General features: G+C 71.9%; 42 protein-coding genes. 8 read left to right on the top strand and 34 right to left on the bottom strand.

From position 1 onward, the window contains the following. Positions 1–48: 48 nt before the first annotated feature. Entirely contained in the window at positions 49–1,098 is a 1,050-nt protein-coding gene (locus tag GSF22_RS02970; RefSeq protein ID WP_208811154.1) for a S1 family peptidase, read from the bottom strand. A gap of 378 nt (positions 1,099–1,476) precedes the next feature. Between GSF22_RS02970 and GSF22_RS02965 the strand changes: the two genes are divergently transcribed. Continuing rightward, positions 1,477–2,307, top strand: a complete 831-nt coding sequence (locus GSF22_RS02965) for an SGNH/GDSL hydrolase family protein (protein ID WP_208811153.1) — start codon at positions 1,477–1,479, stop codon at positions 2,305–2,307. A 23-nt stretch (positions 2,308–2,330) separates the two neighbouring features. Here GSF22_RS02965 and GSF22_RS02960 read toward each other — a convergent pair whose 3' ends face one another. After that, positions 2,331–2,807, bottom strand: coding sequence for a winged helix-turn-helix transcriptional regulator (locus GSF22_RS02960; protein ID WP_208811152.1), 477 nt, complete (start codon positions 2,805–2,807; stop codon positions 2,331–2,333). A 54-nt stretch (positions 2,808–2,861) separates the two neighbouring features. Between GSF22_RS02960 and GSF22_RS02955 the strand changes: the two genes are divergently transcribed. After that, complete coding sequence (locus GSF22_RS02955) at positions 2,862–3,377, top strand: PaaI family thioesterase (protein ID WP_208811151.1); 516 nt, start codon at positions 2,862–2,864, stop codon at positions 3,375–3,377. Positions 3,378–3,519: 142 nt separating this feature from the next. Here the strand turns inward: GSF22_RS02955 and GSF22_RS02950 are convergent, their stop codons facing one another. From GSF22_RS02950 to GSF22_RS02880, 15 genes are all read right to left on the bottom strand, one after another. Next, positions 3,520–4,485 carry an acyl-ACP desaturase gene (locus GSF22_RS02950; protein WP_208811150.1) on the bottom strand — a complete coding sequence of 322 codons (966 nt, stop codon included), beginning with the start codon at positions 4,483–4,485 and terminating at the stop codon, positions 3,520–3,522. Between the two features lie 177 nt (positions 4,486–4,662). After that, positions 4,663–5,685, bottom strand: a complete 1,023-nt coding sequence (locus GSF22_RS02945) for a class I SAM-dependent methyltransferase (RefSeq protein ID WP_208811149.1) — start codon at positions 5,683–5,685, stop codon at positions 4,663–4,665. Further along, positions 5,682–6,722 (bottom strand): lysylphosphatidylglycerol synthase domain-containing protein, encoded by a 1,041-nt coding sequence (locus GSF22_RS02940; protein ID WP_208811148.1) that lies wholly within the window; start codon positions 6,720–6,722, stop codon positions 5,682–5,684. The genes GSF22_RS02945 and GSF22_RS02940 overlap by 4 nt, the downstream gene beginning before the upstream one ends. Then, positions 6,719–7,855 (bottom strand): endonuclease/exonuclease/phosphatase family protein, encoded by a 1,137-nt coding sequence (locus GSF22_RS02935; RefSeq protein ID WP_208811147.1) that lies wholly within the window; start codon positions 7,853–7,855, stop codon positions 6,719–6,721. The genes GSF22_RS02940 and GSF22_RS02935 overlap by 4 nt, the downstream gene beginning before the upstream one ends. Continuing rightward, complete coding sequence (locus tag GSF22_RS02930; protein WP_208811146.1) at positions 7,852–8,868, bottom strand: glycosyltransferase family A protein; 1,017 nt, start codon at positions 8,866–8,868, stop codon at positions 7,852–7,854. Before GSF22_RS02930 ends, GSF22_RS02935 begins: the two co-directional genes overlap by 4 nt. Before the next feature lie 5 nt (positions 8,869–8,873). Next, positions 8,874–9,941, bottom strand: coding sequence for a glycosyltransferase family 2 protein (locus GSF22_RS02925; protein ID WP_208811145.1), 1,068 nt, complete (start codon positions 9,939–9,941; stop codon positions 8,874–8,876). Then, a complete protein-coding gene (locus GSF22_RS02920) occupies positions 9,938–11,128 on the bottom strand; it encodes an endonuclease/exonuclease/phosphatase family protein (protein ID WP_208811144.1) in 1,191 nt (396 codons plus the stop codon). Before GSF22_RS02920 ends, GSF22_RS02925 begins: the two co-directional genes overlap by 4 nt. After that, positions 11,125–12,150: a glycosyltransferase family 2 protein gene (locus GSF22_RS02915; RefSeq protein ID WP_208811143.1), complete on the bottom strand. Its 1,026-nt coding sequence runs from the start codon at positions 12,148–12,150 to the stop codon at positions 11,125–11,127. The genes GSF22_RS02920 and GSF22_RS02915 overlap by 4 nt, the downstream gene beginning before the upstream one ends. A gap of 23 nt (positions 12,151–12,173) precedes the next feature. After that, positions 12,174–13,139, bottom strand: coding sequence for a UbiA prenyltransferase family protein (locus tag GSF22_RS02910; RefSeq protein WP_208811142.1), 966 nt, complete (start codon positions 13,137–13,139; stop codon positions 12,174–12,176). Between the two features lie 15 nt (positions 13,140–13,154). Further along, positions 13,155–14,198 carry an NAD-dependent epimerase/dehydratase family protein gene (locus tag GSF22_RS02905; protein WP_208811158.1) on the bottom strand — a complete coding sequence of 348 codons (1,044 nt, stop codon included), beginning with the start codon at positions 14,196–14,198 and terminating at the stop codon, positions 13,155–13,157. A gap of 26 nt (positions 14,199–14,224) precedes the next feature. Beyond that, complete coding sequence (locus GSF22_RS02900; RefSeq protein ID WP_208811157.1) at positions 14,225–15,547, bottom strand: aspartate aminotransferase family protein; 1,323 nt, start codon at positions 15,545–15,547, stop codon at positions 14,225–14,227. Between the two features lie 335 nt (positions 15,548–15,882). Then, positions 15,883–16,515, bottom strand: coding sequence for a response regulator (locus GSF22_RS02895; RefSeq protein ID WP_307803685.1), 633 nt, complete (start codon positions 16,513–16,515; stop codon positions 15,883–15,885). Further along, the gene (locus tag GSF22_RS02890; RefSeq protein WP_208811141.1) at positions 16,503–17,687 is read right to left on the bottom strand and encodes a sensor histidine kinase; all 1,185 of its coding nucleotides are present in this window, start codon (positions 17,685–17,687) and stop codon (positions 16,503–16,505) included. Before GSF22_RS02890 ends, GSF22_RS02895 begins: the two co-directional genes overlap by 13 nt. 351 nt (positions 17,688–18,038) lie before the next feature. Then, positions 18,039–19,367, bottom strand: coding sequence for a histidine--tRNA ligase (gene hisS, locus GSF22_RS02885; protein WP_208811140.1), 1,329 nt, complete (start codon positions 19,365–19,367; stop codon positions 18,039–18,041). Positions 19,368–19,407: 40 nt separating this feature from the next. Then, a complete protein-coding gene (locus GSF22_RS02880; RefSeq protein WP_208811155.1) occupies positions 19,408–20,127 on the bottom strand; it encodes an MBL fold metallo-hydrolase in 720 nt (239 codons plus the stop codon). A gap of 259 nt (positions 20,128–20,386) precedes the next feature. On the opposite strand from GSF22_RS02880, the gene GSF22_RS02875 reads away from it, so the two are divergent. Both GSF22_RS02875 and GSF22_RS02870 read left to right on the top strand, forming a co-directional pair. Further along, positions 20,387–21,253 (top strand): peptidylprolyl isomerase, encoded by an 867-nt coding sequence (locus GSF22_RS02875; protein WP_208811139.1) that lies wholly within the window; start codon positions 20,387–20,389, stop codon positions 21,251–21,253. Positions 21,254–21,296: 43 nt separating this feature from the next. Continuing rightward, on the top strand, positions 21,297–22,130 hold the full coding sequence (locus tag GSF22_RS02870) for a peptidylprolyl isomerase (protein WP_208811138.1): 834 nt from the start codon (positions 21,297–21,299) through the stop codon (positions 22,128–22,130). 77 nt (positions 22,131–22,207) lie between these two features. Here the strand turns inward: GSF22_RS02870 and GSF22_RS02865 are convergent, their stop codons facing one another. From GSF22_RS02865 to ruvC, 8 genes are all read right to left on the bottom strand, one after another. After that, positions 22,208–24,649: a RelA/SpoT family protein gene (locus GSF22_RS02865; RefSeq protein WP_208811137.1), complete on the bottom strand. Its 2,442-nt coding sequence runs from the start codon at positions 24,647–24,649 to the stop codon at positions 22,208–22,210. Between the two features lie 198 nt (positions 24,650–24,847). After that, a complete protein-coding gene (locus GSF22_RS02860; RefSeq protein WP_208811136.1) occupies positions 24,848–25,411 on the bottom strand; it encodes an adenine phosphoribosyltransferase in 564 nt (187 codons plus the stop codon). A gap of 118 nt (positions 25,412–25,529) precedes the next feature. Next, positions 25,530–26,717 carry a protein translocase subunit SecF gene (gene secF, locus GSF22_RS02855; protein ID WP_208811135.1) on the bottom strand — a complete coding sequence of 396 codons (1,188 nt, stop codon included), beginning with the start codon at positions 26,715–26,717 and terminating at the stop codon, positions 25,530–25,532. A gap of 1 nt (position 26,718) precedes the next feature. Continuing rightward, a complete protein-coding gene (gene secD, locus GSF22_RS02850) occupies positions 26,719–28,650 on the bottom strand; it encodes a protein translocase subunit SecD (protein WP_208811134.1) in 1,932 nt (643 codons plus the stop codon). 157 nt (positions 28,651–28,807) lie between these two features. After that, a complete protein-coding gene (yajC, locus tag GSF22_RS02845) occupies positions 28,808–29,143 on the bottom strand; it encodes a preprotein translocase subunit YajC (protein WP_208811133.1) in 336 nt (111 codons plus the stop codon). Between the two features lie 139 nt (positions 29,144–29,282). Then, a complete protein-coding gene (ruvB, locus tag GSF22_RS02840) occupies positions 29,283–30,347 on the bottom strand; it encodes a Holliday junction branch migration DNA helicase RuvB (protein ID WP_208811132.1) in 1,065 nt (354 codons plus the stop codon). Beyond that, positions 30,344–30,946 (bottom strand): Holliday junction branch migration protein RuvA, encoded by a 603-nt coding sequence (gene ruvA / locus GSF22_RS02835; protein WP_208811131.1) that lies wholly within the window; start codon positions 30,944–30,946, stop codon positions 30,344–30,346. The genes ruvB and ruvA overlap by 4 nt, the downstream gene beginning before the upstream one ends. Further along, the gene (ruvC, locus tag GSF22_RS02830) at positions 30,943–31,470 is read right to left on the bottom strand and encodes a crossover junction endodeoxyribonuclease RuvC (RefSeq protein ID WP_208811130.1); all 528 of its coding nucleotides are present in this window, start codon (positions 31,468–31,470) and stop codon (positions 30,943–30,945) included. Before ruvC ends, ruvA begins: the two co-directional genes overlap by 4 nt. A gap of 170 nt (positions 31,471–31,640) precedes the next feature. Between ruvC and GSF22_RS02825 the strand changes: the two genes are divergently transcribed. Together GSF22_RS02825 and GSF22_RS02820 are read left to right on the top strand one after the other, a co-directional pair. After that, positions 31,641–32,423 (top strand): 3-hydroxybutyrate dehydrogenase, encoded by a 783-nt coding sequence (locus GSF22_RS02825; protein WP_208811129.1) that lies wholly within the window; start codon positions 31,641–31,643, stop codon positions 32,421–32,423. 18 nt (positions 32,424–32,441) lie between these two features. After that, entirely contained in the window at positions 32,442–34,361 is a 1,920-nt protein-coding gene (locus GSF22_RS02820; protein WP_208811128.1) for a helix-turn-helix domain-containing protein, read from the top strand. 130 nt (positions 34,362–34,491) lie between these two features. Here GSF22_RS02820 and GSF22_RS02815 read toward each other — a convergent pair whose 3' ends face one another. The 3 genes from GSF22_RS02815 to GSF22_RS02805 form a co-directional block, all read right to left on the bottom strand. Continuing rightward, on the bottom strand, positions 34,492–35,091 hold the full coding sequence (locus GSF22_RS02815) for a TetR/AcrR family transcriptional regulator (RefSeq protein ID WP_208811127.1): 600 nt from the start codon (positions 35,089–35,091) through the stop codon (positions 34,492–34,494). An 18-nt stretch (positions 35,092–35,109) separates the two neighbouring features. After that, positions 35,110–36,678, bottom strand: coding sequence for an MFS transporter (locus GSF22_RS02810; RefSeq protein ID WP_208811126.1), 1,569 nt, complete (start codon positions 36,676–36,678; stop codon positions 35,110–35,112). A gap of 301 nt (positions 36,679–36,979) precedes the next feature. After that, positions 36,980–38,041 carry an FAD-dependent monooxygenase gene (locus GSF22_RS02805; RefSeq protein ID WP_208811125.1) on the bottom strand — a complete coding sequence of 354 codons (1,062 nt, stop codon included), beginning with the start codon at positions 38,039–38,041 and terminating at the stop codon, positions 36,980–36,982. Between the two features lie 55 nt (positions 38,042–38,096). Between GSF22_RS02805 and GSF22_RS02800 the strand changes: the two genes are divergently transcribed. Then, positions 38,097–38,651, top strand: a complete 555-nt coding sequence (locus tag GSF22_RS02800; protein ID WP_208811124.1) for a TetR/AcrR family transcriptional regulator — start codon at positions 38,097–38,099, stop codon at positions 38,649–38,651. Positions 38,652–38,838: 187 nt separating this feature from the next. Here GSF22_RS02800 and GSF22_RS02795 read toward each other — a convergent pair whose 3' ends face one another. From GSF22_RS02795 to GSF22_RS02770, 6 genes are all read right to left on the bottom strand, one after another. Then, entirely contained in the window at positions 38,839–39,459 is a 621-nt protein-coding gene (locus GSF22_RS02795; RefSeq protein WP_208811123.1) for a cobalamin-dependent protein, read from the bottom strand. Positions 39,460–39,560: 101 nt separating this feature from the next. Further along, the gene (locus GSF22_RS02790) at positions 39,561–40,577 is read right to left on the bottom strand and encodes a branched-chain amino acid ABC transporter permease (RefSeq protein WP_208811122.1); all 1,017 of its coding nucleotides are present in this window, start codon (positions 40,575–40,577) and stop codon (positions 39,561–39,563) included. Then, entirely contained in the window at positions 40,574–41,449 is an 876-nt protein-coding gene (locus GSF22_RS02785; protein ID WP_208811121.1) for a branched-chain amino acid ABC transporter permease, read from the bottom strand. Before GSF22_RS02785 ends, GSF22_RS02790 begins: the two co-directional genes overlap by 4 nt. Positions 41,450–41,459: 10 nt before the next feature. Continuing rightward, on the bottom strand, positions 41,460–42,716 hold the full coding sequence (locus GSF22_RS02780) for an ABC transporter substrate-binding protein (protein ID WP_208811120.1): 1,257 nt from the start codon (positions 42,714–42,716) through the stop codon (positions 41,460–41,462). A gap of 88 nt (positions 42,717–42,804) precedes the next feature. Further along, positions 42,805–43,497, bottom strand: coding sequence for an ABC transporter ATP-binding protein (locus tag GSF22_RS02775; protein WP_208811119.1), 693 nt, complete (start codon positions 43,495–43,497; stop codon positions 42,805–42,807). Then, positions 43,497–44,264, bottom strand: coding sequence for an ABC transporter ATP-binding protein (locus GSF22_RS02770; protein WP_208811118.1), 768 nt, complete (start codon positions 44,262–44,264; stop codon positions 43,497–43,499). Before GSF22_RS02770 ends, GSF22_RS02775 begins: the two co-directional genes overlap by 1 nt. 382 nt (positions 44,265–44,646) lie before the next feature. Between GSF22_RS02770 and GSF22_RS02765 the strand changes: the two genes are divergently transcribed. Beyond that, on the top strand, positions 44,647–45,504 hold the full coding sequence (locus tag GSF22_RS02765; RefSeq protein WP_208811117.1) for an SPFH domain-containing protein: 858 nt from the start codon (positions 44,647–44,649) through the stop codon (positions 45,502–45,504). Positions 45,505–45,528 lie beyond the last annotated feature (24 nt).

Raw genomic sequence — 45,528 nt, 5'->3', positions numbered from 1 at the left:
GAATCACCCGGCGGCCCGTCACGGTAGGGGTGCTACCGACGACCCGGATCAGAAGATGCTGACCCCGTAGGCGCTCAGCGCCTCGGTCACCGGCTGGAAGTAGGTCGTGCCGCCCCAGGTGCAGTTGCCGCTGCCACCGGAGGTCAGGCCCAGGGCGATGGTTCCGCTGACCAGCGCGCCGCCGCTGTCGCCCGGCTCGGCGCAGACGCTGGTCCGGATCATGCCGTAGACCGAGCCCTCGGCGTAGTTGACCGTGGCGTTGAGCGCGGTCACCGAGCCGCTGCGCAGCCCGGTGGTGCTGCCGCTGCGCTGCACCGACTGGCCGACGTACGCGTTACCGGCGGCGGTGATGTCCCGGTAGCTGCCGTTGTAGAGGTAGAGGTTGCCGGCGGCGTTGGCCGAGTTGCTGTGCCGCACGATGCCGTAGTCGTTGCCCGGGAAGCTGGTGCCGGTCCGGGTGCCGAGCAGGCTGGTCTGCGCGGAGTTGGAGTACCAGCTCGACGAGATGTTGGTGCAGTGGCCGGCGGTCAGGAAGTAGTAGGTGCCGGCGCTGTTGCGCACGTTGAAGCCGAGCGAGCAGCGGCCGCCGCCACCGGCGTAGATGGCCTGCCCGCCGGAGATCCGGGTGCTCAGCACGCCGGACTCGGACTCCAGCCGGACGGTGCCGCCGAGGCTCTCCACCGCGGCCTTGACCCGGTCGAGCTTGGCGCCGGTGACGGTGCTGTCGACGGACATCACGACCTGGTTGCTGACCGGGTCGATCCACCACGCGGTGCCGGGGATCTTGGCCGACTTCTCCAGGACCGAGGTGGCCCGGTTGAGTTCGGCCGCACCACGCTTGACGATCTTCGCGGTCGCGCCGGCGGCCCGCACCTGACGGGCGGCGGCCTCGTCGGTGACGGTGACGACCATCTTGCCGCTGGCGTCGGCGTACGCGCCTGCGGAGCGGTCACCGAGCCGCTCGGACAGCGAGGCGGCGGCGTCGGGCGAAGCGGCGGGCGCGGCCTGCGCGGGCGCGCTCATCAGCGAGCCGGCGACCAGGGTACCGGCGGCAACGATCGTCACGGCGCGGCGGAGCGATGACCTCGTGGGTCGCATACGGGGCCTCCCGAAGGGGGTGGGGGACCTGTCCTGTTGACACGTCCCGGACCAACCCGGTTGATCTGGGGGAATCGACCGGGCTGAGCTGAAGTATTCACATGTTTCACTGTCCAGGCAAGACCGGTTGCCGCGAAATTCACCGGGACGAAACCCATCGGATCGCCTCATATCCCACCGACGCCGCCACCCGGACGGCTGATGGGTCGGCGATCCGGGTGGTGGATGACGGAATCGCCTGGACGGCCGATGGCATGGCCCCTTCCGGACACCCCCCTGCCCGTCCGGACGATCGTGACGCAGGTTGTCTATATCTATTTGCGTCTATACGATCTGTCCACCCCGTCTTGTCCCGGCACCCGTGATCCGGAGGCCCCCATGTCCCACCGCCGCAGAGCGCTGACCGTGCTCGCCGCCGTCACCGCGTTCGTCACCCTCGCCGCCGCACCGGCGGTCGCCGACGCCGGGCCGCCACCGAACTCGATGGCCAGTCTCGGCGACTCGATCACCCGCGGGTTCAACGCCTGCGGCTGGTACGTCGACTGCACGTCCCGGTCGTTCAGCACCGGCGACTACTCCTCGGTCAACAGTCACTACCTGCGTATCCGCACGGTGAACCCGAACATCGGCGGTCGCAACTTCAACGACGGCAAGACCGGCGCGAAGTCCGCCGACATGTACGGCCAGGCGGGCAGCGCGGTGAGCCAGGGCGTCGGGTACGTCACCATGCTGATCGGCGCCAACGACGCCTGCACCGGTTCGGAGTCGACGATGACACCGGTCGCCACCTACCGGGCGAACATCGACGCCGCGCTCAACCGCCTGAAGTCGGGCCTGCCCGACGCCCGGGTGTTCCTGATCAGTGTTCCCGACATCCACCGGCTCTGGTCGGTCGGCAAGGACAGCTCCAGCGCCCGTACCGCGTGGTCGCTCTTCGGCATCTGCCAGTCGATGCTGGCCAACCCCACCTCCACGGCGCAGGCCGACGTGGACCGGCGGGCCCGGGTACGGCAGCGGGTCGTCGAGTACAACACGCAGCTCGCCCAGGCGTGCGCGGCGTACGGCGCGAACTGCGCCTTCGACAACAACGCGGTGTTCGGCTACCCGTTCAGCCTGAGCCAGCTCTCCACCTGGGACTACTTCCACCCGAACACGGCCGGCCAGCAGGTCCTGGCGAGCGTGTCGTACGGCGCCGGTTTCGGCTGGTGAAACCCGGCGGGGCGCCGGGCGGGTCAGCCCGTCCGGCGCCGCGCCCCCGGGCCCGGCGAGGGCCGGACCTCCCGGGGCTCGGTCACGTCGTGGCCGTCGGCGCAGCGCAGCACCACCCGGACCGCGCCGCCACAGTCCGCGTGCCGCACCGCCAGCGGCGAGCCGTCCGGGTCGGCGAGGTACCGGTCACCCCAACCGAGCACCGCCACCAGCACCGGCCAGAGATCCATGCCCATCGCGGTCAGCCGGTACTCGTACCGGACCCGGGACCCCGGCTCGCGGTACGGCTCACGGCGCAGCACCCCCCGGTCGACCAGGGTGGCCAGCCGGTTGGTCAGGACCTGACGGGGAATGCCGGTCCGGACCCGCATGTCGTCGAACCGCCGGACACCGTTGAAGACCTCCCGCAGCACCACCAGGGTCCACCGCTCACCGAGGATCTCCATGGCGCGGGCGATGGTGCAGTTCTCCACCGACCAGTCCAGTGCTGCGGGTCTCATCCCCCCAGGCTAGGTCTCGTTGACAGACGCAGCAACTGCTGCCAGGCTGCGTCCATGACACAGACCCAGGATCCGGTACGGAGCCGGACGTTCGCCTGGCCGGACCCGGCGGGCCACCGCGCGCTGCTCGGTCAGCGCGGCGGCCTCGACCTGCTGCACGCGATGATCGCCGGTGAGCTGCCGCCACCCCCGGTCGCCCACCTGCTCGACATGGGCGCCATGACGGCGGCCGACGGACGGGTCACCGTCGAACTGGCCCCGCAGGAGTTCCACTACAACCCGCTCGGCACGGTGCACGGCGGGGTGCTGTCCACCCTGCTGGACACCGCAGCCGCCTGCGCCGTTCACACCACGTTGCCGCTCGGCACCGGGTACACCTCACTGGACCTGAACGTGAGGTTCCTCCGCCCGGTGACCGTCGACTCCGGCCTGCTGACCTGCACGGGCACGGTACTGCACCGGGGTCGGCGTACCGCGCTGGCCGAGGCGAGACTGACCGATGCCGCCGGCCGGCTGGTCGCCCACGCCACCTCCAACTGCCTGATCTTCCCGCTCGACGCGGCGGCCTGACCGCCGGCCGACCGACGGTCGGACCGCGCTCGACGGTTGGCTCGTCAGTGGCCAGCGGTCGACGGCTGGGCGTCAGGGACCGGCGGTCAGCGGTCGACGGCTGGGCGTCAGTGACCGGCGGTCAGCGGTCGACGGCTGGGCGTCAGTGACCGGCGGCGGTCAGCGATTGACGGCTGGCGAGCCGGGCCCGACGGGCCTCGCGCCGCTCCTCGAACCGGGACGCGGCCTGCTCCAGACTGTCGAGGTGCCGGGCCAGTTCCTCCCGGGCCGCCTCCCCGTCGGCGTCCAGGCCGGTCACGTTGAACACGTCCCACTGTCGCAGCACCGGGGCGACCACCTCGTCACGGTGCTGCCGCAGGTCGTAGATGCCGGCCAGGGCGATCTCCACCGACTTGCGGGCGAAGCCCTCGATCCCGTTGCCCGGCATCTGGAAGTCGAGCACCACGTCGGTCACCGCCCGCATCGCCTGGCTGGGCGCCAGCTCGAAAGCCGCCCCGAGCAGGTTGCGGTAGAAGATCATGTGCAGGTTCTCGTCGGCGGCGACCCGGGCCAGCAGCGCCTCACAGGTCGGGTCGCCACTGGCCCGGCCGGTGTTGCGGTGCGAGATCCGGGTGGCCAGTTCCTGGAACGACACGTACGCCAGGGAGTGCAGCACCTCGTCGCCGTGCACGTTGGTGTACCCGGCGGACATGTGGGTCATCCGGGCCCGCTCCAGGGCCACCGGGTCGACGCTGCGCGCGACGGTCAGGTAGTCCCGGATCGCGGTGCCGTGCCGCCCCTCTTCCGCCGTCCATCGGTGCACCCAGTTCCCCCAGGCGCCGTCCCGACCGAACAGGGTCGCGATCTCGTGGTGGTACGAGGGCAGGTTGTCCTCGGTGAGCAGGTTGACCACCAGGGCCGTGCGGGCCACGTCCGGGATCGTCGAGTCCTCCGGCGACCACGCCTGGCCACCCAGCGGTCCGTCGAAGGTACGGCCCTCGCTCCACGGCACGTACTCGTGCGGGAACCATTCCTTGGCGACCGACAGGTGCCGGTCGAGGTTGCGGGCGACGACGGGCTCCAGCTCGATGAGCAGGGCGGTCTGGCTCAGTGGTGCGGCGACGGACACAACATCTCCCTACGGTGGCGTAACTTACGCTACCGTAGGTCGGATTCGTCGTTCACGCCAGTCCCGACCGCCCCGCTCACCCGAAGGGGGCCCGTACCCGGGCCGACCCGGTGGCACGCGGGCCGACCCGGCGGGCCCGGCCAGCACGCCCGCCGGGTCGGTACGCCAGCCGACCTGTCAGGCCGGGCCGGTACGCAGCCAGAAGGAGGCCGGGAGGTAATGCTCGGTGAGCCCGAGCCGCTGCCAGAGCGGCCCGGCGACCGCGCTCAACTCCGGATCGTCGGCGAGGTACGCGTTCGGCAGTTCCACCTGCCAACGCCCCGGCCCGGCGAGCAGGAAGGCGGCCAGCAGGTACTGCTCGTTGTAGTGCCGGTACCGCCACTGCGGCGGGTAGTCCCGGGGCAGCATGATGTCGTGGATCTGGACCAGCACCCCGGGACGCAGCCGGGGCAGCACCTCGAAGAAGAAGACGCTGACGTCCGAGCCCATGAACGCCCGGTGCGAGCCGTCGAAGAAGACGATGTCCCCGGCTTCCAACTCGTCGAAGACCGCCAGGTCGGCCCGTTCCAGCGGCGAGCGGACCACCTCGTCGCAGAGCACGTCGACCGCCGCCCGGGGCGCCGGGTCGATCGAGGTGATCCGGGTACGCAGCCCGTGGTCCCGGACCGCCCGCCGGGCGAACTTCGTCGAGTTGCCCGAGCCGATCTCGACGTACCGGCGCGGGTCGCCCGCCGCCAGGAACCCGTAGAGCGCCAGCGCGTCCAGCGGCGGCAGCCACCCGTTGACCCAGTACGGCTCCCCCGAGTCCAGGTCGCCGCGCAGCGGGATGTCGGCCAGCCGGTCGGCGTACCCCAGGAACCCGCGCAGGTGGTCGACGTACCTGTCCCGCCCAGCGGCGAGCAGCCGGGTCAACTCCGGGTGGTCCGGGCGGCCGTACCCGAACCGGGGTTCCGGCTGCACCGGGAAGTCCACGAAGATCGGCCGGCGTAGCCCGAGGGCGGAGAGCACCAGCCCGTGCAGCACCGGCCGGCGCTCCAGCCGGGCCAGCGGACCGGCCAGGAACGGCAGGGTGGCGAGCACCTCCACACCGGAGGCGGTGGCCAGGGCACTGCGCAGCCGCCGGGTGAGGCCCCGGGCCCCGCCACCGGACACCCGGGCCGGCGGGCGCAGCCGTACGCTCTGCTGGTCGTCGACGGTCATGACGGGACTCCTTCGAGAGTGTCGGCGGTGGCGCCGGTCCGGCGCCGACCGGTGGTGGTGAGCAGGCCGAGGATCACGGCGGTGGAACCGATGTCGCCGACGGTCAGCAGCACCCGGCTGAGGGCGACCAGGGTGACCAGGTCGGCACCGCCGAGCAGCCCGGCCAGCACCACGGCCAGCGCCACCTCGCGGACCCCCAGGCCGGTCGGCATGACCACGGCGAAGATGCCGACCACCACGGAGATCGCGAAGCCGCCCACGCCGAGCCAGAGGGCCGAGCCCGGGGCGGCACCGAGCGCGACGGCGAGCACCGTGATGTGCAGGCCGCTGACCACCCAGCCGAGCAGCATCAGCCCGGTCACCCGGAGCAGGACCGGCCGGTCGGGCAGGACGGGACCGGCGGGTCCGCCGCCGGCCGTCCCGGTGCCGCCCCGGCGCAGCAACCGGGCGGCGGCGGCCAGCGCGCCGGCGAGCAGGCGGGGCGCGGCCAACGGCACCAGGGCGGCGACCACCACCGGCAGCAGCAGCCACCACCAGGGTTCCCGGGCGACCAGCCAGGGCAGGGCGAGGACCCCGGTAAGCAGGCCGGCGACGACGCCCAGTCCCTGGCTGGCCAGGAAGGCGGCGGCGAGCCGGGCCGGCGGCTGACGCAGGGGTTTCGCCATCGCGGCGTGCGCGACGGTCGGCCACACCCCACCGGGTATGTACCGGGTCAGTCCGCCGAGGAAGAACACCCAGCCGGCGTCCCGCAGCGACAGGCGGGTACCCAGGCCGGCCAGCAGCAGCCGCCAGCCGAAGAACCCGGGTACCCCGCCGACGGCGGCCAGTACTCCGGCGAGCAGGGCGGTGGACCAGCCGACGGTCCGCAGGCTCTCCGCCATGCCGTGCCGGACCCGCCAGACCTGCCAGCCGAGGAAGGCCAGCACGGCGGCGTACCCGAGCAGTTTCACCACCGGCCAGAGCCGGGCCCGGCCGGGCCGCCGGGACGTACCGGCGGTCGGTCCGGCGGTCGGTCCGGCGGTCGGTCCGGCGGTCACCGGGTACCGCCCAGGGAGAGGGTCATCTCCTGCAACCGGTGGTCGGACATGCCCGCCATGTCGTGCAGCCGGTAGCGGTGCGCGGTCCAGTCGGCGGAGACGAACGACCAGTCCACCCGCCACCAGGGGAGCCCCGCGATGCTCCACGACGTCGGGTACAGCGATCCGCTGGCCCGGCCGACGTCGGTGAGCCGCCCGGTGAGCCCGGCCAGGTCGGCCATGGCCGGGCTGGTGTTCAGGTCACCGGCGAGCAGTACCGGCAGCCGGTTGCGGTCCAGGTCGGCCAGCAGCCCCCGGTACTGGTCCTGCCGGCGGTGGAAGAACAGGTGCCGCCGGTCGTAGAAGGTCTCCCCCAGCGGGCTGCTGAGGTCGAGCGGGATCAGCAGGTGGGTGTTGTACACCGACACGGTCCGCGCGCCGATCCGCAGGTCGGTGCGGAGCGACTTGACCTCCCAGTAGTGGGTGTACCAGTCGGCGTCGGCGGGCGGGTCGGCCGGCAGGGCGGTCACCCCGACGATCGGGAACCGGCTCAGGGTCACCAGCTCCCCCCGGGCGGCGAGCTGGTAGCCGGGAAACTCCCGCCGCAGCCGGGCCAGGTCGGCGTCGCGGACCGCCGGGTCGTCGTGCGGCTTGTACTCCTGGAGCAGGTAGACGTCGGCGGGCCGGGCGGTGATCGCGGCGTAGAACCGGTCCGGGTCGTCGGTGTGGTTCCACACGCCGGTGTTCCAGGAGACCACCCGCAGCGCGTCCGGCGGTGCCGGTGACACCGGGCGCAGCACGCCCGGGTTGAGTCCGGACAGGCCGGCGCCGAGCAGCAGCCCTCCGGCGGCGAGCAGCGCGACCCGGCCGCGTGCCGCGCCGGCCAGCGGGGCCAGCGCGAGCAGCAGCACCGGTACGGCCAGGAAGGCCAGCGGTGGGGTCAGGTCCGGGGCCAGCCACAGCCACCAGCGACCGCTGACCAACCGGTGCGTCACCACGAAGGCGAGCCAGGCACCGGCGGCGTACGGCAGCAGCCGGGCGGTCCGGAGCCGACGACGACGCGGCGGCGCGGGGGCCGCCGACGGCGCGGGAACCGGTGCGGCGTCGGGACCGGCCGGGGGCGCGTGGACCGGGGCGGTGTCGGCCGGGCTCATGCGGTGACCGCCTCCTGGTCGTAGAGCCGCCGGAACCGCCGCGAGCAGGCCCACTGCACCAGTCCGGCGGCGACCCCGACCCCGATGGTCAGGTTGACCAGCAGGTGCATGGCCGCGAAGAAGGCCGTGTACGGCAGTCCCCGGATCCGCCACACGTACCGGTACATCCGGCCGTCGGAGGCCAGCCAGACCAGCAGCAGCAGGGCCGGCAGCACCGCCCAGGCGGCACCGAACAGCAGCGGCAGCGGGGCGGTCGCGGCGGCCAGCCAGGACGCCAGCCCGGTGCCCGACTCGGCGGAGGTGACCACGCCGACCACCCGCCGCCGGTTGAGGAAGAACGGGATGTGCACCCGGGTGCGGGTGAACACCTTGTAGACGGCGATGCGCAGGTTGGCGTCGTCGTCGTGGCGGCCGATCACCGACGAGGTCATCCGCACCTCGTACCGGTCGGTGAGCCGCTCCCCGACGTCGGCGCCCTCGCTCTGGTCCAGCCGGGGGTTCCACGGCCCGACCTCGGCCCAGATCCGGGCCGGGATGGCCAGGATCGCGGTGGAGAGGAAGCCGGTGATGCTGCCCTCGGCGATCTTGAAATACCAGTGCCGGTACAGGTTGCGGTAGTCCTTGACCAGGCTGTCCCGGACCAGTGGCACGGTGTCGTAGTTGCCGCAGACCGCCCCGATGCGCGGGTCGGAGTCGAGCACCGCCAGGGCGGTGGCGACCGCGTCGGGGGCCAGCGCCACGTCCGAGTCGACGAACATCAGGATCTCGCCCCGGGCCGCCTCGGCACCGATGTTGCGGGCCGTCGAGGGTCCGCTGTTGGTCGGCGTACGGAGCACCGTCACGTCCGGGAACGACCGGGCCACCGCGACCGAGTCGTCGGTACTGCAGTCGTCGACCACGATCACCTCCAGCGCCGGGTGGGTCTGCTCGGTCAGGGCACGCAGGCAGAGCCGGAGCACGGTGGCGTAGTTGTAGTTGGGCACGATCACGGAGACCAGCGGCGGGTGGGCCACGGGGTTCACCAACCTTCGAGCGAGTCGGCCGGCCGGACGGTGGCCGGCGGGCGGTTACGGGTGCGGGTGGACGGGCCGAACGACGGGTCCCGCAGGGCGCGGAGCAGACCCACCGCCGCGCCGGCGATCATGGCCAGGTTGACCAGCAGGTGCATGGCGACGGCGACGCCGAGGAACCGCCACCCGCCGGTGCGGCGCAGCAACCGCGCCAGGGGCAGGTTCGCCCCGACGAAGAGCGTGAGGCCGAGCACCGGGAGCAGGGCCGGCCACCACGCCGGCGACGGCGGTACCGGCGTGGCGGCCAGCAGCGCCGCCGGCAGGCCGGCCACGGTCAGCGCGGCGGCGAGCACCCCGAGGGTGGGGTTGAGCACCAGGCCCTGCCGCCGGTACCGGTTGCGCAGCGAGTACGGCATCAGCTGGGCCCGCCGGTACTGCTCGCCGAGCAGCGGTCGCAGCCGGTCCGCCTCGTCGTGCCAGCCGCGTACCGCGCCACTCAGCCGGATCCGGTGCCGGACCAGCAGCCGTTCGCTGTACTCGTCGTCCTCGGCGCTGCGCAGGTTCTCGTCGAACGGGCCGAGTTCGTCGAGGACCGCCCGGGGGACGGCGGCGAGGGCGAACACGGCGGAGTCGACCGGTCCGACCGCACGGGTCAGCGCGGAGTGGATGTGCAGCACCCGGTACCGCTCGACCGGACCGTCGTCGATCAGCGGGTCGGGGTGGTACACCCCGTACACGCAGCCGCAGTCGGGGTCGGCGGCGAGGTCGCGCAGTGCCGCCTCGACGGCGTCGGCGGCGAGGGCCACGTCGGAGTCGAGGAAGAAGACCACCTCGCCCCGGCTGGCCGCCACCCCGGCGTTCCGGGCGGCGGAGGGCCCCCGGTTGACCGGTTGGACGAGCACGGTGGCCCCGCAGTCGGCGGCGACGGCCGGCGAGCCGTCGGTGCTGCCGTCGTCGACCACGATCACCTCCAGCGGCGGGTGGGTCTGCGCGTACGCCGAGGTCAGGCAGAGCCGGAGGGTCTTCGCCGCGTTGTAGACCGGGACGACCACCGACACGGTGGGCAGGTTCGTCATGGCTCCTCCGGGAGCGAGAGCAGGACGGTCTGGGTCCGGTGGTCGGAGAGACCGCGTGGGCTGTCCAGCGCGTACCGGTGCACCCGCACCGTCGGGGAGACGAGCGCCCAGTCCAGCCGCCAGGCCGGCAGTGGACCCGCCGGCCAGGTGACCGGGTGCAGGTCGGTACCGGCGTCGGCGGCGTCCCGCAGCCGGTCCCGCAGACCGCGCAGGTCCCCCATCGCGGGGGTGGTGTTCAGGTCACCGCCCACCAGCACCGGGTACGGGTTGCCGGCCAGGTCGGCGGTCAGCGCCCGCAACTGGGTACGGCGGGCCCGGTCCCGTTCGGCGACGAAGTCCAGGAACCGGTGCGGGGCGAGGTTGACCTGCACGGGCAGGTGCACGTTGTACGCCGAGAGCACCCGGTCCCCGATCCGCAGGTCGGTGCGGAGCACCTTGGCGGCGGTGAAGACCTGCCCGAAGTCGGCATCGGCGGGCAGCGCCGCGTCCGGGCCGACCGGAGGACGGGCGAGCACCGGGAACCGGGACACGGTGAGCAGTTCGCCCCGGGCGACGACGGTGAAGCCGGGGAACGCCGCCCGGAGCCGGTCGACCGCGTCGACCGGACGGGCCCCGGCGAGGCCGGCGGTGGTGTCCCAGTGCAGGTACTCCTGGAGCAGGTACAGGTCGGCCCGCTGGTCGACCAGGAACCGCAGGAACCGGTCCGGCTCGTCGGCCTGGTCCCAGTAGCCGGTGTTCCAGACCAGGACCCGCAGCGCACCGGCGGGTACCGGTGGCGGGTCGCCGCCGGCCAGTGCCGCCGGGTGCAGCCCGGCGTGCGGCAGGCCGAGGGCGAACGCCCCGGCCGTGGCGGCGAGGACCACGGCCCGGGGCCGGGCGGGCAGCGGCCGGCGCAGCAGCCGCGCCGCCGGTACGGCGGCGGCCACCAGCAGCGGCACCACCGCGTACGCCAGCGGGGGCGCCAGGTCCGGCAGCAGCCAGAACCACCACCGGCCGGTGAACACCCGGTGCCCGACGACGAGGAGCAGCCAGCCGACCGCGACGGTGAGCACCAGCCGGGTGGCCGGGCACCAGCGCGGGCGGGGTACCGGGCCGGTGCCGGCCGGCGCACCGGGGGCGGCCGACGGACCGGCGGCCCGTCCGTCGGGTGCGTCCCGGTCCGGGGCCAGCGGGGTCGGTCGGGTCATGCCGGTACCCGGGTCGGCTGCGGACCGTTCTCGTAGAGGTGGCGGAACGGGCGCGAGCAGAACCACTGCACCGCACCGGCGACGGCACCGGCGACGATGGCCAGGTTGAGCAGCCACTGCACGGCGAGGAAGGCGGGCAGCAACCGGGGCCGGCGCCGCAGCACGAACCGGTACATGCCGGCGTCGCTGGCCACGAAGCCGACCGCGAGCGCCGCCGGCAGCAGCGCGCCGACCGGGCCGGTCAGCGCGGGCAACGGCAGGGTCAGGGTGGCCAGCAGGGCGAACACGCTGCCCCACATCCGGGCGGCGGTCTCGAACCCCTTGGCGGCCCGTCGCCGCCGGGCGTAGAGCGGCATCCGCAGCCGGCACCGGTGGAAGACCTTGCGCAGCAACGGCCAGAGCAGGTGGTCGTCGCGGTGCCGGCCGTGGATCGCGTCGGTCAGCCGGATCGGGTACCGGGCGGAGAGCCGCTCGCCGTACTCCACCTCCTCGGTCTGCCGCAGTCCCTCGTGGAACGGGCCGAGTTCGGCGAAGACCCGGGCGGGCATCGCGCAGATCGCGGTGAACAGGAAACTGACGTCGCCGAGGGAGCTGATCCGCCAGTAGTGCGCCTGGAGGCACCGGCACTCCTGGACCAGGCTGTCCCGGGCCAGCGGGACGTCGTCGAGGCTGCCGCAGATCGCCCCGGCGGCCGGATCGTCGGCCAGCAGTTGCACCGCCCGGGCGACGGTGTCCGGCGGCAGTTCCACGTCGGAGTCGAGGAAGAGCAGGATCTCACCCCGGGCCGCCTCGGCACCGATGTTGCGGGCCACCGAGGGGCCGGCGTTGCGCGGGGTGGAGCGCACCTCGACGCCGAGCGCGCGGGCCACCGCCACCGAGTCGTCGGTGCTGTGGTCGTCGACGAAGACGATCTCCATCGGCGCGTACGTCTGGGCGTGCAGGGCGGGGATGGTCAGGGGCAGGGAGGACGCGTGGTTGTAGTTGGGCACGATGACGGACACCAGCGGGGCGGGCGTGGTCACGGATCTCCTTCGGAACGGGTGGTTCAGGGCAGCAGGGCGGTGAGCGCCGGGATCCGCGCGGCGGCGAGCAGACCGGCCAGGAGCACCCCCCAGAGCAGCCCGGTGACGAGTACCGCGCGGTCGCGCAGCAGGAGCCGGACCGGGTCACCGGCGGCCCGGCCGACCAGCGCGAGTTGCAGGTACCGGGAGGTCAGGTAGAGCACGATCGGGGTGGACAGCAGCATCGCGGCCTCCCCGTAGCCGGCCAGCGGAGCCTCGGTCCGCAGGTAGACCAGTCCGGCGGTGACCGCCAGGACGCTGGTGAGCTGCACCAGGTGGCCGGCGAGTTCCACGGTGTACCCGCGCAGCGCAGGCCGGTGGGCGGGTCCACTGTCCAGCAGTTCCTGCCGGCGTTTGCCGATCACCAGCAGCAGGCAGCCGGCGAAGACGGTCACCAGCAGCCAGCCGGAGACCGCGCCCCCGGTGGCCAGGTAGCCCTGCGCGACGCGCAGCACGAAGCCGAGCGCGACGGCACCGGCCTCCACCAGCGGTACGTGTTTCAGTCCCCGGCTGTACGCGACGTTGAGTACCAGGTAGCCCAGGACCGGTCCGGCGTGCCCGGGTGGCCCGGTCAGCAGCAGCCAGGCCAGCGCGCCGAGCAGCAACGCGCAGTAGAGCCAGGCCAGCGGGACCGGTACCCGGCCGGCGGCGATCGGTCGGTGCCGTTTGACCGGGTGGTTGCGGTCCCGCTGCCGGTCGGCGAGGTCGTTGCCGACGTAGACGGCGGACGAGGCGAGGACGAACACCCCGACGGCCCAGCCCAGCCGGACCAGGATGTCCACCGTCCACACCGGGGTCTCCAGCAGCGGGACGGGGACGACCAGCAGGCTCTTGACCCAGTGGGTGGGGCGGGACAGCTGGATCAGGTCGCGCAGCAACCGGGGACGGGTCGCGGGGACGGGTGCGACGGCCGGAGCGCCGGCCACGGGTAGGGAGTCGACGGCGGGCATGCGGACCTCCGGCGGCTAGAAGAAGATCTTCGCGAGGGAGAGGGCCCCCTGCCGCCACGGTTCGCGGCTGGTCCGACCGTCGCCGGCCGGCGTGGCGACGCCGCGTTGCGTCCGCCACCAGTCGTAGGTGTTGAGGATCGCCTGCCGGTTGGACAACCGGGGCTGGAACCCCAACTGCCGGCGGGCCTTGTCGATGCTGACGTACGAGTCGGCGCGCAGCTTGTACAGCAGTCGCCCGTACACCGGGGAGAGCCCGCTGCGTTCCAGCGCGCGCAACGCGGCCAGCGCCGGGCCGGCCGGTAGGCCGACGACCCGTCTGCCGTGTCCGGCCGCGTCGAGGACGGCCTGGAAATCCTCGCGCAGGGTGCCGAACTCGGCGGCGCCGAGGTTGTAGGTGTCCCCGGCGACGTCGTCCGGTGCGGTCAGCACCGTGCAGACCGCGTCGACCAGGTCCTCGATGGCGAACATCTGCACCCGGACGTCGCCCCGGCCGAGGACCGGGAAGTTGCGCCCCTCCTCGGCCCACTCGAAGAGCATCGCGAAGAGGCCCATCCGGCCCGGTCCGAGGAACGTCTTGGGGCGCAGGACGGGGATGCACATGCCGTCCGCACGGAACTTCTCCACCAGCACCTCGGCGTCGGCCTTGGCCCGGGTGTACGGGTCGACCGGTTCGTGGGGATGGTCCTCGGTGGTGGGTACCACCTTGGGTAGCCCGTAGACCGCGGTGCTGGAGATGTGCACCAGTCGGGGTACCCGGGCCCGGCGGGCCGCGCCGAGCACCGCCGCCGTGCCGTCCACGATGATCGACCGGATCAGTTCGGCCGGGTAGCTGGGCAGCGCCGAGGCGCAGTGCACGACCGCCGCCGCGTCGGCGAAGACCCCGGCCAGCAGGTCGGCGTCGCGGATGTCCCCCTGACGGTGGGTCAGCATCGGGTGCCGGTGCGCGGCGGGTTGCAGGTCGACGCCGTGCACCCGGTGGCCGTCGTCGAGCAGCCGGCGGACCAGGTGCGAGCCGAGCATGCCGGCCGCGCCGGTGACCACGACCGTCCGGTCGTCCATCGCCTTCTCGTCCACCGCGTCGTCGGCTACCACCGCGAGGTCACCCGTTCCTTGACGAACGACGCCAGCAGCCGGGGCAGCCCCTTCGCCAGGGTGGCGTCCAGGGCGGTCAGGAAGCGCTCGACGTCGTCGGGCGTGGCGACCAGGCTCGGGGCCACCATGAGCGGGTTGTCGGCGTTGGGACTGTAGTACGTCATGATCTGGTGCTCACGGAACAGGTGGGCGATCACCGCGAGCGCGATGAGCTTGGTACGGAACTGCGGGTCGTGGGAGAACCCGGGCATCAGCTTGCCGGCGAGATCCAGGATGCCCGGTCCGCTGTCCAGGAAGACGCCCCACAGCGCGCCGGTGCCGGACACCCGGTCGACCACGTCCGGGTGGGCCTTGGCGATCCGGTGCAGGCCGGTGTCGAGCAGCTCGCCGAGGGCGCGGGCCCGGGCCGGGAAGTCCTCTTCGGCCACCACGTTGACCGCCTCGATCGCGGTGGCGGTCTCCTCGCCGAAGCCATAGTAGGTGGTGCTGTGCAGGATGACGTCGGTGAGCCGGTCGTAGGCGCGGCGGAACACCGCGTCCCGGGCGGTGTACCCGGAGATGGACGCCTTGCCGCCGCCGAGCGACTTGGAGTAGGTGAGGATGTCGGGGAGCAGCCCCTCGTGCCGCATGAAGTAGAACAGGCTGCCGGTCTTGCCCCAGCCGGTGTAGATCTCGTCGAAGATGACGATGATCTCCCGCTCCCGGCAGAAGCGTTGCAGGGCGAGCAGGTCCTCACCCGACCAGTGGCGCATGGTGGACGCGCTGAACGGTTCGACCAGGATGGCGTACACGTCGCAGCCACCGTCCGGGGTGCGCGCGGCCTCCACCGTGGCGCAGAGCGCGGCCAGGTCGCCGTACGGGTAGACGCTGATCCCGGGCAGGCCGGGGAAGCGGAACGCGTTCTCCGAGGAGCCGGTGAGGCTGCCCGCGCCGAGGGTCTTGCCGTGGAAGCTGATGTCGGCGCGCAGGATCGTGTTCCGTTTGCCGCCGTGGTACTTGTACGCCATCTTGATGGCGCCCTCGTTGGCCTCGGCGCCGGAGTTGGGGAAGTACGACACGGACAGGTCGCCGGGGAGCAGCGCCGCCACGTTGTGGCTCAGCGCGGCCAGGTACGGGGAGAAGAACGCCTTGTGCACCTCCATCCGGCGCTCGGCGGTGAACCGCTGCCGGGCGGCGAGGATGCGCGGGTGGTTGTGGCCGTGGTTGAGCACGCCCACCCCACCGGAGAAGTCGAGTACCCGCCGGCCGTCGCGCAGGTGGATCCACACCCCCTCGGCGTGCTCGACCAGTTCCCGGCCGAAGCCGAAGGTGGTCATCAGGGACACCTGGCTCCGGCTCACGTGGTCCCGGTAGAGGTCGTGCACCTGTTTGGTGGTGAGCTGCCCGGCCTGGTCCAGACTGATCAACGGGGGCATGGAACGCCTTTCCTCGGGGTGACGCCCGGGCGTACGACGGAGTCACGGAGTGCTCGACATCGATTACGCTCGAAGCAACTGCGCCCCAAAACCTAACGATCAATCTCGATCGGGTCATGTCACTGCTTGTGGGGGCAGTCGTCCCCTCACGGTGTCCCCCATCGGGGGGACAGCTTCGGGACAGGTGTGAGGAAGGGCCCCTTCCTATACCGAAAGCGATAGGAAGGGGCCCTTCCTCACCGCAGCTGGTCTTCGCGGACCCGCTCGGCCAGTTCGAGCTTGGTCCGGCTCGGCCGACCCAGGTCGTGGTACTTGACCTTGACCCGGTCCAGGTAGGTCCGCGCCGTCTCCGGTTTGATGCCCAGGTGCCGGGCCGCCGCCTTGAGCGTCATCCCGGAGGCGTACGCGAGCAGCACCGCCCGTTCCCGGGGGGAGAGCTGCGGTCGTACCGGCCGGGTGTCCCCCAGGCAGGCGAAGGCGAGTTCGGTGGAGAAGACCGGGCGTTCGGCGTACACCTCGCGGACCGCCGCCGCCAGGGCGGCCAGGTCGTGGTCCTTGGTGACGTAGCCGCTGGCCCCCGCCTCGAAGGTGGCCACCACCTGGTCGGGTCGGGCCCAGACGCTGAGCACCAGCACCCGGTGCCCGGCCGACACCAGCCGGCCCACGTTCTCGGCCGCCGCGCTGCGGTCGCGCAGCACGAGGTCGAGCAGCACCACGTCGACCGGTCCGGCCAGGTCGCGCAGCAGCTCGTCCACGGTCGCGGCGGTGGCCACCAGCCGCAGGTCCGGTACCGACCGCACCCAGGTGGCGAGCCCGTCGAGGAGCATCCGGTCGTCGTCGACGGCGGCGACCCGGATCACCTCGGCCACGACAGTTCCACGCAGGTGCCCGCACCGGGTTCGCTGGAGACCCGGACCCGGCCGCCGACCTCGGCGACCCGCTCCACCACGCTGTTGCGGAACCCGAAGCCCGGTCGTACCCCGTCCGGGTCGAACCCCCGTCCCCGGTCCACGACGGTCACCCGCAGCACGTCGTCGACGCCGGTCACGGTCAGCCATGCCTCGTCGACCCCGGCGTGCTTGACGACGTTGTTCAACGCCTCCCGGGTCGCGTCCCGGAACGCCTCGACCACGTGCGGCGGCACGTCGGGCGGGGCCAGTTCGCTGCGGTACCGCACCCGCAGGCCGAGCGGGGAGACGTCGTTGACCACCTGGCCGAGGGCCTCGGTGACCGTGCCGGGGGTGGTGTCCACCGGGTCGGTGAGCAGGCCCCGGATGTACTCGGCGTCCCGGGCGCAGCGCTGCCGTACCTGTTCCGCCCGGTGGTCGACGCCACCCCGGGCGATCAGGGTCAACGTGGTCAGCACGGTGTCGTGCAGGAAGCGGTGGTGGGCCACCCGGGTCGCGTACCGGGCCTGGTCGGCGGCCCGTTCCGCCTCGGCGACCGACCGTTGCAGGTTGATCCGGTCGAGCATCCGGCCCTGGCAGCGCAGGTAGCGGATCCCGACGCCGGCGACCACCGCGAATCCGGCGATCCCGTTGGTCGCGTACACCAGTTCCGGGATCAGCGTGCCACCGCCGGAGTTCTCCGCGACGGTCACCGCGACCTGGGTCCCGATCAGCGCGAGGACCACGGTGACGGCGAACAGGGGCGGGGCGATGACCGCCGCGGCGAGCGCGGCGGCGGCCTCGGCGGCGCAGTCCACCCAGGTCGGGACGACCTGACGGACCTCCCCGGCCAGGTGCCCGTCGACCACCACCAGCAGCACGACGGAGAAGAGGACGTCCAGGTAGACCGGCAGGGACGAGAACCAGCCCCGGCGCAGCGCGCTGCGGAACAGCGCGACGTTCCAGGCCACCGCCGTGAAGAGCAGCAGCAGGTGGAGGGTGGGACTGCGGTGGGTGCCGTTGGCCGCGCTCACCCCGGCGGGGAACAGGTAGGCCACCCGCTGCAACGCCAGCAGCACCATGATGAACCGGTTGGCCTGGTCCGCGCCGGAGGGATCGGAACCGCACAACGCAGCGCGATCGGGCAGTAGCACGGCAGATATTCTGTCAGCGGAGCCAACGACGATCATCGCTGAACAAGGGATTCGTCAACGCCGTTCGGTCGCCGAACGCACACCGTGCGTCGCCGAGCACCGACCGCTCCGCCGGTTGACGTACGGACGGGTAACTGTCCACGAAGTGGACGACATTTCCCGGGATCCAGGATAGCGCAGGTCAGCCGAGCGCGGGGCGTACCGTGCGCGGGCCGGGGCCGGGCCGACCTGTGCACGAACGGACGACCGCCACCGGCACGCGACCGACCGCCACCGGTACGCGGGCCGGGCCGACCCCGATGCGGGGTCGGCCCGGTCAGCGACCGTCAGCGGCGGTGCGTCCGCAGGGACTCAGGAGACGACCGGGCGCAGATCGTCGGCCGGCGGCGCCCAGTGCTCCGGCTCGGCCACCGCCTGCTCCCCCGAGCGGATGTCCTTCACCTCGTCCGGGTTGCCGTCGGCACCCGGGAACCAGACGTACGGGATGCCACGCCGCTCGGCGTACCGGATCTGCTTGCCGAACTTCGCCGCCGACGGGGACACCTCGCAGGCGATGCCGCGTCGGCGCAGCGCGTCGGCGATCCGGTTGCACGCCGGCCGCTGCTCCTCCGTCGGGAGGGCCACCAGCACACAGGTCGGCACGCTGCGCGACACCGACAGCGCGTCGGCGCCGAAGAGCAGCCCGAGCAGCCGGGTCACCCCGATCGAGATCCCCACCCCGGGGAAACGGGTGGTACCCGCGCTGGCCAGGTTGTCGTACCGGCCACCGGAGCAGACCGAACCGAACCGCTCGTAGCCGAGCAGCTGGGTCTCGTAGACCGTACCGGTGTAGTAGTCCAGGCCCCGGGCGATGCGCAGGTCGGCCACGCAGAGCCCCGGGCTGTGCGCGGCGGCGGTCTCCACCACCCGGACCAGTTCGTCGAGCCCTTCGTCCAGCAGCGGGTCGGTGACCCCGAGCGCGCGGACCGCGTCGGCGAAGGAGGTGTCCGGCGCGGAGATCTCGGCCAGCGCCAGGCACGCCTTGGCCTGCGCCTCGCTCGCCCCGGCGGTCTCCGCCAGCAGCGCGGCGACCTTCTCCGGACCGATCTTGTCGAGCTTGTCGACCGCCCGCAACACGGCCTCCGGGTCGGCCAGGCCCACCCCCCGGTAGAAGCCCTCACAGATCTTGCGGTTGTTCACCTGGATGCGGACCGGTGGGATCGGCAGCGCCCGCAGCGCGTCGCCGATCACCAGGGGCATCTCCGCCTCGTAGTGCGCCGGCAGGGTGTCCCGGTCGACGATGTCGATGTCCGCCTGGACGAACTCCCGGTAGCGCCCCTCCTGCGGGCGCTCCCCGCGCCAGACCTTCTGGATCTGGTAGCGCCGGAACGGGAACTGGAGCTTGCCGGCGTTCTCCAGCACGTACCGGGCGAACGGCACGGTCAGGTCGAAGTGCAGGCCGAGCGCGTCGTCACCGGCCGGACCACCCGGGTCCTCCTGGAGCCGGCGCAGCACGTAGACCTCCTTGGAGGTCTCCCCCTTGCGCAGCAACTGGTCCAGCGGCTCGACCGCGCGGGTCTCCAGCGGCGCGAAGCCGTACAGCTCGAAGGTGTCGCGGATCCGGCCGAGGACGTACTGCTCGATCATCCGCTGCGGCGGCGTCCACTCCGGGAAACCGGAGATGGGCGTGGGCTTGCTCATGACTCTCCTCGAATCCCCGCACGTCCCGTGCGGGTGCGGTCTAGAGGCCTCGGTGGGGAGCGGCCGGGCGCGCGCCGCCGTTGCCCGCCGCCTCGATGAGGAACGGGTTGCGGGTGCGCTCGCGGCCGATGGTGGTCAGCGGTCCGTGGCCGGGCAGCACGACGGTGTCGTCGGCGAGGGGGAGGATCTTCTCCCGCAGGCTGGTCCACATCGCCGGCATGCTGCCGCCCGGCAGGTCGGTACGCCCGATCGAGCCGGCGAACAGGACGTCCCCGGAGAGGCAGACCTGGTCGGCCTCCCACGGTGACCCCTCGCCGGGCAGGCGGAACAGCACCGACCCGCCGGTATGGCCGGGGGCATGGTCGACGGTGATCTCCAATCCGGCCAGGGCGAGCGTCGCGCCGTCGGTCAGCTCCGCGACGTCCTCGGGGGCCGTGTACCGCAGCCGGCCGCCGAAGAGCTCGGTCAGGTCGCTGGAGAGCGCCTTGGTCGGGTCGGCCAGCATCTCCCGGTCACCGGGATGCACGTAGGCGGTGATGCCCCGGGCGCCGCAGACCGGCGCGACCGAGAAGGTGTGGTCCAGATGACCGTGGGTGAGCAGCACCGCGGCCGGATGCAGCCGGTGCTCGGCGATCAGGTCGTCGAGGCGGTCGAGGACGCCGATACCGGGGTCGACCACGACACACTGCTCCCCCGGCCCGGTGGCCACGACATAGCAGTTGGTGCCGAAGGCGTCCGCGGGAAACCCGGCCACGAGCACGCTGCTCCCCTTTCCGTCCGGTTCTGGGCCCACCGGCAGCCTAACCGGCCGGGCCATCCGATTCCCGCACGGACCGGGCCGGCGGGGCGATGTCCGATCACAACGACAGGCACCAATAAACGCAGAACCCACCTGGTACAACACATTCACAGCGGATAGCCGTACACTCTGGCGGGCGTGTGGCGTGGCGCACTTGACGCCCGACGGCGCAGCATGCCCGTCCGCCACGACGACCAGGTTAGAGGAAGGGGAGCGCACGGTGGCTTCCAGCAGGGACCGGCAGCGCAAACTGGCACGGGCCAAGCTCGACCGGCAGATGGCCCGGCGGGCCGCCGCCACGCGCCGTCGGCGACGGATCCAGGCCGGCATCGGCGCCACGCTCGCCCTGGTGCTGATCGTGCTCGGCTCGGTCTGGGCACTCGGCGGCTTCGACCCCGAGCCGAAGCAGGACACCGCCCAGGACCAGTGCGCCTGGACCCCCCAGGACGCCTCGGCCAACAGCCACCTCTCCGACGTCGGCACCCCGGCCACCACCGGCCTGCCGACCAGCGGGACCCGGCCGATGACGATCACCACCAACCAGGGTGCGCCGGTCACCGTCGAGCTGGACCTGGCCGCCGCCCCGTGCGCCGGGGCCAGCCTGGCCCACCTCGCCGGCCGATCCTTCTACGACAACACGAAGTGCCACGAGATCACCGCCGAGGGCGCGCTGCGCTGCGGTGACCCCAGCGGTACCGGGCTGGGCGGCCCGACGTACACCTTCTTCAGCGAGAACACGCCGAGTGCACCGGCCAGCCCGGCGGCGGACGCGCCGGTGGCGTACCCGAAGGGCACGGTCGCGATGATCAGCAGCCCGCCGGGCGCCAACGGCAGCCAGTTCCTGATCTTCTTCAAGGACCACCGGGCGACGCAGCCGGCGTACCCGATCGTCGGCAAGGTCACCGGCGGCCTGGACGTGGTGGAGAAGATCGGGGCGCTACCGACGGTGGACAATGGCAGTGGCGCAAAGGTCAAGCCGCAGACCGACGTGGTGATCCAGAGCCTCACCGTGGGCGAGCCGGGCAGCGCACCGGCCCCGGCGGCCACGACCGGCGCCCCGGCAGCCAGCCCGAGCGCGGCCAGCTGACCGGTACCAGACCGCACCGCACAGACAGCCAGAAGGAGTGACCGTGACGTCCACCAGAGAACGGCAGCGCGCGGCGGCGCGGGCCCGGCTCGAGAAGGAGATGGCCGAGCGGGCCGCCCGGGCCCGCAAGCGCCGCCAGACCCAGGCCGCAGTTGCCGCCGGGGCCGCGCTGCTGCTGGTCATCGCCGGTACGGTCTGGCTGGTCAGCAGCCTCGGCGACGACGACAAGCCGAGCGACACCACCGCCAGCAACAACGGTTCCGTCCTGTGCGCGTGGAACGAGGTGCCGGCCGAGGCGCGGACCAAGCAGGTCAAGGACGTGGGTCTGCCCCCGGTCCAGGCGAAGACCTCGGGCACCCAGACCATGACGATCGACACCAACCTGGGGCCGATCACCGCCAAGGTCAACCTGGCGGACACCCCCTGCACCGCCGCCAGCTTCACCCACCTGGCCAGCAAGAAGTTCTTCGACAACACCAAGTGCCACCGGCTCACCACCGGCGGGCTGAAGGTCCTCCAGTGCGGCGACCCGAGCGCCACCGGCAAGGGCTACCGGGAGACCGACGGCACCGGCGGGCCGACCTACCGCTTCGCCGAGGAGAACCTCCCCACCGACAAGCGCCCGGCGTACCCCGAGGGCGTCATCGCGATGGCCAAGACCCAGGAGCCGGCGAGCACCGGCAGCCAGTTCTTCATCGTCTACGGTGACGCGCAGCTCGACCCGAGCTACACCGTGCTCGGCACGATCACCAGCGGGATGGACCTGGTCAAGAAGGTCGGCGCGGCCGGCAGCGACAACTCGAACCAGGAGGGCGACGGGCACCCGAAGACCGAGGTCCTGATCAAGTCGCTCACCATGAGCGAGATCCAGGGCTGACCCTCCGGGTAGACGTCGAAGGGGCCCGCCGGCAGTGCCGGCGGGCCCCTTCCCTTTGCACGTCGTGCGGCTCGCGGTCAGGCGCCCGAGGTGACCCGGTACGCGTCGAAGACCCCGTCGACCTTACGGACCGCGGCGAGCAGGTGCCCCAGGTGCTTCGGGTCGGCCATCTCGAAGCTGAACCGGCTGACCGCCACCCGGTCCCGGGTGGTGGTGACGGTGGCGGAGAGGATGTTGACCCGCTCGTCGGAGAGTACCCGGGTGACGTCGGCGAGCAGCTTGTGCCGGTCCAGCGCCTCGACCTGGATCGCCACCAGGAACGTCGACGCGCTGGTGAGCTTCCACGTCACCTCGACGATCCGCTCCTGCTGGACCTTGAGGTCCTCGGCGTTGGCACAGTCGTCCCGGTGCACGCTGACCCCGCCGGAACGGGTGACGAAGCCGAAGACCGCGTCGGGGGGTACCGGGGTGCAGCAGCGGGCCAACTTGATCCAGACGTCGCTCACCCCGCGTACCACCACGCCGGGGTCCTGGCTGCTGGCCCGGCTCCGGGGCGGACGGGTGGCCACCGCGGTCTCCGCGATGTCCTCGACCGCCCCCTCCTCGCCGCCGTAGGTGGCCATCAGCTTCTGCACCACCGACTGGGCGGAGACCTGGCTGTCCCCCACCGCCGCGTAGAGCGACGCCACGTCGACCAGGTGCAGGTCCCGGGCGATCGCCATCAGCGCGTCCGGGGTGAGCATCCGCTGCAACGGCATGCCCTGCTTGCGCATGGCCTTGACGATCGAGTCCTTACCGGCCTCGATCGCCTCCTCGCGGCGCTCCTTGTTGAAGTACTGCCGGATCTTCGTCCGCGCCCGGGGGCTCTTGACGAACCCGAGCCAGTCCTGCGTCGGGCCGGCGGTGTCCGACTTCGAGGTGAAGATCTCGATGACGTCGCCGTTGGACAGGGTCGACTCCAGCGGCACCAGCTTGCCGTTGACCCGGGCCCCGATGCACTTGTGCCCCACCTCGGTGTGCACCGCGTAGGCGAAGTCCACCGGGGTCGAACCGGTCGGCAGCGGGATGACGTCACCCTTCGGGGTGAAGACGTACACCTCCTGGCTGGACAGGTCGAAGCGCAGCGCGTCCAGGAACTCGCTCGGGTCGGCGGCCTCCCGCTGCCAGTCCAGCAGCTGCCGCAGCCAGGTCATCTCGTCGATGTGCGCCGGCGGACCGACGATCTGGGTGCCCTTCTGCTCCTTGTACTTCCAGTGCGCGGCGATACCGAACTCGGCGGTGCGGTGCATCGCGTACGTCCGGATCTGCATCTCCACCGGCTTGCCGGTCGGCCCGATCACGGTGGTGTGCAGGGACTGGTACATGTTGAACTTGGGCATCGCGATGTAGTCCTTGAACCGGCCCGGCACCGGCTGCCAGTTGGCGTGGATCACCCCCAGCGCCGCGTAGCAGTCCCGCACCGTGTCGACCAGGATCCGCACCCCGACCAGGTCGTAGATGTCGTTGAAGTCCCGCCCGCGCACGATCATCTTCTGGTAGATCGAGTAGAGGTGCTTGGGCCGCCCGGTGACCTCCGCCTTGATCTTCGCGGCCTTCAGGTCGACCTGGACCTTCTGCGTCACCTGCTTCAGCAGCGCCTCGCGCTGCGGCTGGTGCTCCCCGATCAGCCGGTTGATCTCCTCGTACCGCTTGGGGAACAGCGTGCCGAAGGCCAGATCCTCCAGCTCCCACTTGATGGTGTTCATACCCAGCCGGTGGGCCAGCGGGGCGAGGATCTCCAGGGTCTCCTTGGCCTTCTGCTCCTGCTTCGGTCGGGGCAGGAAGGTCAGGGTCCGCATGTTGTGCAACCGGTCGGCGAGCTTGATCACCAGCACCCGGGGGTCCTTGGCCATCGCCACGACCATCTTCCGGATGGTCTCGGCCTTCGCCGCGTCCCCCAGCTTGACCTTGTCGAGCTTGGTGACCCCGTCGACCAGGAGGGTGACCTCGCCACCGAAGTCCGCCCGCATCTGGTCGAGGGTGTAGTCGGTGTCCTCGATCGTGTCGTGCAGCAGCGCCGCGACCAGGGTGGTGGTGTCCATGCCCAGGTTGGCCAGGATGGTCGCCACCGCCAGCGGGTGGGTGATGTAGGGGTCACCGGACTTGCGGTACTGCCCCGAGTGCCAGCGGGCGGCCAGGTCGAAGGCGCGCTGGAGCAGCCGGGCATCCGCCTTGGGGTGGTTCTCCCGGTGCGTCGAGATCAGCGGTTCGAGCACCTCACTGACCTGCGACGTCTGCCAGGGGGCGTTGAACCGGGCCAACCGGGCCCGCACCCGTCGCCCGGTCGGGGCACTGGCCAGGCCGAAACCGGACGTGGTGGCCGCAACGGGCACGTCGCCGTCGGCGATGGTCGCGGTCTGGACCGGCTCGGTCACCGGGCCGGTCACCGGCGGGACACCGGTCCGGTCCGCCGGAGAGCTGTCAGCCTCGCCTGTCGGGTGCACCGTGTCCTCCACCGGAGGGACGACGTCGTGGGACACCGGCCTCCTCACCGCTCGCCGGATTGACCGGCCGCGCCGGCCGGTCTGACTCCCACACCGGCCGGTACCGGCCGGTGTGGTCCTGCACGCTGCCCGGCGGATGCCTCCCACCCGGTCAGCAAAGGGCAATGCTACCCCCACCGCACACCGGCCGCCGTTCCCCCGGACGGCGCGACCGGCCGGCCCGACCGGCGCGGATCAGACAGTCAGCAACGCGTGTACCGGACGCGGGGCGAGCCGTTCCCGACCACCCAGGAAACCCAGCTCCATCAGCACCGTGAAACCGGACACCGTGCCTCCGGCCCGCTCCACCAGGTCCATGGTCGCCTCGGCGGTCCCGCCGGTGGCGAGCACGTCGTCCACCACCAGTACCCGGTGACCGGCGGTGAACGCGTCCTGGTGCACCTCCAGGGTGGCCTCGCCGTACTCCAGCGCGTACGACGCGGAGTACGCGGCCCGGGGCAGCTTGCCGGCCTTGCGGACCGGTACCACGCCGACCCCGGTGGCGTACGCGATGGCGGCGGCGATCACGAACCCGCGCGCCTCGATGCCGACCACGGTGTCGAACGACTCCCGCCCGTGGTGGGCGATGATCCCGTCGACGACCTCGCGGAACACCGCGCCGTCGGCGAAGAGCGGCATCAGGTCCTTGAACACCACGCCCGGTTTGGGGAAGTCCGGTACGTCCAGCACCCGGCTCGCCACCAGTCGTGCCGTCTCCGGCCCGCTGTCCCCCCGGGCCCCGATGTCCGTCTGCGTCACGTTCTTCCCTCTCCACGAACGACGAGGCGTCCTCCACGCTGCTCGCACAGCATGAAGGACGCCCGACCGCCGGTTGGTACCGGGTGGTGCGGCGCCCGGCGCCGCCGTACTGCTGGTGTCAGCGCCGCTTGGCGCCGCTCGGCCGGTTGCCCGCACCGCCGGGACGACCGCCCCGGGTGCCGGTGGGCCGCTTGCCGACGGGCCGGCTGCCGACCTTCGGGGCCGCGCCCGCCAGGGCCGCCTGCTCCGGGTCGACCGGTTCGGTCTCGCCGTCCTTCGCGCGCGGCGCGCCCTTCGGCGCGATCTCGCCCCGGGCGATGGCGCCCCGGCGGGCGAGGACCCGCTTGTTGTGCGCCTGGATGCGGGGTTCGAAGTCCTTGAGCGAGACCAGCACCGGGGTGGCGAAGAAGATCGACGAGTAGACCGCGATCGCCATACCGACGAAGAGCACCAGGCCCAGGTCCTTCAGGGTGCCCGCGCCGAGCAGGCCGGCACCGATGAAGAGCAGACCGCCGACCGGCAGCAGCGCGACCAGACCGGTGTTGATCGACCGCATCAGGGTCTGGTTGACGGCCAGGTTGGCCGCGTCACCGTAGGTCTGGCTGTTGCTCGCGGTGATGCTGCGGGTGTTCTCCTGGACCTTGTCGAAGACGACGACGACGTCGTAGAGCGCGAAGCCGAGGATGGTCAGGAAGCCGATCACCGTCGACGGGGTGACCTCGAAGCCGACCAGCGAGTAGACACCGGCGGTCAGGACCAGGTTGAGCACCAGGGACGAGACCGCCGCGACCGCCATCCGCCACTCGAAGCGCAGGATCAGGTAGAGGGTCACCAGGGCCACGAAGATGACCAGACCGAGCAGCGCCCGCTGGGTCACCTGGGTACCCCAGGCGGCACTCACCTGGCTGACGCTGACCTGGGCGGCGTCGATGTTGAACTCGTCGGCCAACTCGGTCTTGACCGCGTTGGACCGCTCGGCGTTCAACTCCGCGGTGCGGAACTCGTAGAACTCGCCGCCGGCGCCGCCGACCTTCTGGAAGGAGACGATCTCGCCGCCGCCCTGCGCGGCGACCACCGCCTCGGCCTTGCTCTCGACCTGGTCCAGGGTGCCGACACTGGCCGGGACCTGGAACGAGTTTCCGCCGGCGAACTCGATGCCCAGGCTGAACCCGCGCACCGCGAAGCTGAGGATCGCGACCAGGATGAGCGCCCCGGCGATGGAGAACCAGAGTTTGCGCTTCCCGATGATGTTGAGGCCGGCCTCACCCCGGTAGAGCCGGGTAGCCAGACCGCTGCTCTTGGCCATGTCAGGCCTCCTTGACGCGCGGGTTGCGGGTGGTGGCCGGCTCGGTTTCGGCGGACTGGAGGACCCGGCCGAGGCCGCTGACCCGGGGCGAGAGGAACGCCTTGGTGTTGGCGAACATCGTCATGATCGGGTGCCGGAAGAGGAACACGACCACCAGGTCCAGCACCGTGGCCAGGCCGAGCGCGAAGGCGAAGCCCTTCACCGTACCGACCGAGACGATGTAGAGCACCACGGCGGCGAGGATCGAGATGGCGTTCGCCGAGATGATCGTCCGCCGGGCCCGGACCCAGGCGCGGGGTACCGCGCTGCGCGGGCTGCGGCCCTCCCGGATCTCGTCCTTGAGCCGCTCGAAGTAGATGACGAACGAGTCCGCCGCGACACCCAACGACACGATGAAACCGGCGATACCGGCCAGGGTGAGGGTGAAGCCGATCCCCCGGCCGAGGACCACCAGCGCACCGAAGACCAGCAGCGCGGAGAGGATCAGGCTGAGGAAGATCACCGTACCGAGCAGCCGGTAGTAGAAGAACGAGTAGACCGCGACCAGCAGCATGCCGATGCCGGCGGCGAGCAGACCCGCCTTCAGGTGGCTGGAGCCCAGCGTGGCGGAGACGTTCTCCTGCTGCTGCGGCTCGAAGGTCACCGGCAGCGCGCCGTACCGGAGGTTGCTGGCCAGTTCGCTGGCGGTCTTGTTGTTGAAGCTGCCGCTGATCTGCGAGTCGCCGGTCAGCACGCCCTGGATCTCCGGGGAGGAGATCACCTTGTTGTCCAGTACGACCGCCACCCGGCACTTGCCGTCCTGGCCCAGTGCGGTCTGGTCGCAGGCCTGCCCCTCGTTGTTGAACGCCTCACGGGTCAGGTTGGTCCACTTCGTCTGACCGTCGCTGCTGAAGTCGAGGCTGACCACCCACTGGCTGGTCTGGTCGAGCACCGCGTCGGCGTCGCTGACGTCGGTCCCCTCGACCTTCGCCACGTCGAGCAGGTACTTGCTGACCCCGTCCTCGCAGGCGACGACCTTCTGCTTCGGGTCCGCGACCGAGGCCGGGGGGCGCTCGTCGAGCTGCTTGCAGCTGACCGTCGGGACGTTGAACTGCATCTCGACCGGCAGGACCGCGACCTCACGGCCGGTGAGCGTGCCGAACGGCTTGAGCGTGCCGGCGAGCGCCGGGTTCTGGCTGAAGTCGGCCGGGGCCTGGAGTCCGCTCGCCGCCGCCCAGGCAGCCGCGCCGACCTTGGCCTGCACGGCCTTGCGCTGCTCCTCGACGCTCTGCGGCGCCGGCTCGGCGCTGGTCGACGGGCTCGGCGCGGCGGCCGAGGCAGTCGGGGCCGCGCTCGGCGTCTGCGCCGGGGCAATCGGGGCCTTGCTCGGCGCCGGGGCCATGCCGCCCTGCCCACCGGCCGAGGGCGAGGCGCTGACCTTCGCCTCCGGGGTACGCGTCGGCGCGGGCGAGGCACTGCCGGACGGGGCCGGAGTGGCGCTGCCCGAGGGGGCGGGGGTCGCGCTCGGTGCGGGCGCCGGGATGGCGCCGCTGCCGTCGGCGGCCTTGAGCACCTTGCGGAACCGCAGCTCGGCGGCGCTGCCCACCTCGGTCAGGTCCCGGTTCTCACCGGGCAGGGAGATGACGATGTTGCGGTTTCCCTCGGTGACCACCTCGGCCTCGGCGACGCCGCTGGCGTTGACCCGGTTCTCGATGATCTGCCGGGCCTGTTCGAGGTTCTCCGCCGTGGGCGGCCGACCATCGACGGTGTTGGTCGCCTCCAGCGTCAGCCGGGTGCCACCGATCAGGTCCAGGCCGAGCTTGGGCTCGAGCCGGTCCTTCCAGCTACCGCTCGCGCCAGCGGCGAAAAACACCAAAAGATAGAGGACCGCGAAGATGAGCCCGAGCACGGCGAGCTGCCGTCCCGGGCGCATCTGTCCCTGAGGTGGTGCCACGGCTGTCCTGTCTCCCTGCGTAATGGCGCCGCTGGTGGTGTGGCGGCGGATGTCGCGCCGGCGGGCCCGGCGGCATGACGGTGGTCTCGGCGCGGCGCGCCGAACCAACTATCCGATATTTTCGATGTGTACGCTGCCCCGCACGAGGGGCCGCGCGCTATTCCTTGATGTCCGCTTCCTCGGCGACGGGCTCGGCCCGCTCGGCCTGGCTGACCACCCGCGCGACGGCGGGACGGGCGTACCGGGTGTGCACGCCGGGGGCGACCTCGAGCATCACGGTCTCGTCGTCGACGCTGATCACGGTGCCGTAGAGCCCGCCGATGGTGACCACCTCGTCGCCCGGTCCGAGCGCGGACTGCATCTTCTCCGCCTCACGGCGACGCTTCTGCTGCGGGCGGATCATCATGAAGTACATGACACCGAAGAGCAGAGCGATCATGAGGAGCGGCGTCAGACTGCCGGCTCCGCCACCGCTCTCTGCTGCGTTAAACACGTCGACGACCTTCCCGTTGACCTCCGTCACGGCCTAGGAGGCGCCGGAGCGGAGGCAGGATCTCACATCCTGTACAAAACCGCCGCGAGTCTAATCCCTGGACCTGGGAAGACCGAATGCGGCACGGATCACGAACGGATCACGGCTGATCAGGTCCGGCAGAGAAAAGATCGGGCGCGGGAGGGGAACCGGCACCAAATGTACCATCAGGGGGATTACGCCCCAGATGGCGCCAAGCCGCCTCGGTGGCCACCCGACCCCGGGGGGTACGCGCCAGCAGTCCGGCCCGCACCAGGAACGGCTCGCACACCTCCTCCACCGTGTCCGGCTGCTCCCCCACCGCCACGGCGAGGGTGGACACCCCCACCGGACCACCCCGGAACAGGTCGACCAGCGCGGTCAGCACCGCCCGGTCCAGCCGGTCCAGCCCGAGCGCGTCCACGTCGTACACCTTGAGGGCGGCCTGCGCGGTCTCCCGGTTGACCACCCCGTCGGCCCGTACCTCGGCGTAGTCCCGCACCCGGCGCAGCAGCCGGTTGGCGATCCGGGGCGTACCCCGGGACCGGCCGGCGATCTCGGTGGCCCCGTCGTCGGTGATCGGCACGCCGAGGATCCGCGCCGAACGGTGCAGCAGCGCCTCCAGGTCGGTCGGCGAGTAGAAGTCCAGGTGGGCGACGAAGCCGAACCGGTCCCGCATCGGACCGGTCAGCAGGCCGGACCGGGTGGTCGCCCCGACCAGGGTGAACGGCTCCACGTCCAGCGGGATCGCGGTCGCCCCCGGCCCCTTGCCGACCACCACGTCGACCCGGAAGTCCTCCATCGCGCTGTAGAGCAGTTCCTCGGCCGGCTTGGCGATCCGGTGGATCTCGTCGATGAAGAGCACGTCGCCCTCGGCGAGGCTGGTCAGGATCGCCGCCAGGTCACCGGAGCGTTCGATGGCCGGGCCGCTGGTCACCCGGATCCCCGAGCCCAGCTCGGCGGCGACGATGTTGGCCAGCGAGGTCTTGCCCAGCCCGGGCGGCCCGGAGAGCAGGATGTGGTCCGGCGGCGAGCCCCGCCGCATCGCGCCCTGCAACAGCAGGTCGAGCTGGTCGCGTACCCGGTCCTGGGCGATGAACTCGGCCAGCCGCTTCGGGCGGACACTGGCCTCGGCGTCCCGTTCGGCCGCGTCCGCGTACGCCGAGACCAGCCCCTCGGCGGTCATCGGGTCCGGCCGAGCAGTCGGATGGCCTGCTTGAGCAGGACCGGCACCGGCGGGGGCGGACCGTCGACGGTCTCCGCGACGGCGGCGACCGCCTGGTCGGCCTGCCCGGCCGTCCAACCGAGCCCGACCAGGGCCTGCCGGACCTGCTCGGTCCAGGCGCCCCCGGTCACGCCGGCCGCCCCGTCGGCACCGACCGGGATCGGCCCGACCTTGTCCCGCAGCTCCAGGACCAGCCGTTCGGCGCCCTTCTTGCCGATACCCGGCACCCGGGTCAGCGCGGCGGTGTCCGCGTTGGCGATGGCCTTGCGGACCGCGTCGGGGGTGTGCACCGCGAGCACCGCCTGGGCCAGCCGGGGCCCCACCCCGCTGGCGGTCTGCAACAGCTCGAAGAGCTGCTTCTCGTGGTCGTCGGCGAAGCCGTAGAGGGTCAGCGAGTCCTCCCGGACCACCAGGCTGGTGGCCAGCCGGGCGGTCTGGCCCACCCGCAGCCCGGCCAGGGTGCCCGGGGAGCACTGCACGGCGAGCCCGACCCCGCCGACCTCCACCACCGCCTGGTCGGAGCCCACCGTGGCCACCACACCGTGCACGCTGGCGATCATCTCGGTCCTCCTCGTCGTACCCGCTCGGCCGCCTCGGCCAGCTTCGACCGGGTGCCGCCCCGCCAGACGTGACAGATCGCCAACGCCAGCGCGTCGGCGGCGTCCGCCGGCTTCGGCGGTGCGTCCAACCGCAGCAACCGGGTCACCATCGCGGTCATCTGCGCCTTGTCCGCCTGACCGGACCCGGTCACCGCCGCCTTGACCTCGCTCGGGGTGTACGTCTGCACCGGTAGCCCGGCCCGCGCCCCGGCCAGCACGGCGATCCCGCTGGCCTGCGCGGTGCCCATCACCGTCCGGACGTTGTGCTGGCTGAAGACCCGCTCCACCGCGACCGCGTCCGGCCGGTGCTCGGCGACCAGATCGGTCAACGAGCGGTCCAGGTGCAGCAGCCGCAACGCCAGGTCGTCGCCCGGATCGGTGTAGACCACGTAGTAGGCGACCAGGGTGCACGGTCGGCCGGGGACCCCCTCCACCACACCGACCCCGCACCGGGTCAACCCCGGGTCGACACCGAGTACCCGCACGCCGCCCCCTCCCCGGATCGTCAGCAGTACGTGTGTTCGACACCCTACTGGTCGACGTGCCGGCCACCGACACCGAACACGCCGCTGCCGGCACGCCACATAGTGCGGCACCGGAGTATGTGCCGGCGGCCCATGTGCCGCCGGCCACACAGCTCGTAGTTTCATGCGCCATGACGGCAGAACCCGTGGCGGCCCCCCACGTCGTACAGCTCGACCTGACCGGCCGCAGCGCACTGGTGACCGGCGGTGGCAGCGGCATCGGCCGGGCGTGCGCCCTGCGGCTGGCCGCCGCCGGGGCGTCGGTCCAGGTGGTGGACCGCAACGTCGAGGCGGCGAAGGCGGTGGCGGCCGAGGCCGGCGGGCGGGCCGTCGGCGTCGACCTGGCCGACCCGGCCGCGGTCGACGGGTTGGACGCCGACGTCGACATCGTGGTCAACAACGCCGGTCTGCAACACGTCGCCGCCGTGGCGGACTTCCCCACCGAGCGCTTCGCCTACCTGCACCGGGTGATGGTCGAGGCGCCGTTCCGGATCATCCGGCGGGCGCTGCCGCACATGTACACCCGCCGCTGGGGACGGATCGTCAACATCTCCTCGGTGCACGGGCTGCGCGCCTCGCCGTACAAGTCCGCGTACGTCTCCGCCAAGCACGCGCTGGAGGGGCTGTCGAAGGTGGTCGCCCTGGAGGGGGCGCCGCACGGGGTGACCGCCAACTGCATCAACCCGGCGTACGTCCGCACCCCGCTGGTGGAGAGCCAGATCGCCGACCAGGCGGCCAGCCACGGCATCCCGGAGAGCGAGGTGGTGGAGCGGATCATGCTGGCCCGCGCCGCCATCAAGCGGCTCATCGAGCCGGAGGAGGTGGCCGAGCTGATGGCGTACCTCTGCGCGCCGCCGGCGGACTTCATCACCGGCGCGTCCATCGCCCTCGACGGGGGCTGGACGGCCAACTGAATGAGGGGTACCCGCAGAATGGGCCTCATGTCGTCGCCGATCGAGTTCCTGGAACTGCTCGCCCGGGAGGCCGCGGCGGTGGAGTTCGAGGGGCCACTGGTGGCCGCCCGGGCCGCCGGGCTGCCCGCCGAGCGGCTCGCCGAACTCGAACAGGCCAAGCTGGTGGCGTTGCGGGTACGGGGGCTGCTGGAGCGCCGCCGCCGCCGCGAGGTCGAGCTGTCCGGGCTGTACGACACCGCGAGCGACCTGGCCGGGCTGCGGGACGTGGACGCGGTGCTGCGGGCCATCGTGCACCGGGCCCGGCACCTGCTCGGCACCGACGTGGCGTACATGACCCTCAACGACGAGGAGCGCGGTGACACGTACATGCGGGTCACCGACGGTTCCATCTCGGCCCGGTTCCAGCGGCTGCGGCTGCCGATGGGGGCGGGACTGGGCGGCCTGGTGGCCCAGTCGGGCACGCCGTACGTCACCGCGAACTACCCGGAGGACGACCGGTTCCACCACACCGGGGAGATCGACGCCGGGGTACGCGAGGAGGGGCTGGTCGCCATCCTCGGCGTACCGCTGCGCCTGGGGTCGAGCGTGATCGGCGTGCTCTACGCGGCCAACCGCTCGGCCCGGCCGTTCGTACCCGAGGAGGTGGCGCTGCTGGTCTCGCTGGCCGCGCACGCGGCGGTGGCGATCGACACCGCCCGGCTGCTGGCCGAGACCCGCTCGGCGCTGGAGGAGCTGTCCACGGCGAACACGACGATCCGGGCGCACAGTGCCTCCGTGGAGCGCGCCGCCGCCGCGCACGACCGGATGACCGCGCTGGTCCTGCGCGGTGGCGGGGTGGAGGACGTGGCCTCGGCGGTCACCGACGTGCTCGGCGGGGCGCTGCTCGCCCTCGACGCCGAGGGCCGCCGGCTGGCCCGGGTGGGGGCGATCGACGAACCGGAACGCGGGGACATGGTGGAGGCGGTCGCCGCCTCCCGGACCGAGGGACGCAGCGTGCGACGCGGGCCGCTGTGGTACGCGGCGGTGGTGGCGGGTGCGGAGAACCTGGGCGCCCTGGTGCTGCGCCCCGACGACGAACTGGTCGACGCCGACCAGCGGATCCTGGAGCGGGCCGCCCTGGTGACCGCCCTGCTGCTGCTGTTCCGGCGGACCGTGGCCGAGGCGGAGGGCCGGGTCCGGGGCGAACTGCTCGACGACCTGATCGCCCGACCGGTCCGCGACGTCGAGGCGCTGCGCAGCCGGGCCCGGCGCCTCGGCGTGGACCTGGACGCCCCGCACGTACTGGTGGCGGTCGGCGACGACGCGATCGCGGCCACCGGTTCGGCCCGTCAGCGGGTGCTCTCCTGGGCCACCACGTACGCCTCGGCCCGCAGTGGGCTGGCTGCGGCGCGGGACGGCCGGGTGGTGCTGATGCTGCCCGGCCGGGACGCGGGCGCGGCGGCCCGGGCGGTGGCCCGGGACCTGTCCCGGGTGACCGGGCGGCCGGTGACGGCGGGCTCCAGCGGCCCGTCGACCGGCCCGACGGCGCTGGCCCGGGTGTTCCGCGAGGCGGACCGGTGCCTGACCGCGCTCGGCGCGCTGGGCCGGTCCGGGCAGGGGGCGAGCACCGCCGAGCTGGGTTTCGTCGGTCTGTTGCTGGGCTCGGTGACCGACGACGGGGACCAGGACGTGAGCCGGTTCCTGGCCGACACGGTCGGGCCGGTGGTCGACTACGACGCCCGTCGGGGCACCGCCCTGGTGAGGACCCTGGAGGCGTACTTCGGGGTGGGCGGCAGCCTGGCGCGGGCGGCCGAGCTGCTGCACGTGCACGTCAACACGGTCACCCAACGCCTGGACCGGGTGGGTCAGCTCCTCGGCCCGGACTGGCAGAAGCCGGAGCGGGCGTTGGAGGTGCAGCTCGCGCTGCGGTTGCACCGGCTGCGCACCGCCCCCTCCTGACCGCGCCCCCTCCTGACCACCCCCGCGCCGGCGCCTCGTCGGCACGGTCGTCGGCGCCGGACGGACACGCGGCGGGCACCGCCGTCGGCGGTGGGCAGACACTGGGCGGGCACCGCCGTCGGCGGTGGTCTCAGCGGTTGGCCAGTCCGGCGAGCACCGTGTCGACGACCCGTTCGGCAAGATGGGCGTCGTCCAGGTCGGGCTGCCAGCGCAGCAGCTTCTGCACCAGCATCGGCCCGGTCAGGATGGCCAGCGCCACCTCGACGTCCAGGTCGGGGCGGATCTCCCCCCGGTCGACGCCGGCCCACAGCACCTCGCGCATCGCCTGCCGGCGGGGCTCGACCAGTTCCTGGTAGAGGCGGTACTGCTCGACGCTGCGGTGCACCTCCGGCACGAGACAGGGCATGATCCGCACCGCCCGGGCGTCCGAGTTGTCGCCGATCACGGTCAGCAGGGTGATCAGGTCGTCGCGGACCGACACCCCGGCCGGTACCGGCGGCGGGCCCTTGAGGGTCCGCAGCGCGTCCCGGAGCAGGGCCTCCTTGCCGGACCAGCGGCGGTAGATGGTGGCCTTGCCCACGCCGGCCCGGGCGGCGATGGCCTCGATGGAGAGCGCCTCGACGGTGGTGCCCTCGGCGAGCAGGTCGAGTGTGGCCTCCACGATCGCCTCGTCGGCGCGGCTGCTCCGCGGTCGACCGGGCGACCGCGGAGCGTCAGCGGTGGAGGTCATGTCGACATTGTGCCGAGGTCAGGAGGTTGCGGCCAATTCCGGCTCGCCGGCCGGCACCGCCGTCACCGGTGGGCGGGACGGCCGACCGGGCAGCCACCGCAGGGCCACCAGGACGCCCAGCGCGGCGACGACGGCGGAGAGCGCCCCGGCCCAGTGCATCGCGTCCACGAACGCCGTGTTGGCGGCGTCGATCAGGGTGGCGCCGTCGGCACCGAGCCGGCCGGCGGCGGCGTACGCCCCGGCGAGGGACTCGTCGGCGGCGTTCCGCGCCCCGGCCGGCAGCCCGGCGGTGGTGGCGGCGATCTCGCCCCGGTAGACGGCGGCGAGGACCGAGCCCAGCACGGCGACCCCGAGTGCGGCGGCCACCTGGCGGATGGTGTTGCTGACGGCGGAGCCGACGCCGGCCTTCTCCCGGGGCAGCGCCGACATGATCGACTCCATCGCCGGTGGCATGACGTTGGCCATCCCGACGCCCTGTACGAAGAAGGCGGCCCCGACCAGCCAGATCGGGGTGTCCACCCCGACGAAGGCGAACGTGCCGAGCCCGACCACCGCGAGGCAGAGGCCGACGGCGGAGACCGCCCGGCCACCGTAGCGGCGGACCATGGCCGCGCTGCGCGGCGCGAAGACGAGCTGGGCCAGCGCGAACGGCAGGAAGAGCAGGCCGGTCTGCAACGGGCTGTAGCCACGGACCAGTTGCAGGTAGAACGAGCTGAAGAACATCACACCCATGGCGGCGAAGAAGATCAGCCCGATCATCGCCACCGGCGCCGCGAAGCGGGGTACCCGGAACAGGGTCACGTCCAGTGACGGGTGGTCGCTGCGTCGCTCGTGGACGATGAACCAGGCCAGGACGGCCAGCCCGACGGCGATCGAGGCCCAGACCACGGGCCGACCGAAGCCGTGCTCGCCGCCGTCGATGATGCCGTAGGAGAGGGCGACCAGGCCCACCACGGAGAGCAGCACGCCGAGCACGTCGACACGGCCCGGACGCGGGTCGCGGGACTCCGGCACCAGCAGCCCGACCAGGACCAGACCGGCCAGCACCACCGGCACGTTGATCAGGAAGACCGAGCCCCACCAGTACCGTTCCAGCAGGGCCCCGCCGAGAATCGGCCCGATGGCGACCGCGAGCCCGACCGCGCCGGACCAGACACCGATCGCCCGGGCCCGTTCCCGGGGGTCGAAGACGTTGGAGATGATCGACAGGGTGACCGGCATGATGGCCGCGCCGCCCACGCCCATCAGTGACCGGGCTGTGATCAGCTGGGCCGGGCTCTGCGCGTACGCGGACAGCAGTGAGCCCAGGCCGAAGACGGCGAGACCGATCAGCAGGAACCGCTTGCGGCCGGTCCGGTCACCGAGCACGCCGAAGCTGAACAGCAGACCGGCGAAGACCAGCGTGTAGGAGTTGATCGCCCACTCCAGCTCACCCTGGCTGGCGCCGAGCCCGTGCACCGGGTCGGCCAGGGTCCGCAAAGCGACGTTGAGAATGGTGTTGTCGAGGACCACCACCAGCAGGCTGACCACCAGCACGCCGAGGATGGCCCACCGTCGTGGGTGGCCGGTGTTCTCGGTGATTTCCATGATTCGGCTTTCCCCCGGTACGCCGCACCGCCAATACGATACGGAACGGACTCGTAATGGCCTGAGCGTACGGGGGGCAGAATACGATACGGAACAGGTCCGTATCGTATGTGTGCCAGGTCACCCCTCGGGCGGGAGCCCAGTGGCGCTGCCGCTCGGGCGCGGGCGCCGGGTCGACCGGTCAGGCGGGCGCGGGCGCCACATCGCCCGGCCTGGCGGGCGCGGGCGCCGGATGGACCGGTCAGGCCGGGCGGAACGCCACATCGCCCGGCCTGGCGGGCGCGGGCGCCGGATGGATCGGTCAGGCGGGCGGCCCGACGACCAGGGCGAGCCGGACCAGCACGTCCCGGGCCGGGGCGTACCGGTGCGCCTGCGCCAGCCGGCCGACCCGGCGGGCCATCGCCGCCAACCGTTGGGTACGTCGACGGCGGCGACGGTCGTACGTCCGCAGCGCCACCGGTACCGGCGCCCCGGCGCCGAGACAGTCCGCGAGCGTGACCGCGTCGATCAGCGCCTGACACGCACCCTGCCCGAGGTCCGGGGTCATCGCGTGCGCCGCGTCCCCGAGCAGCGCCACCCGGTCGGTGACGTACCCCGGCAGCGGCGTGAGGTCGCAGACGTCGTGCCGGAGGATCTCCGCGTCCCGCAGCCCGGACAGCAGGCGCGGGATCGGGTCGTGCCAGTCACCGAAGTGCCGGAGCAGCACCGCCCGGTCCCCGTCCGGCGGCCGGTACCCCTCGGCGACGGCGAGTGTGGCGTACCAGTTTGTCACCCCCGGGCCCTGCGGGGTCAGACCGAAACGGGCTCCCCGGCCCCAGGTCTCCCCGCCGGCGGCGAGGTCCAGTTCCGCCGTGCCGCGCCAGGCCACGACGCCGGTGTAGCGGACCGGGAAGCGGTCGCCGTGCAGTGCCCGGCGCATGTCGCTGTGGATGCCGTCGGCCCCGACGACCAGGTCGAACTCACGGGTCAACGGGCCGGGATCGGCGACCCGCACACCGAACCGGACCAGGCCGGGCGGAAGGGCCCCGGCGAGCAGGTCGAGCAGATCCGGTCGGGCCAGCAGACGGACCGGCTCCCCTGCCCGCCGGACCACCCGGTCGACGTCGATGGCGGCGATCCGGGAGCCGTCCGGGCGACGGATCAGACCTCCGCCCTGCGGGCGCCCGCGCCGCCGGGCCTCCTCCCCCACGCCGAGGGCGTCCAGGGCGGCCAGGGCGCTCGGCCAGATGCCCAGCCCGGTCCCGGTGTCGGGCAGGCCGGGCGCCCGCTCGAACACGGTCACCGCCCAGCCTGCCCGGCGCAGCCCGATCGCGACCGCCAGTCCCCCGATACCGCCACCTACGACGGCCGCCGTCCGCGCCATGCGACGACCGTACTACAGATGTAGTTACGCTGACTACATCTGTAGTATGCCGGACATGGCGGACCGGCAGGAACAGGTACTCGACGCGGCGATCCGGGTACTCGGCACCCGTGGGCTCCGTCAACTCACCCACCGGGCCGTGGACACCGAGGCGGGCCTGCCCCTCGGCTCGACATCCAACCTCTTCCGGACCCGGGACGCGCTGGTCGACGGCGTCCTGCGCCGCCTGGTCCAGGTGGAGACCGGGGCCTGGCACGCCCTCGCCGCCGACCTGCCGCCCGGCGACGCCGCAGCGTTCACCGCGGTACTCGGCCACCTGCTGCGGGACCTGACCGGGGAGGGCCGGGTGATCGTGCTGGCCCGGTACGCCCTCTTCATCGAGGCGGCGTTCCACCCGCAACTGCGGGAACGGATCGGGGTGGCCCGGCAGGAGCTGGAACGTTGGGGGGTACCACTGATGGCCTCGCTCGGCGTACCCGATCCGGCCGCAGGCTTCGGCATGCTGCTCAGCCTGATCGACGGCCTGCTCAGCAACCAACTCGCGCACGACGACCCGACCTTCGACCCGGAGGCCGCGATCGGCACCCTGCTGCGCGGCCTGCTCGGCTGAACGCCGACCCACTCGGGCGCGCGCTGCCCTACCCGGCTGCCCGGCACGCGGCTCGGGCACGGGCTCGTTCGGCTGCCCGACGCACGGCCGGGAAGCGCCGGCCTGCCCGACGCGCCGCGGGTTGCCCGGGCCGTCCTGTTAACAAGGGGCCCTTCCTCTACCGAAAGCGTTAATAGGGGGCCCTTCCTTACAGCAGGGCGGTGGCGTGGGTCAGGGAGTCGAGCCGGTCGGCCGGTGCGGGCAGCGGACCGGACCAGCCCGGCCCGGCGCCGAAGACCCGCACCCCGGGGAAGTCCCGGCTGAACCGGACCAGCCGGTACGCCCGCCCGGTGACCGCGGTCTGCGACCAGACCACGACGGTACGCGGACGGGCCCGGCGTACCGCGCTGGCCAGCGCCGGCCAGGGCAGGGCGGCGCCGAGCAGCAGGCACCCCCGCCCCTGCTCACGGAGCGCGGCGGCGAGGGCGTGCAGACCGAGGCAGTGGTGTTCCTGTTCGGCACCGGCCAGCAGGACCCCCTCGGTGGGCAGCTCCCAGCGTCGGCTGCTGCCGAAGACGTCCAGGCCGGCCCGGATGCCCTCGGAGAGGGCGTGCTCCACGGCGATCTCGGCGGCGGTCCGGCCGGGCAGCATGGACAGCAGCGGCACGCAGACCTGCTCCCACGTGCGGACCAGACCGTTCACCCGGGCCAGTTCGACGATCAGCGCCGCCACCCGGTTGGTGTCCAGGTCGTCGGCGGCCGCGACCAGCCGCTCGCGGGCAGCGGCCACCGACTCCTGCGGTAGTCCTTCGGTCAGCACCAGTCGCACCCCCGGCAAAGAGATCCTTACCAGGGGTTCGGTGGAACGGCCACGGTTGGATGCGGAGCGGCGGGTCGGACCTTGCGGGCGGGTGTCCGCCTCGGCGGGTGTCAGTTCCGACGGGTGGGCCACCGACGCTGGACCAGTGCCGCGACACTGCCCCAGAGCCCGCGCCGGAACAGCAGCACGACGAGAACGAAGATACCGCCGGTGACCAGGCCCACGGCCTCGAATCCGGAGAACGAGAGCCAGTCCTCCAGCCGGACCAGGACGGCCGCGCCGAGCAGGCCGCCCCAGAGGGTGCCGATCCCGCCGAGCACCACCACGATGACCGCCTTGCCGGAGGTCGTCCAGTGCAGGGTGTCCAGGGCGACGAGCCGGTGGCCGATGGCGAACAGGCCACCGCCCAGCCCGGCGAGGAACGCCGAGAGCACGAAGGCGGTGAGCTTGTACCGGTGCACCGGGTACCCGAGGGCCCGGGCCCGCGCCGGGTTGTCCCGGATGCCGACCAGCACCCGGCCGAACGGGGAGTGCACGATCCGCCAGGCGGCGGCCAGTCCGGCGAGCACGATCGGCAGGGCCGCGTAGTAGAAGTAGTACTCGTCGGTGAGGTCCAGGCCGAACAGTTCCCGGGGTACGCCCTGGAGGCCGTTCTCGCCCCGGGTCACGCTGCGCCACTCGTTGGCCACGAAGTAGACCATCTGGGCGAACGCCAGGGTGACCATGGCGAAGTAGATGCCGGTCCGCTTCACCGCGAGGTAGCCGATCGGCACCGCCAGCACCGCTGCGGCGAGCGCCCCGGCCAGGACGGCCACCGGGAACGGTACCCCGGCGTTGATGGCGACTAGTCCGGTGACGTACGCCGAGGTGCCCCAGTAGGCGGCGTGCCCGAAGGACATCAATCCGGTGAAACCGAGCAGCAGGTCCACCGCCACGGCGAAGAGCGCCCAGCAGAGGATGTCCACGGCGACCGCCGGGTACAGCCCGTTGGGCAGCCAGAGGGCGACGGCCAGACCGGCGGCGAGCAGCGCGTACCGGACCCAACCGGGCGCCCGGCCGACCGCGACCAGGCCGGACGGGGCCCGGCCGGGCCTGGGCTCCACAGTGGTGTCCACGGTGCTGGTCATGCCGGGGCCTCCTCACGGCCGAACAGACCGGCCGGGCGCCAGAGCAGCACGGCGGCCATGACGATGAAGACCAGGGTCTGGGCCAGGATGGCCGGGGCGTACGCCTCGCCCCAGGCCTGGATCAGGCCGATGCCGAAGCCGGCGGCCACCGACCCGAAGATCGAGCCGAGCCCACCGATCACCACGACCGCGAAGACCACGATGATCAGGTCGGCGCCCATCAGCGGGTTGACCGCGCGCATCGGTGCGGCGAGTACCCCGGCCAGCGCGGCCAGGGCGATACCGAACCCGAAGACCGGGGTGACCCAGCGACCGACGTTGATCCCGAAGGCCCGGGTCAGTTCGGGGCGCTCGGTGGCCGCCCGGACCACCATGCCGACCCGGGTGTGGCCGAGCAGCCACCACACGCCCACGCAGACGCAGACGGCGAAGCCGAGGATGAACACCCGGTAGGTGGGGAAGTCGAACAGCCCCAGGTCGACCGAGCCGTTCAGTTCGGCCGGGGCGGCGTACGGGCTGGACCGCACGCCGTACTCACCTTTGACCAGGTCCTGGAGGATCAGGGTCAGTCCGAAGGTGAGCAGGAAGTTGTAGAGCGGGTCGAGCCGGGTGAGCCGGTGGATGAAGGCGCGTTCCAGCGCCATGCCGAGCAGGCCCAGCCCGACCGGCATGATCACCAACGCCCACCAGAACGGCACTCCGGCCTCGGCGAGCAGCACGTACGCCCCGAACGCGCCGAGCATGTAGAACGCCCCGTGGGCGAAGTTGACCACCCGCAGCATCCCGAAGATGACCGCGAGCCCGAGGGCGAGCAGGGCGTAGAACGCCCCGCTCACCAACCCGTTGAACGTGTTCTGGAGAAAACCGGTCATCGGTCCGGGGTCACATCTTGCAGTCGGCGGACGGGGCACGGAACGCCTCCGCCGCGGGGATGGTCTTGAGGACCTTCACGTAGTCCCACGGCTCGGTGACCTCGGCGGCCGGCTTGACCTGGGCCAGGTACGCGTCGTGCACCACCCGGTGGTCCTCGGCCCGGATCTTGCCGTTGCGCAGGAAGACGTCCTCGATGCTCTTGCCCTCCAGCTGTTTGACGACGGTGTCGGCGTCGTCGGTGCCGGCGGCCTGCACCGCCTCCAGGTACTGCGTGGCGGCCGAGTAGTTGGCCGCGTGGGCGAAGGTCGGGCGGGTCCCGGTCTCTTTCTGGAACCGGTCGGCGAACTCCCGGTTGCGGGCGTCGAAGTTCCAGTACCAGGCGTCGGTGTAGGTGGTGCCGGCGAGCGCGTCCGGGGTGAGCGAGTGGATGTCGGTGAGGAACATCAGGCCGACAGCCAGCCCGACGCCCTTCTCCCGCAGCTTGAACTCGTTGTACTGCTTGACCACGTTGACCAGTTCCGCGCCGGCCTGCATGGTCCCGAGCACGTCCGGCTTGGGGTTGAGGGTGGGCGCCTTCAGCAGGTACGTCGCGTAGTCGCCGGAGGTGTTCGGGAACGGCGCGGCGTCCTTGCCGACCACCGCCCCGCCGGCTGCGGTGATCGCGGCGGAGAAGCTCTTCTCCATGTCCTGGCCGAACTGGTAGTTCGGGTAGAGCACGTACCAGTTCTTGGCGCCCTGCTCGGTGGTGCTCCGACCGGTGCCGTTGGCCAGCATGTACGTGTCGTACGCATAGTGGAACGTGTACCTGTTGCACTTCACGCCGGTGAGGGTGGTGGTGGCGGCACCGATGTTGAAGTAGAGCTTCTGCTTCTCCTTGGCCACGTCGGCGACCTTCTCGGCGGCCGACGAGGTGGGCACGTCGAGGACGATGTCGACGGCCCTGCGGTCGTACATCTCGGCGGCCTTGGTGTTGGCGATGTCCGGCTTGTTCTGGTGGTCGGCGGTCTCCACGCTGATGTTCGTGGTCACCGCCTTGTCGCCGTACTTCGCCTTGAAGTCGGCCACCGCCATCTCGACGGCCTTGACCGAGTTCTTGCCGGACAGTTCCAGGTAGACGCCGGACTGGTCGTTGAGTACGCCCAGCACGATCTTGTCGTCGGTGAGCTTCTGGTCCCCGGACGCCTGGGGGCCACCGCCGCCACAGCCGGCGACCAGCACCACGGCCGCCGAAGCGGCCGCCAGTCCTGCGGTCCTACGCATTGCCATTCCCTCCACCTCCGCGCCGGGCGCGGTTCGCGGTCAACAAGCGGTACGTGCGGTACGTGCAGTACGTGCGGTTGTCGTTGCGAGGTCGTCAGATGCCGAGGTACGACAGCAGCTCGCGTTCCCGGGAGTGGACCTCGGTGTTGTCCAGCGCCGAGACGATCTCCCCCTCGGCGAGCAGGTAGTGCCGGTCGGCGACCCCGGTGGCGAAGTGCAGGTTCTGCTCGACCAGCAGCACCGTCACGCCGTGCTGCTTGGCCTGCCGCAGGATGTCGCCGACCTGCTGTACGAGCAGCGGGGAGAGCCCCTCGGTCGGCTCGTCGCAGAGCAGCAGCCGGGCCCCCATCCGCAGCACCCGGGCCAGGGCGAGCATCTGCTGCTCACCGCCGGAGAGCATGGTCGCCGCCGAGGTCCGCCGGGTGTGCAGGGCCGGGAACGCCTCGTAGATCCGGTCCAGCGACCACGGGTCGGGGCCGACGGTGGGCGGCAGGGTCAGGTGCTCGGTCACCGTCAGGGTGGCGTAGCTGCCCCGGTCGTCGGGTACCCAGCCCAGCCCCAACCGGGCCCGCCGGTGGGCCGGCAGCCGGCTGATGTCCCGGCCGTCCAACTCCACGGTGCCGCGCTGGCTGTCGTGCAGTCCCATCACGCAGCGCAGCAGCGTGGACTTGCCGGCCCCGTTGCGGCCGACCAGGGTCACCACCTCGCCCCTGGCCACGGTCAGGGACACGTCCCGCAGTACCCGGGCCTCGCCGTAGGACGCGGACAGCTTCTCGATTCGCAGCATCAGTGGCTCCCGGACACGTCGGCGGATCCCAGGTAGGCGGTGATCACCCGTTCGTCGGCGCGTACCTGCTCGTAGGGCCCTTCGACCAGGACCTTGCCGGCCTGGAGCACGGTGACCCGGTCGGCGAGCCGGCCCACCACGCTCATGTTGTGCTCCACCAGGACCACGGTCCGGCCCCGGCGGACCCAGGCGATCAACTCGACGGTCCGGTCGACGTCCTCCAGCCCCATCCCGGCGGTCGGCTCGTCCAGCAGCAGCACCTTCGGGTCGAGGGCGAGTGCGATGGCCAGTTCCAGGGCCCGCTTGCGGCCGTACGCCAGGGCGTCGGCGGGGGCCTCGGCGAGGTCGGCCAACCCGACCATGGCCAGCAGTTCGTCCGCCCGCTCGGCGTAGCGGCGCATGAGTTTCGCCGACCGCCAGAACCGCCAGCCGAGACCGCTGGGACTCTGCAGGGCCAGCTCGACGTGTTCGCGGGCGGACAGTTGGGGGAAGAGGCTGGTGATCTGGAACGAGCGGGCCACCCCGAGCCGGGCGACCTGCTCGGGCGGCAGCCCGGTGACGTCCCGGCCGGCCAGCTCGATCCGCCCGCCACTGGGCCGGAGAAAACCGGTGAGCAGGTTGAACAGGGTGGTCTTGCCGGCGCCGTTCGGACCGACCAGCGCGTGTACGCTCTCCGGCGCAATGTCCAGGTCGACGCCGTCGACCGCGCGGAAGCCACGGAAGTCGCGCGTCAGCCCGCGTACCGACAGGACCGCTTGCCCGGTCATCGTCCATCCTCCGCAGGGGTCGCCGACGACAACCGGCACCCGTCGGTGACGGGCGTCACAGGCTGTCGCGTGTCAGGAAACCTACGGTCGGCTCCACATACTGAACCATGTCGATGGCATACACTTTCCTGATCCATCGAACATGGTCACGCCATATGCACGGGCCCCCGATGCCTGCCGGACACGATCGACAAGGCCGGCGGCCCCACAACGCAGCGGCCACCATGTGGCCGGCCCACCATGACCGACGACCACCGGCACCGACACAGACCGGCGTTACCGGGCGTTGACGGCGTGGCCTAGCTTGATCCACTAAAAGCGCCCGCTGGCGGGACCGGCGGGCGCCCCGAAGAACCACTCCAGGTGGAAGGTTGAGACTTCGATGCCGTTCGGGTTCACCGTGGCGATCATCATGGCGATCGGTCTGCTCATTTCCGGCGCAATCGCGCTCGCCGGCAACGCCGGCCTCAAGCGGATCGCCACCCTCGCGGCCGTCGGCTGCCTCATCGGCGCGGTGGCCCTCACCCTCGGCGCCAGCGCCAACTCCGTACCGATCCGCTCCGTCGGGATCGTCACCAGCTTCGGCAAGCCCACCGGCGAGGTGACCGGCTCGGGGCTGAAGTGGGTCGCCCCGTGGCAGAAGGTCGGCGAGTGGGACGCCGGCCGGCAGAAGTACGACCACATCGGTGGCAACAACTGTGTGCGGGTCCGCACCGGCACCCTCGCCGACGCCTGCGTGGAGGTCCTGATCGAGTGGCAGGTCCGGCCGGAGAACGCGCCGAAGCAGTTCATGGACTACAAGGGTGACTTCGACAGCTTCCGGGGACAGCGGGTCGGCGTCCAGCTCGACAGCGCGGTCAACGACGCGTTCTCCGCGTACAACCCGCTGGAGAAGATCGACTCCAAGACCGGCAGCCTGAACGTGGATCTGAAGCCGTACGCGGAGAACATCAAGACCAACGCCACCGCCCGGCTCGCCGAGGACATCGAGATCCTCTCGGTCACCATCACCCGGGTGAACCACGACGAGAAGACCGAGGGCAACATCAAGGCGTTCCAGGACAAGCTGGCGCAGACCCGCAACCTGGAGCAGGACCGGAAGAACGCCGAGATCCAGAAGCAGATCACCGAGACGAACGCCAAGGTCGACAAGGTCTCCCGGTGCCTGGAGATCGCGGAGAAGAACGGCAGCAACCCCGGCCTCTGCATCAACCCCGGCATCGTCACCGGCACCAAGTAACCCCGTCCCTTCCGCCCCGTACCC

Source organism: Micromonospora echinofusca, from assembly GCF_017614955.1.
GTDB lineage: Bacteria > Actinomycetota > Actinomycetes > Mycobacteriales > Micromonosporaceae > Micromonospora > Micromonospora echinofusca_A.
Note: the sequence above shows the minus strand (reverse complement) of the source record. Positions and strands in the feature narration are given on the sequence as shown.

What these genes read in the sequence shown, in the direction of transcription:
- GSF22_RS02970 (WP_208811154.1), bottom strand. Translation starts at nt 1,098, where the DNA reads ATGCGACCCACGAGGTCATCGCTCCGCCGCGCCGTGACGATCGTTGCC.
- GSF22_RS02965 (WP_208811153.1), top strand. Translation starts at nt 1,477, where the DNA reads ATGTCCCACCGCCGCAGAGCGCTGACCGTGCTCGCCGCCGTCACCGCG.
- GSF22_RS02960 (WP_208811152.1), bottom strand. Translation starts at nt 2,807, where the DNA reads ATGAGACCCGCAGCACTGGACTGGTCGGTGGAGAACTGCACCATCGCC.
- GSF22_RS02955 (WP_208811151.1), top strand. Translation starts at nt 2,862, where the DNA reads ATGACACAGACCCAGGATCCGGTACGGAGCCGGACGTTCGCCTGGCCG.
- GSF22_RS02945 (WP_208811149.1), bottom strand. Translation starts at nt 5,685, where the DNA reads ATGACCGTCGACGACCAGCAGAGCGTACGGCTGCGCCCGCCGGCCCGG.
- GSF22_RS02935 (WP_208811147.1), bottom strand. Translation starts at nt 7,855, where the DNA reads ATGAGCCCGGCCGACACCGCCCCGGTCCACGCGCCCCCGGCCGGTCCC.
- GSF22_RS02925 (WP_208811145.1), bottom strand. Translation starts at nt 9,941, where the DNA reads ATGACGAACCTGCCCACCGTGTCGGTGGTCGTCCCGGTCTACAACGCG.
- GSF22_RS02920 (WP_208811144.1), bottom strand. Translation starts at nt 11,128, where the DNA reads ATGACCCGACCGACCCCGCTGGCCCCGGACCGGGACGCACCCGACGGA.
- GSF22_RS02910 (WP_208811142.1), bottom strand. Translation starts at nt 13,139, where the DNA reads ATGCCCGCCGTCGACTCCCTACCCGTGGCCGGCGCTCCGGCCGTCGCA.
- GSF22_RS02905 (WP_208811158.1), bottom strand. Translation starts at nt 14,198, where the DNA reads ATGGACGACCGGACGGTCGTGGTCACCGGCGCGGCCGGCATGCTCGGC.
- GSF22_RS02900 (WP_208811157.1), bottom strand. Translation starts at nt 15,547, where the DNA reads ATGACCACCTTCGGCTTCGGCCGGGAACTGGTCGAGCACGCCGAGGGG.
- hisS (WP_208811140.1), bottom strand. Translation starts at nt 19,367, where the DNA reads ATGAGCAAGCCCACGCCCATCTCCGGTTTCCCGGAGTGGACGCCGCCG.
- secF (WP_208811135.1), bottom strand. Translation starts at nt 26,717, where the DNA reads ATGGCCAAGAGCAGCGGTCTGGCTACCCGGCTCTACCGGGGTGAGGCC.
- ruvB (WP_208811132.1), bottom strand. Translation starts at nt 30,347, where the DNA reads ATGACCGCCGAGGGGCTGGTCTCGGCGTACGCGGACGCGGCCGAACGG.
- ruvA (WP_208811131.1), bottom strand. Translation starts at nt 30,946, where the DNA reads ATGATCGCCAGCGTGCACGGTGTGGTGGCCACGGTGGGCTCCGACCAG.
- GSF22_RS02825 (WP_208811129.1), top strand. Translation starts at nt 31,641, where the DNA reads ATGACGGCAGAACCCGTGGCGGCCCCCCACGTCGTACAGCTCGACCTG.
- GSF22_RS02820 (WP_208811128.1), top strand. Translation starts at nt 32,442, where the DNA reads ATGGGCCTCATGTCGTCGCCGATCGAGTTCCTGGAACTGCTCGCCCGG.
- GSF22_RS02815 (WP_208811127.1), bottom strand. Translation starts at nt 35,091, where the DNA reads ATGACCTCCACCGCTGACGCTCCGCGGTCGCCCGGTCGACCGCGGAGC.
- GSF22_RS02810 (WP_208811126.1), bottom strand. Translation starts at nt 36,678, where the DNA reads ATGGAAATCACCGAGAACACCGGCCACCCACGACGGTGGGCCATCCTC.
- GSF22_RS02805 (WP_208811125.1), bottom strand. Translation starts at nt 38,041, where the DNA reads ATGGCGCGGACGGCGGCCGTCGTAGGTGGCGGTATCGGGGGACTGGCG.
- GSF22_RS02800 (WP_208811124.1), top strand. Translation starts at nt 38,097, where the DNA reads ATGGCGGACCGGCAGGAACAGGTACTCGACGCGGCGATCCGGGTACTC.
- GSF22_RS02790 (WP_208811122.1), bottom strand. Translation starts at nt 40,577, where the DNA reads ATGACCAGCACCGTGGACACCACTGTGGAGCCCAGGCCCGGCCGGGCC.
- GSF22_RS02785 (WP_208811121.1), bottom strand. Translation starts at nt 41,449, where the DNA reads ATGACCGGTTTTCTCCAGAACACGTTCAACGGGTTGGTGAGCGGGGCG.
- GSF22_RS02780 (WP_208811120.1), bottom strand. Translation starts at nt 42,716, where the DNA reads ATGGCAATGCGTAGGACCGCAGGACTGGCGGCCGCTTCGGCGGCCGTG.
- GSF22_RS02775 (WP_208811119.1), bottom strand. Translation starts at nt 43,497, where the DNA reads ATGCTGCGAATCGAGAAGCTGTCCGCGTCCTACGGCGAGGCCCGGGTA.
- GSF22_RS02770 (WP_208811118.1), bottom strand. Translation starts at nt 44,264, where the DNA reads ATGACCGGGCAAGCGGTCCTGTCGGTACGCGGGCTGACGCGCGACTTC.
- GSF22_RS02765 (WP_208811117.1), top strand. Translation starts at nt 44,647, where the DNA reads ATGCCGTTCGGGTTCACCGTGGCGATCATCATGGCGATCGGTCTGCTC.